The 57,671-nt window shown below is 46.7% G+C and carries 42 protein-coding genes (1 of these 42 cut by a window edge); 11 read left to right on the top strand and 31 right to left on the bottom strand.

The window, feature by feature from the left end:
• Nucleotides 1–726, bottom strand: partial view of a transcriptional activator NhaR gene (gene nhaR / locus H6750_14870; protein ID MCB9775591.1) — the 5' portion only. The gene continues 189 nt to the left of window position 1, outside the view; 726 of the gene's 915 nt are visible here — the first part of the coding sequence; the start codon lies at nt 724–726; its stop codon lies beyond the left edge, outside the window.
• 263 nt (nt 727–989) lie between these two features.
• On the opposite strand from nhaR, the gene H6750_14865 reads away from it, so the two are divergent.
• The 6 genes from H6750_14865 to H6750_14840 all read left to right on the top strand — a co-directional run bounded on the left by H6750_14865 (nt 990) and on the right by H6750_14840 (nt 8,189).
• On the top strand, nt 990–2,417 hold the full coding sequence (locus tag H6750_14865; protein ID MCB9775590.1) for an HlyD family efflux transporter periplasmic adaptor subunit: 1,428 nt from the start codon (nt 990–992) through the stop codon (nt 2,415–2,417).
• Nucleotides 2,418–2,474: 57 nt separating this feature from the next.
• Nucleotides 2,475–3,917, top strand: coding sequence for a TolC family protein (locus H6750_14860; GenBank protein ID MCB9775589.1), 1,443 nt, complete (start codon nt 2,475–2,477; stop codon nt 3,915–3,917).
• A 19-nt stretch (nt 3,918–3,936) separates the two neighbouring features.
• Complete coding sequence (locus tag H6750_14855) at nt 3,937–5,601, top strand: ATP-binding cassette domain-containing protein (GenBank protein MCB9775588.1); 1,665 nt, start codon at nt 3,937–3,939, stop codon at nt 5,599–5,601.
• A 625-nt stretch (nt 5,602–6,226) separates the two neighbouring features.
• The gene (locus H6750_14850) at nt 6,227–6,562 is read left to right on the top strand and encodes a thiol reductase thioredoxin (protein MCB9775587.1); all 336 of its coding nucleotides are present in this window, start codon (nt 6,227–6,229) and stop codon (nt 6,560–6,562) included.
• Between the two features lie 437 nt (nt 6,563–6,999).
• Nucleotides 7,000–7,674 carry a glutathione peroxidase gene (locus H6750_14845; GenBank protein ID MCB9775586.1) on the top strand — a complete coding sequence of 225 codons (675 nt, stop codon included), beginning with the start codon at nt 7,000–7,002 and terminating at the stop codon, nt 7,672–7,674.
• Nucleotides 7,675–7,955: 281 nt separating this feature from the next.
• On the top strand, nt 7,956–8,189 hold the full coding sequence (locus H6750_14840) for a hypothetical protein (protein MCB9775585.1): 234 nt from the start codon (nt 7,956–7,958) through the stop codon (nt 8,187–8,189).
• 236 nt (nt 8,190–8,425) lie between these two features.
• Here H6750_14840 and H6750_14835 read toward each other — a convergent pair whose 3' ends face one another.
• The 11 genes from H6750_14835 to H6750_14785 form a co-directional block, all read right to left on the bottom strand.
• Entirely contained in the window at nt 8,426–9,202 is a 777-nt protein-coding gene (locus H6750_14835; protein ID MCB9775584.1) for a hypothetical protein, read from the bottom strand.
• 9 nt (nt 9,203–9,211) lie between these two features.
• On the bottom strand, nt 9,212–10,576 hold the full coding sequence (locus H6750_14830) for an AAA family ATPase (protein MCB9775583.1): 1,365 nt from the start codon (nt 10,574–10,576) through the stop codon (nt 9,212–9,214).
• Between the two features lie 16 nt (nt 10,577–10,592).
• Complete coding sequence (locus H6750_14825) at nt 10,593–12,071, bottom strand: GumC family protein (protein MCB9775582.1); 1,479 nt, start codon at nt 12,069–12,071, stop codon at nt 10,593–10,595.
• The gene (locus tag H6750_14820; GenBank protein ID MCB9775581.1) at nt 12,061–12,555 is read right to left on the bottom strand and encodes a polysaccharide biosynthesis/export family protein; all 495 of its coding nucleotides are present in this window, start codon (nt 12,553–12,555) and stop codon (nt 12,061–12,063) included. Before H6750_14820 ends, H6750_14825 begins: the two co-directional genes overlap by 11 nt.
• Nucleotides 12,556–13,339: 784 nt before the next feature.
• Nucleotides 13,340–14,035, bottom strand: coding sequence for a polysaccharide biosynthesis/export family protein (locus tag H6750_14815; protein ID MCB9775580.1), 696 nt, complete (start codon nt 14,033–14,035; stop codon nt 13,340–13,342).
• 423 nt (nt 14,036–14,458) lie between these two features.
• Nucleotides 14,459–16,993, bottom strand: a complete 2,535-nt coding sequence (locus H6750_14810) for a polysaccharide biosynthesis protein (GenBank protein ID MCB9775579.1) — start codon at nt 16,991–16,993, stop codon at nt 14,459–14,461.
• Nucleotides 16,994–17,162: 169 nt separating this feature from the next.
• Nucleotides 17,163–18,320 (bottom strand): DegT/DnrJ/EryC1/StrS family aminotransferase, encoded by a 1,158-nt coding sequence (locus H6750_14805; GenBank protein MCB9775578.1) that lies wholly within the window; start codon nt 18,318–18,320, stop codon nt 17,163–17,165.
• Nucleotides 18,321–18,461: 141 nt separating this feature from the next.
• Entirely contained in the window at nt 18,462–19,124 is a 663-nt protein-coding gene (locus tag H6750_14800) for a class I SAM-dependent methyltransferase (GenBank protein ID MCB9775577.1), read from the bottom strand.
• 107 nt (nt 19,125–19,231) lie between these two features.
• Nucleotides 19,232–20,470 carry a glycosyltransferase family 4 protein gene (locus tag H6750_14795; protein ID MCB9775576.1) on the bottom strand — a complete coding sequence of 413 codons (1,239 nt, stop codon included), beginning with the start codon at nt 20,468–20,470 and terminating at the stop codon, nt 19,232–19,234.
• Nucleotides 20,464–21,783 (bottom strand): nucleotide sugar dehydrogenase, encoded by a 1,320-nt coding sequence (locus H6750_14790; protein ID MCB9775575.1) that lies wholly within the window; start codon nt 21,781–21,783, stop codon nt 20,464–20,466. The genes H6750_14795 and H6750_14790 overlap by 7 nt, the downstream gene beginning before the upstream one ends.
• A gap of 133 nt (nt 21,784–21,916) precedes the next feature.
• A complete protein-coding gene (locus H6750_14785) occupies nt 21,917–22,627 on the bottom strand; it encodes a class I SAM-dependent methyltransferase (GenBank protein ID MCB9775574.1) in 711 nt (236 codons plus the stop codon).
• 644 nt (nt 22,628–23,271) lie between these two features.
• Here H6750_14785 and H6750_14780 point away from each other — a divergent pair.
• The 3 genes from H6750_14780 (at nt 23,272) to H6750_14770 (ending at nt 29,250) form a co-directional block, all read left to right on the top strand.
• Complete coding sequence (locus H6750_14780) at nt 23,272–23,511, top strand: hypothetical protein (protein MCB9775573.1); 240 nt, start codon at nt 23,272–23,274, stop codon at nt 23,509–23,511.
• Between the two features lie 1,229 nt (nt 23,512–24,740).
• The gene (locus H6750_14775) at nt 24,741–26,645 is read left to right on the top strand and encodes a right-handed parallel beta-helix repeat-containing protein (GenBank protein MCB9775572.1); all 1,905 of its coding nucleotides are present in this window, start codon (nt 24,741–24,743) and stop codon (nt 26,643–26,645) included.
• Between the two features lie 421 nt (nt 26,646–27,066).
• Entirely contained in the window at nt 27,067–29,250 is a 2,184-nt protein-coding gene (locus H6750_14770) for a VCBS repeat-containing protein (protein MCB9775571.1), read from the top strand.
• Nucleotides 29,251–29,341: 91 nt separating this feature from the next.
• Here H6750_14770 and H6750_14765 read toward each other — a convergent pair whose 3' ends face one another.
• Nucleotides 29,342–29,527 carry a hypothetical protein gene (locus tag H6750_14765; GenBank protein ID MCB9775570.1) on the bottom strand — a complete coding sequence of 62 codons (186 nt, stop codon included), beginning with the start codon at nt 29,525–29,527 and terminating at the stop codon, nt 29,342–29,344.
• Nucleotides 29,528–30,209: 682 nt separating this feature from the next.
• Between H6750_14765 and H6750_14760 the strand changes: the two genes are divergently transcribed.
• Nucleotides 30,210–30,563: a DDE-type integrase/transposase/recombinase gene (locus H6750_14760; GenBank protein MCB9775569.1), complete on the top strand. Its 354-nt coding sequence runs from the start codon at nt 30,210–30,212 to the stop codon at nt 30,561–30,563.
• Between the two features lie 394 nt (nt 30,564–30,957).
• Here the strand turns inward: H6750_14760 and H6750_14755 are convergent, their stop codons facing one another.
• Both H6750_14755 and H6750_14750 read right to left on the bottom strand, forming a co-directional pair.
• Nucleotides 30,958–31,755 (bottom strand): hypothetical protein, encoded by a 798-nt coding sequence (locus H6750_14755; protein ID MCB9775568.1) that lies wholly within the window; start codon nt 31,753–31,755, stop codon nt 30,958–30,960.
• A 516-nt stretch (nt 31,756–32,271) separates the two neighbouring features.
• Complete coding sequence (locus H6750_14750; GenBank protein MCB9775567.1) at nt 32,272–33,681, bottom strand: phenylacetate--CoA ligase family protein; 1,410 nt, start codon at nt 33,679–33,681, stop codon at nt 32,272–32,274.
• 743 nt (nt 33,682–34,424) lie between these two features.
• Between H6750_14750 and H6750_14745 the strand changes: the two genes are divergently transcribed.
• On the top strand, nt 34,425–35,699 hold the full coding sequence (locus tag H6750_14745) for a right-handed parallel beta-helix repeat-containing protein (protein ID MCB9775566.1): 1,275 nt from the start codon (nt 34,425–34,427) through the stop codon (nt 35,697–35,699).
• 184 nt (nt 35,700–35,883) lie between these two features.
• On the opposite strand, the gene H6750_14740 is transcribed toward H6750_14745, so the two are convergent.
• From H6750_14740 to H6750_14665, 16 genes are all read right to left on the bottom strand, one after another.
• On the bottom strand, nt 35,884–36,921 hold the full coding sequence (locus tag H6750_14740; GenBank protein MCB9775565.1) for a glycosyltransferase family 4 protein: 1,038 nt from the start codon (nt 36,919–36,921) through the stop codon (nt 35,884–35,886).
• Between the two features lie 173 nt (nt 36,922–37,094).
• On the bottom strand, nt 37,095–38,252 hold the full coding sequence (locus H6750_14735) for a glycosyltransferase family 4 protein (protein MCB9775564.1): 1,158 nt from the start codon (nt 38,250–38,252) through the stop codon (nt 37,095–37,097).
• A gap of 246 nt (nt 38,253–38,498) precedes the next feature.
• A complete protein-coding gene (locus tag H6750_14730) occupies nt 38,499–39,734 on the bottom strand; it encodes an O-antigen ligase family protein (GenBank protein MCB9775563.1) in 1,236 nt (411 codons plus the stop codon).
• Nucleotides 39,725–40,927 carry a glycosyltransferase family 4 protein gene (locus tag H6750_14725; protein MCB9775562.1) on the bottom strand — a complete coding sequence of 401 codons (1,203 nt, stop codon included), beginning with the start codon at nt 40,925–40,927 and terminating at the stop codon, nt 39,725–39,727. The genes H6750_14730 and H6750_14725 overlap by 10 nt, the downstream gene beginning before the upstream one ends.
• A gap of 108 nt (nt 40,928–41,035) precedes the next feature.
• Nucleotides 41,036–42,262 carry a hypothetical protein gene (locus H6750_14720; GenBank protein ID MCB9775561.1) on the bottom strand — a complete coding sequence of 409 codons (1,227 nt, stop codon included), beginning with the start codon at nt 42,260–42,262 and terminating at the stop codon, nt 41,036–41,038.
• Nucleotides 42,263–42,428: 166 nt separating this feature from the next.
• Complete coding sequence (locus tag H6750_14715; protein ID MCB9775560.1) at nt 42,429–43,508, bottom strand: glycosyltransferase family 4 protein; 1,080 nt, start codon at nt 43,506–43,508, stop codon at nt 42,429–42,431.
• A 183-nt stretch (nt 43,509–43,691) separates the two neighbouring features.
• Entirely contained in the window at nt 43,692–45,566 is a 1,875-nt protein-coding gene (gene asnB, locus H6750_14710) for an asparagine synthase (glutamine-hydrolyzing) (GenBank protein MCB9775559.1), read from the bottom strand.
• Nucleotides 45,567–45,828: 262 nt separating this feature from the next.
• Nucleotides 45,829–46,575 (bottom strand): class I SAM-dependent methyltransferase, encoded by a 747-nt coding sequence (locus H6750_14705; protein ID MCB9775558.1) that lies wholly within the window; start codon nt 46,573–46,575, stop codon nt 45,829–45,831.
• A gap of 148 nt (nt 46,576–46,723) precedes the next feature.
• Entirely contained in the window at nt 46,724–47,557 is an 834-nt protein-coding gene (locus H6750_14700) for a DUF2334 domain-containing protein (protein ID MCB9775557.1), read from the bottom strand.
• Between the two features lie 109 nt (nt 47,558–47,666).
• On the bottom strand, nt 47,667–49,088 hold the full coding sequence (locus tag H6750_14695; protein MCB9775556.1) for a hypothetical protein: 1,422 nt from the start codon (nt 49,086–49,088) through the stop codon (nt 47,667–47,669).
• Between the two features lie 260 nt (nt 49,089–49,348).
• A complete protein-coding gene (locus H6750_14690; protein ID MCB9775555.1) occupies nt 49,349–50,314 on the bottom strand; it encodes a glycosyltransferase family 2 protein in 966 nt (321 codons plus the stop codon).
• 410 nt (nt 50,315–50,724) lie between these two features.
• Nucleotides 50,725–51,960 carry a glycosyltransferase family 4 protein gene (locus H6750_14685; GenBank protein ID MCB9775554.1) on the bottom strand — a complete coding sequence of 412 codons (1,236 nt, stop codon included), beginning with the start codon at nt 51,958–51,960 and terminating at the stop codon, nt 50,725–50,727.
• A 558-nt stretch (nt 51,961–52,518) separates the two neighbouring features.
• On the bottom strand, nt 52,519–52,656 hold the full coding sequence (locus H6750_14680) for a hypothetical protein (GenBank protein MCB9775553.1): 138 nt from the start codon (nt 52,654–52,656) through the stop codon (nt 52,519–52,521).
• 511 nt (nt 52,657–53,167) lie between these two features.
• Complete coding sequence (locus H6750_14675) at nt 53,168–54,145, bottom strand: glycosyltransferase family 2 protein (GenBank protein MCB9775552.1); 978 nt, start codon at nt 54,143–54,145, stop codon at nt 53,168–53,170.
• A gap of 285 nt (nt 54,146–54,430) precedes the next feature.
• Complete coding sequence (asnB, locus tag H6750_14670; protein MCB9775551.1) at nt 54,431–56,275, bottom strand: asparagine synthase (glutamine-hydrolyzing); 1,845 nt, start codon at nt 56,273–56,275, stop codon at nt 54,431–54,433.
• A gap of 79 nt (nt 56,276–56,354) precedes the next feature.
• Complete coding sequence (locus H6750_14665) at nt 56,355–57,494, bottom strand: phosphotransferase (GenBank protein MCB9775550.1); 1,140 nt, start codon at nt 57,492–57,494, stop codon at nt 56,355–56,357.
• Between the last annotated feature and the right edge of the window lie 177 nt (nt 57,495–57,671).

Below are 57,671 nucleotides of genomic sequence, written 5' to 3'. Positions count from 1 at the left end.
AATGCCTTTTCCAGCCTCCCCGAATGCCTTCATGGTGGCCCCATCTTCAAATTCTCCAATCACTCTGGGAACGACCCCAATTCGTGCAAACCATTCATCCATCCCGCGACGAAGTATCGAATTACTCGTCGGCAGAAGAAAGGGGGCATCCATTAATGAACTTGGAAAACCTTTTCGATATTTGACCGCAATTTTTTTCGTGGCAAATAACGCCACTCCCGATTCTCCGAGAAGATGACTGTGCCCTTGGATTTTGACAGTGGAGGGTATCGGGGTATCAGCCAACACGAGATCCAACGCATGCAGGGCTAATTCTCCTAATAACCTGTCCAACCGTCCTTCCCAACAGACGATTTGCACAGGCTCGCGGAGGGCATACACCGATTCAAGCAATTTGTAGGCCACCATTTTGGGGACTACCTCAGCGATACCCACCACTAATTTCAGGGGACGATGAGTCGGTCGGCCTTTCAAAAGATTGGTGAACTCCTGTCCGAGTGAAAAGATTTCCCTGGCATACCGGTACGCCACATGGCCCATTTCGGTCAAAACGAGGGTTCGCCCGACTCGATCAAATAATTTTTCTCCTAAGGTCTCTTCCAAGGCACGAAGCTGAGCACTCAACGCCGGTTGGGAGAGGTTGAGTTCTTCACAGGCACGCTTAATACTGCCTTCCCGCGCGATCACCCAGAAATACAGCAGATGATGGTAATTCAGCCATTCCATGGCGGAAGCATACATTCACTTTTTAAATGATTCAAGAACAAATTATGAATTGGTCTATGTCAATGACCAATGGTGATAATGGGGGGCATTGAAGAGTATGCCGGGACTTGGCTTTGCGATCCGAAAATCCTAATATGGAATATCGGAAAAGGTTATTCATGAACCACATTCTGGGATATGATCCCGTATCTTCGTTCACTTTAGGTGAGGTTCGCCGCATGTGGGGTGAATCCCCGGAAACCTTGGCGGACAACCAGTAAGCGATGGACCTCGAGCGTTTACCCACAAAACCATCTGGCTCTCAACTCGTTTCCGGCCAAGGCCTTTCCCCGCTACGCGTCACCCGTCGTCCGCCACAGTATGAATCATGGGCAGCGGTCAAAATACCCACAAAATTGTACTCCGCAACCCGGCTCGCCATCGGTTTTTTTCTTCTATTCACTCTCATTCTTGTCTTTGTCCCCTGGACCCAAACAATTACAGCTCAGGGCCAACTATCCGCCTATTCCCCTGCTGAACGACCGCAGGAGGTTCATGCTCCTATAGAAGGGCGCATCATGACCTGGAAAATCAACGAAGGCATAATGGTACAAACAGGTGATCTCCTGCTTGAACTTGCCGATGTCGATCCCAAATTTCTCGCCCCGGATCTGCTGTCACGCCTGGACCAATCCATGCAGGCTCTGGAGGAGAGACGAGAAGCCGCGTTAACTCGGGCCCAGCTATTGGAAAAACAAATTCAGGAAATGAAAAACCTCAGCGACGCGGCCACCCGCTCCGCTGATTCCCGAGTGCAGGAAGCCTCCCGCCGAATCCAAAGTGCCGAACAACGGCTGGCCGCCGCGAAAGTATCAGCCCAGACCGCTCAACTGAACTTACAGCGCTCGCAGGTATTAGAAGCCGAAGGCCTCCTCTCTCGTCGGGATCTCGAACTGGCCATCCAAGCGGAAGCGAGCGCCCAAGCAGAACTCAGGGCCAGTGAAGCAGCTCTTCAGGAGGTAGGCCAATCCCGGAAGGCCCTGTCGTACGGGCGGACTCAAATTGAAGCCGAGCTGGTTCAACGAATTCTTGACACCCGGTCACAACGGGCCTCGGCGCTGGCGGAAGCCGCCAATGCCTCGAAGGAACTTGCCGACCTGGCCTTGACGCAGTCCAATGCTGTCCAGCGACGGGCAGCCAGCCGTATTACCGCCCCCATGGATGGGACGGTGGTGCGAATGGCCCGGGTGGGCCCTGGTGAAATCGTACATCCCGGCGATCCGTTGGTCACGATCGTTCCAACCACCGCTACTCGTGCTGTGGAGATGTGGGCGGACGCGTTGGATGCCCCACTACTCAGACAGGATCGAAGCGTGCTACTGATGTTTCAGGGCATACCAGCAATTCCTTTACCATCCTGGCCTGAATTGATGGCGGGCACGTTCGATGGCCGCATTCGTGTCGTGGATCAGACATCGGACGCACAAGGTCGCTTCCGGTTCTGGGTGGTTCCGGATCCGGCAGGCTCCCCTTGGCCGCCGCAAAATCAAGTTCGGCAAGGCACCCAAGTCATGGGCTGGGTCCTGTTGAACCGGGTCCCTCTCTGGTACGAACTTTGGCGCCGCGTGAACCTTTTCCCGGCTGACTACCAGGAACATGGCATAGCGTTGCCACAGTCCATTCTGCCCAAGGCCGGAAGACCCGGGAAATAACTTCTATTTGGTAGATCCCACACCATCCACTCGCGGTAATTACAAGGGAGGACACCCATGGCAAGACCACATGTAATTTTGTTAGGCCTCTTGGGAATTTTAGGACTGCTTCCGCCTCTTCTCCGGGCTGACCCAGGACCGGAGGCAACTCCTACGGCATACCAGCAATCCCGATCGCTACACCTGGAAACCGTGCTGGAACTCGTGGAAACCCAACATCCCCTTTTGCATGGAAGCCGGACGGAAAAACTGGAAGCGCAAGGCAAATTATTAAAAGCCATGGGAGCATTTGAACCAACCTTGGTCAATGATTGGGAATTAGAACGGCTGGTGAAAGACGGGCAGACCAAGAGTGTTGGGTTTAACGACACGCTGATCCAGGCCCGCCATCCCTGGGGAGTTCAAGGATTTGCTGGCTGGCGCACCGGTATCGGAGACGTGGAGGTGGCCGACCTTGGCGTTCAACGCACGAATCAACCTCTCCTCGGTATCGTTTTGCCGCTCCTTCGAGGCTTGGGAACCAACCCTGAACGGGGCGAATTGGAAAAATCCAAACTCGCTGAACAGGAAGCGACACTGAACATTCAACAAACCCGTCAGGACCTGTATTTGGGTGCGGCTACACAATTTTGGAAATGGGTCGGGTCAGGAAAGATTGTGGTCCTCCAGCAGGAAGCTTTGGACGTGGCCAAGGCACGTCTGCAGCAACTCACCCGTCAGGCTGCAGCAGGGGCGGTCGCGGAATTTGATGTCACCGAAGCCCACCAGGAAGTCCAACGTCGATTGGAAAATCTTATTAAGTCCAAACGGGAAGCCGAACAGGAACAGTTTAAACTGTCCCTGTTTACCTGGAACAATAATGCCCCGCTCTCCTTCGACCGGCATTCGATTCCTGAATTCCCGGCACTCAATGCGTCAAGCCAGCCGGCAGGAGGAGATCCCGAGACCGAGTTGGCCCAACAGCGCCGGCCCGAAATCCTTCAAGTGTCCCTTGAAGCCGCACGTAACCATATTGATCTTGGCGTGGCAAAAAACAACTTGCTGCCTGATCTTCGTGCGGAGGCCGAACCCACACGCAAACCCGGAGAGTTTGTGCTGGGGCTGGGGTATCGATTTGGCGTGCAATTGAGTTTTCCCTTTCTTCAACAGGACGCCACCGGCCAAAAACTTCAATTAGAGGCCAAGGCTGAACGATTATTGTGGCTGCAACGGTACCGGGTGCAGCAGGTGGCCCTGGATATCGAAAACGCCCGCTCGGCCCTGGACCGGGCGAAAGAGCGCATTGAGGCGGCATCTCAATCCCTCACCTATGCCCGTTCCCTGGTGAAGGGTGAACGAAAGCGTTTTCAAATGGGTGCCACCAATCTACTGTTTGTCAATCTTCGTGAACGAAATGTGGTCGAAGCACAGATCATTCACATTTTGGCACAGGCCGAATATCAACAAGCCAAAGCCTTTTATTCATGGGCTATCGGCGAATGGACACAACCTGTGACCTGAGGACTGTCAAGGACACGCGATGCACAATGGCTCTCCCCATTCCGGACAATCCATGAATCAGGAAGTGCTGCACCATGTGGCCACCTTTTTCAGACAGGAACGCCAGATCCTGGTCACGATCATCATGTATGCCTTGGCCGTGGGCCTCTTTTCCCTGATTATTCCCCTCACGGTCCAGGAGCTGGTGAATACCTTTGCCTTCGCCATTCAACCCATCATGGTCGTCACCCTGGTCAGTATCATGGCCGGGATTCTTTTATTTGTCGGGATTTTCAAAGCCCTTCAGTTTTTCGCCACGGATCTCCTTGAACGCCGTATCTTTGTCCGGTTCACTCTGGCCTTTGCCCGAACCTTTCCATCGATTCAGGAAACCCATTTTCGTAGTGAATACGCCAGCCGGTTTTTTGAAATTATCTTTATGCAGCGAGCCGTGGCCGCGCTATTGGTGGATCTTACCAATGTGGCAGTCGGAGGAGTCATTGGCATGACCTTGCTCGCCTTGTATCACCCGTATTTTCTTTTCTTTGATCTTCTCCTCTTGATCGCAGTGGGCTTCATTGGCATGTTGGGGCACGGAGGACTCCGGGCGACCCTCCACATGTCCGAGGCAAAATATGCCACCTACCATTGGTTTCAGGAGATCGCCGACAACCTCAGTCATTTTAAATCCAGCCTGAGCCATGACCTTATTCTGCAAAAGGCCGATTCCCTGGCCCACACGTATGTCAATACCCGACAATCGCGTTTTCGCATTCTGGTACGACAATACATCGGATCCCTGCTCTTTCAGGTGATTCTGCACACCGGCCTGTTAGGCACAGCAGGCTGGTTGATGAGCAAGGGGCAACTGACGCTCGGTCAACTCGTTGCTGCGGAAGTCATTATTGCCACCCTCCTGTTAAATTTGGAATCGGTGATCAAACGCACGTATGTCATTTTTTATTTTTTAACTGCCTTGACCGAAATCCATCATATTTTCTCTCTCCCCAAGGATCAAAGACCGACCACTCAATTTGTCCAACTGCCGGCCACCGGCTCTCCACAAGGATTGGCACTTTCCATCTCCCATGTACGGGGCCTGCCACCGCCATGGCCACCTACGCTGGAACTCAACATGGACCTTGCGCCGAGTGAAAAATGGGCCATCGTCTGTGTCACGGAATCCCAACGGCTGACGGTGTCCAGACTGTTGGCCGGATTGGATCATCCACCGCAAGGATCCATCCGGTACAATGGCATCGATGTCCGGGATCTCCACCCCGACGAGGTCAATGAAACCCGCGGTCTCGTCCTGAGTCGACATATGACCCTCTTTGAAGCCACCCTGATGGAAAACATCACCCTGAGACGAAAAAACCTGGCCACAGAAGATTTGTTGTGGGTTTTGGATTTGGTGGGCCTAAAGGAGGAAATCGAACACATTCCTGACGGATTACAAGGCATGGTTCAGTACGGCGGAAAAAACTTTTCTCCAAGCCAAACGATTCAAATCTTATTGGCCCGGGTTCTGATCGCCCGTCCGAAACTGGTTATTGTCGATGGGGGTCTTCATGAAATTTTTGCTTCCCAGAGGGAGTCCATTCTGAACGCGATTTGCGACACAAAATATCCTTGGACGGTGGTGATCGTGACAACCGATTCCAATATTAAAAAATTTGTGCAGCACAGTATTGTGTTGGAGTAGCAGGTGGTTCGTAGATTAATTTTAATCAACCCAACCCGCTTAATCAGATGATTATCAAAAAAATTGGCTTTTTATGTATCGGCAGCGATCCGGCAGGTCATCGAGCCGCCGTTCAAGTGGGCAACATGGGATTGCAGGTGAGAGTCATTGAAACGCATCTGGTAATGGGGGCTCGTGTCTCAACTCGGAAACGATTTCCGGCAAAACCTTTTAAGAGGCGGTCTAGGCTTTGAACCCACTCAATCCCGAAAGCGTATGATTGGCGGTTCATTCAATTACTCCTCCTACCATGGACATTTGTTGGACAAGGAAAGCTCCCTTGTCAGACCCGAATCCCGGATGGTCGAAAACCAATTGCCACGAACTAATGTCACCCCATAGCAGAGGCGACGCGTGCTTTAACCTAAAAACGGCAGTTACAGGGCTGCTAGCCCGTTCATGCTTCGAGAGCCTCAGCACGAACGGAGTGTCGAAGCGGTCACACTTTGGGTGAAAGTCCGTTCGCCCTGAGCACCGCGGCTTCCGCGGCAGTCGAAGGGTTCCGAGATGGCCAACTGCCGTTTTTAGGTTTAAGCATGCCTATTTTATCAGGCTCAGTAACCAGCATAAATGGATAATGAATGAGATGATTGCAAACATTGAAGACCGCGAATTTGATGGGATAATCGAAAAATCGACCGTGCCGGTTTTAGTGGAATTTTGGCAACCAGGCTGTGGACATTGCCGAGCTCTGTCCAAAGAATTGGAACACATCCAGAAAGAGTTTGGGAAACGCCTTCTCATACTTGCAATGAACGTGCAGGAAAATTTCCTTATTCCCGGCGAATTAGAGATTCAATCTCTTCCCACCTTAGCCCTATTTGTGAATGGGGAATTCAAGCAATTCATTGGTGGGGTCGGCAAGAAGGACCTGATCCTCAAGCAAATCTTTCCTTGGCTTGAAGATTCACACTCGGGCTAAAGGTTAATGGAAATTTTCACGGAATCTTACAAAACAACGTACCTCAGAAAGGCTTCACACTTGCCTGGGCTTTGCCTGGCTCATGATATGAAAGATTCCTTCCTTCACCTTGCATGCCTCCACCCTATTCCATAGCCTCTCTTCACGGCATATTGTCTAAGGTTTCGTCCTTTTCCTTTTACGCCTCAAGGACTAGAAGGATATGATAATAAAACGGCATTGAACCATAGAGAAACGTTGGTTCATGAATTCTCCGATTCTATCTTCAAGCACCGATGTCTTCAGCTTTCCCTAGAACCCTCTGCGTGTTTATTAGAAAATGGCCGAACACATGATGACACTATTGACATTTCATCCAGGCCAATTGCTCTGACCGGAAGTTGAGAATTACACTGGAGTAAAACAATGACTGATTGTCTATTTTTGGAGGATCCAACATGCCAAACCCAAATCCATTCGCTCCGCGTTATGCCTTTTTAGCCAGCTTGTGTGGTCTGGCAATTCTTGGCGGATGCGGCCAAGACTATACCACCCCTTTAGGAGAAGCCGTTGCCAATGAACCTCCGCCTCAAGTAAGCCCTTCGGACCAACAACCGTCAAAAATCGATATCACAAAGGATAAGACCCCATCACAGATTTACGACTTCATCATGGAAGATATTGAGAATAAACCACGCTCACTTAGCGAGTTCAAGGGACAAGTCATTATGATCGTAAATACGGCAAGCTTTTGTGGAAATACGCCGCAATATGCCGGACTACAAACGTTATATGAACGATACCGTGACCAGGGATTTACGATTTTGGCCTTTCCCGCAAATGACTTTGGCAAACAGGAACCTGGAGACAACAAGGAAATCGCGGAATTTTGCTATACAAAGTATTCCTTGGAATTTCCGTTGTTTAGTAAAATCACTGTACTGGGAGAACAGAAGCACCCCCTCTATCGCTATCTCACCGAAGACACCAACTTTAAAGGTGAGATTACATGGAATTTCCAAAAATTCCTTATTAACCGCAAGGGAACTGTCATTGCCAGATATGATCCGAGACAAAAGCCACTGTCGCCAGAGATCGTGAACGATATAGAAAATACTTTACAATCTTCCTAAACCTAAGAAGGACTCTAAATATTATTCCTATTCATAGAATCAATCGTTGCTAAAAAAAGTGTAGTCCTCTTTTGAAAGCACTTTCTTCGTCTGACTTTTTTGGGGAGATGATTGCTCAGAAACATTCGTTCCGACCGTTTCTAGTTCGGGGACGGGACATACAATTATTCGGGATGCTTTTAATCCTGGCAGGCACCTTGGATTTAGTATGGATAGCAAGCTACCCTCACTATGCACTCAAGGTTTTTGGCACTACATTCAGCGGATGGAGAGGAGAATTTGTGAAATACCAACACCCGTTTATCCATTGGGTACTGGGATATGGTTTTTTGAAAAAAACCCTATGGGCATTCTGGGGTTACTTACTCTATCTTGGTCTCGGCTGCCTCAGTGAGTTGACGACGCAGTTAATCGAAGGATTCCATAGCACCCGGACAACCATGATTCTAGTCAGCCTGCTCTTTGGATGTTATATTTTCCTCCGGCGTGATGTGTGTCTGCCTTCTGTCCCCTAAAAAGATTGGAGATATTAGGCTATCTCGATAAAGTGACGCCTATTAGCATATAGAGCTTTCTAAAACTGGGAACGTACTTTAGAACCAATGACAGAAATTTGGCACACTGGAAAGGGAGGACGCCCGAATAGAACAGATCCTACTGCAGACGTGTTTTTTAAAGGAAACAATGGAGAAAGGAATTAATAATCACAAAATTAGGGAGGAACATGCAGAGTTACCCGAAAAGGGAAAATCTAAATAAATTTATAAAGAGATTCCGGGATGTACAAGTGCCGTTTTGTAAACACCATGCCAAGCAGATTTCCTTCCTGCATAAGAATCTGATCTCTGACTTTTTTTGCCACAGCCGATCGGGTTTTTTCTGCCTCAACCACCAGCACAATACCATCAACGGTTTCACAAAGCGCCAAGCTATCTGCAGTAACATTGGCCGGAGAAGAATCTATGAGAATGAGGGAAAACTGTTCACGAACAATTTTCCACATATCGGTAGGATTATAAAAAGTTCGTGTTGTGAGAGCTGACTGAACTTTAGAAGATAATGTCGCTAGAAAAAGATTCGATTGTTCAACCTGAGAAACGACACCCTCAAGAGCCTTCCCATCTTTTAATACATGATCCAGAGGGGATTTGGCCTCGATTCCGAATGCCTGATACTGACAAGGCTGCATAAGATCTGCTTCGACTAGAAGAACAGGCTTATTGCTGTGCTGAGAGGAAACCAGAGCAAATTCCCGAACAAGGGTGGAAGTGCCTTCTCCCCTTCTCGACCCGATGAACTGAATGACGTTTTTGTCAGGGCTTGGAAGCAATGCGGCAATATTTTGTGCCATGACCATCAATTCGGACTCATTATAAAGCCTTGGACAAGACGTTGTATTTCTAACTTGTAATAAAGAGGGAGACGGGATCGATACAGAAGGAACTTCTATTGACTCCTTTTTTACCTCATTGGCGGCAGCCAGCTTTTCTCCATAGGCAATCTGCAGCGCATCGTAAATTTTACTCATAATGTTGTCTTATTCTTTCACGTACTCAGGTAATACAATCTTTTGACCCGGAAGAATGATATCGGGATCGCTGATTTGTGGGTTATGCCGACGGAGCCATTCCACATATTGACGGCTCGATGAACCATAAGCTTCATTGGCAATTTGGCTCAAATTATCCCCCTCTTTGACCGCCCTGGTATTTGGTGAAATCTGCCTTGGCTTTGAAGCCACTTCCGTGTCATCCCTGAGTTTATCAACAGACTTGAATGTTTCTATTACCTTTTCGACGGGTTTTTTCGTCAAACCGGAATCCATTACCCCTTTATCCGTATCAGGAGTGGGTTTTTCTATTTCAGAGATAGATGAGGCCATAGGGTTCGGCTGCTCTTCAAGATGACCTATGCTTTCTTGAGACATTTTTTCGGAGGAGGTCGCCCTGGCATTCTGGCTTTCACCTTCCCCATGGCCTATTTTAGATACTCCAGCGTTTCCAGGAAGAAAGATGGGGCCTAACAAAAAAGCCCCAATTGCCAAAAGGATGACCACGGCAACACCGACCGCCCACTTCACAAGATAAGATGAACGAGAGCCATCCATATCAGCAAGGATTTCCCGCACCTCGCTTACAGAAACAGGCTTTTGTTGCCTTCCATATCCAGTGATCAAAGCGTTATCGCAAAGAATATTAATTCTCCGTGGAATGCCCTGAGCCTCGCGAATAATCAGTTTCATAGCTCCTGGCGTAAATAAAGGCGCTCCGGTGGATGAAGACAGCGCAACCCGATGTTCAATATAGGCTTGGCTCTCTTTCGGTTGCAGCGGCTGTATTGTTGCGCGAAGGGCAATTCGCTGGTTCAAAGACTTCAAGGTAGGATGATTCAGTAATGTTGTTAATTCTGGCTGCCCGATTAAAACTATTTGGATGAGCTTATCTGTGGATGTCTCCAAATTAGAGAGCAGCCGTAACTGCTCCAATGTTTTAACCGGCATATTCTGAGCTTCGTCAATGACCAGCACAACCGTGCTGTCTGACCGGTATTCCTGAATCAATGCTTCCTGAAGTTGATTGACCATCTCCGCCGAATCATCATGAGATGGAACAAGGTCAAGGCTTCGAAATATATCGGTCAAAAGACCGTGAAATGATAAAACTGGATTAAGGATATAGACTGTTTTCTGTTTTCGGTCACTCGTCTTTTCAAGGTACGCACGAATAATCGTTGTTTTTCCTACGCCGACCTCGCCATAAATGGCGACAAAACCTTTTCTTCTTTCAATTCCATAGATAATAGCCCCCATCGCTTCCTTATGGCTGGGGCTCAGATAAAGGAAATTTGGGTCAGGAGTCGTGTGAAATGGTTCTTTTTTGAGACCGTAAAATGCTAAATACATCTTGAAAAATTTCTAATTACAGCTTTTGCCCGAAAGAAGCCAATAGAGGGAGGTTCAAATCGTTTGCCGCTTGTTCCGGACGAGTGTAGGATCCTTCCAGATACTCAACCATAAAACCAAAACCTATGCCCATCATTATGCCAAATAGAGCGCCTAGAATAAGCTTGAGATCCGTTGGACGACCAGCCGGTTTTCGTGGAATTTCCGCAGGCTGGATAACACTGATATTGGACATTTTCAGACGATCCATTTCTTCAGACACTTTAGCTTCCTCGACCTTTTTAAGATAAAGTTGATAATTTTGCTCATCTGCTGCTCTTTGTCGCTCCAGGACTATTAATTCCTTATTTAACAGATCGAGTCGCTGTATTTTTTTGTCAAGATCCTGGATTTGGAGTTCAATAACTTGACTGCTTGCCTGAAGGGTCGTGATTTCAGACACAGCGTCTAATTGTTCCCTCTCAAGCTGGCTGTACATCGCTTTTTTCCCACTCGCTATCGTGTTGGCCCGCTCATTTTTCTGTTCGGCCAGAATAAATTTTTCCATCTGGTCTATTTCTTTTCGAAGATTGAGAACAGGAAAACTAGTTTCGGTGTATTTTGTTAAAAGCTTTTGTTCTTCGCGCTTCAAAGCAAATAGTTCCGCTTTGGCCTTTTCTAAATTCCCGCCTTCTTCGACTGTGGAAACAGGTATATTTTCGAGAATAGTTTTCATCTGAGTTTCAATTGAAGCGATTTTACCGGTCAGGCCTTGCAGGCGATTCTTGATTGTTTTGTATTCGCTGTCCAGACCAGCCCGCTGATCGAGAAGACGACTTTGCTGTTCGACAAGGGGGGAAGAAAGATCATGCTTATTTTTAAAAGCCTGAAGATTTTCTTCTGAACGTTCAAGTTGCACCTGATAGTCATGTAACTGCTTAGCCAAAAACGATGCCTTCGGATCACTAAACACTTGCAAATGCTTTTCTTTTAAGAATTCAATCAAGGTATTTAAAACAGTTGCGGCCATTTCAGGTTCGGTGTGAAGAAACGAAATTTGAACCACATTCGAATCCTTCACATGCTCCGGCAACAATCTAGCAACTAGAATTCCAGCAGCAGCCTCCACGGCCCTTTCTGGATTCTTTGGAGGGGATGACCAAATTTCCGGATAAACATTGTGAACGCCTAGGTCAGCCACAACCCGTTTTGCGAGATCACGGGAAGTTAAAATGCTGATTTCCGATTGAACCACATTTTCCTCATTGAATCTGGAGAATTGAGTACTCCCGACTTCTGGACGCACGATATGCTCCCTCCCAAACTTGAGCATGAGACTTGCCCGAGCTTCATAGAGAGTTTCTGAAGCGTAGATCCAAATGCCCACTCCCGCAAAAATAACAAGAAAAACGGAGAGGATAACATATTTCTGCTTAAAAAAAGCCGTCAAAATGTCACGGATATTTCCAAATGGATACGGCAACCCTTCCCTTTCTACCATTGCCTCAATTTCCATATTTCCCCCCAGAGTTCCCATCACCTACTGTTGCACTAACCTCCTCACCAGGCACGTTTGATGAACGAAGAAGGACCGCAACCTCAGGATTTTTGAGTTGCCCGGAATAATTCTTAATCAAAATTGTGCGAATTTGGTCGACCGTATGTCCAACAACAGTAATTTCACCGACCAACTGTAAGGCAATACGCCCATCTGGACGGACTAGAACGGTTTCATTGAGTTCCGGATTAAAAAAGAATTTAATATCGAGCTGATCCCCCACCTGAATTTGATAATCTTGTGGTGGGGTCTTTCCTACTTTGGTGAGGTAATTTATGTAATTTTTTTCATCTGCTGTGACTTGGCGACGAAGTTCATCGAGTTCCGGCCCCAAATTTCTCAGCCTATTCAGTTCTTTGTCTACTTCGGCAATCTGTTCCTTGATCACGCCACTTTGTGCTTCAGCCGAAACGAGGTCGGCTTGAGTATGAAATAATTGCATTTCCATCTCAAGATAGAGCGGATTCTTGCCGGTGGAAACACTGCGCGCCACTTGAGATTCCTGTTCCTTTATGAACTGATTAATCAATTCCATTTCTTTTCGAATTGCTTGAACATGAGGGTTGTTCTCGGTGTATTTGTTTAATAATTCCTGTTCTTTTAATTGAAGGGTCAGTAAATTATTTTTGGCCCCACCAACAATCCCTTGCTCTGAAGCCGAACTTGAAAGAGGAATCTGTTCTGGAATCTGGCTTATCTGATCCTGAATCCAGGCAAGTTTTTCTTGAAAGCCCTTTACTTGGTTTTCGGCCTGTTTTAATGCATCGTCCAAGGATTTACGCTGTTGAAGAAGATGATTCATTTGCGTTTCAATTAGAATAATTCCATGTTTCCGTTGAAAATCTTGAAGACGCCCCTCTGATTCTTCCAAACTTTGTTGATAGGAACGGAGTTGTTGCTTCATAATCGAAAACACGCGATCGCCGGGCTTTTCCATGTTCGTCGCGTCTGGGGGATTTCCAGTTTTTGACCCGGTTTCGGCATAAACCTGGATCTGAGGCAGGAGACTAAAGGGGAACGGTAAAAGAACAGCCAAGATAGTTGTCATCAAGAGGCTGTTTATATGGTAACGTCGAAAAGCTAACTGAATTCTTGTCATATTCACAGTCTTCCTTTTCTCTCCTTATCAACCCAAAAAAATCAAGGTCCGAACCTTTAACTCCAACACTAGGAAATTTGTGAGCGTAAAAACTCAGGTAACCCCTTTGCACCACCGACACATTGCCTCACCAAAATGACCTTGGAACATAGACCATATCAGAAGGAAGCAGTCGAATATCCTGACTCAGATCTCCTCCATTGAGGGCCCCATCTAAATCCACATTAATGACAAATCTCTGACCATCTTGATCCTCTCGTATTACTTTTACATTGCTTTTCTTTGCCGTATCTTCCTTCATACCCCCGGCACGCGCAATTGCTTGCAACACACTAATTGATCCGACCATTTCATATTCACCCGGTTTCGCCACTTCTCCATCGACATAGATTCTATAAGGCTCCCTTATGGAACGAACAATGACGGCAATCTCTGGATTTTTTAATTGCCCAACATACTTTTTCTCCAAAATACCTTTAAGCTGCAAGGGAGTCAGATCTGATGCCTTAACTTCATTAACCAATTGAAGGGAAATATGCCCATCAGGCCGCACCACTAAATCTTCCTCGTTTAGCTCTGGATTAAAAAAGAATTTTATGCTTAATTGGTCGCCAGGTTGAATTATGTAACGCGGATCATCGATACTAATTTTTTCATGCTCTTGCCCATGCACAATAGATGAACGTTCAATATTTGTTTTTCCAGAAAGAGTAGGGTAACCATTGGGCTCCAAACTTGAAGCATCAATTGTTTTCATTCCCTTCCACTCCGAATTACACCCAGCCAGAAAAACAAATATAGCCACAACAATTATAATCTTCATCCTCTTAGGTTCCTTTATTAGCAACAAATACTACGTAAAAACACTCACTTCAACTTTACCGCAGGCGACAATATCTTGAAAGAAAAATGGTTATAAAAGAATTTTTCGATTTACTCGAAAAATCTGCTTTTTCAGGTACTTTTGAATTTCACGTTGAATGATGATGGCGCTTCACTTTACTCTTATCAGCTAAAGAGTACTTATCACTGGAAGTCTGAAGCTTAACCATAAATGATACCTTATAAAAGTAATTTCTATCAAGGCTAGTTAAAATTGGGATTCATTCACCTCTCGGATGAATCAACCTGAAAATTAAGAATAACCACAAACTTAAACATTATCGGTATCCAAACAGAATCTGGGCAAGCAACTTAGCACCCAACCACCATCCCTCAGGCTTCACGAGCTTTGTCTTCCGCCTCATCAATGAATTTGATATTCCTCACTCATCGCAGATGGTTCTAAAATTTCCGGTCGATGAAAAGTCGGCACTAACTGCTGAAGAAGTTCAATCACCGAGGGAGAATGCCCCAATATCTGGACGTCCTCCAGCTTGCTCAAAATATTGGTCAGGAATTTCTGATCAAGAGATTGTGTCGATTGAATTCGAAGGATCTTATCAATTGGTGAAGGCACAGCTCGTTCATTCTCCCCAATCAGTTCCTCCTCGAGTTTTTCTCCAGGGCGAAGACCGATAAACTGGATGGGAATATTTTTCTCAGGCACATGACCAGAGAGTCGAATGAGGTTACGCGCAAGGTCCACCAGTTTAATTTGACCTCCCATCTCCAGGACATAAATCGCGCCTTGCTCCCCAAGGGCAGCCGCCTGCAACACTAAGATCACCGCTTCGGGAATAAGCATAAAGTAGCGGCGCACTTCCGGATGCGTGACCGTGACTGGTCCCCCAGCCTTGATCTGTTTTTGGAAGCGGGGCACAACACTGCCATTACTGCCCAACACATTGCCAAAGCGAACGGTCAAAAACCGTGTCTGACTCTGACTCGCCATGGCCTGAACGACCAATTCCGCCACCCGTTTGGTTGCCCCCATAACGCTGGACGGATTCACCGCCTTATCGGTAGAAATCAACACAAAATGCTCAACACCGAAGTGCGCGGCCGCTTCGGCCACCAACCTTGTGCCCAGGACATTATTTTTGAAAGCTTCCCCTGGATTCACCTCCATTAACGGAACATGTTTGTGGGCCGCCGCATGAAAAATAATCTCAGGACGGTACGAATTGAATGTCTCGTGGAGACGAGGAATATCCGTGATATCACCCAGCACTTCATGAACCACACCAGCATTACCCTGGTCCGTCAGCTCGCCCGCAATCGCATATAAACTGTTTTCGTGTCGTTCGTATAAGATGAGGGCCTTGGGAGCAAGGGCGACAATTTGACGGCAGAGCTCCGAGCCAATAGATCCACCTGCACCGGTCACCAGGACTCGCTTTCCGTCGATTAAATTGCGCACGGGCTGCGGATCCAATCCTACCGGTGGGCGCTGAAGCAGGTCTTCAATGGCAAGATCCCTTATCTGACTGATCGTGACTTTGCCTTCCAGAATATCGCCCAAATTCGGAAGGGTTTTGATGCGGACGTTAAAGGGAGCCAACAGTGCAGTAATATCCCGAAGAACGGCTGAATTGGTCCCGGGAAGAGCCACTAACACTTCCTCGGGTTTGTGCGTGTGAAGAATGCGTGACAGATCCTGGCGTGTACCCAGAACTTTGATTCCATGGATCCGCTTGCTCACTTTGGAAACATCATCGTCCACAAATCCAATGGGTGTATAGGAGGAGGTGGAATGTGATTGCATCTCCCGAACGATGTTTTCCCCCGCATCACCAGCCCCAATAATGAGGACTCGTTTCGTCTTTCTCAAGACCTTTCGCTCTCGAAAGATTCGGACCGCAAGCCGGATCCCACAAAGAAACCCGACCAACAGAATACTATCAATGATAAATATGGACCGGGGATACTCAATGAGACCGAACCCCCATTTGACGAGGCCATAGAACACCATAGTTCCAGCCAACACCCCACCCGTAATTTTCTTTAAGTCCCAGATACTAATATACCGCCAAAGTCCCTCATTGAGACGAAAGATCATAAAGGCGATCCCACGAATCACAAGCAGACCAGGCAAAGTCTTAAGTAAAAGTTGCCTTGCGTCGTCGGGAATGTTGCCGTCAAACCTCAACCAGAACGCCAAATAATAGGCCAAGACAATCAGTGCTAAATCCAACGTAATGATAATAGGTCGCCGATATTTGATAATAAAATGAAAAATAACCGAGTCTTCAAGAAAAGCCACCTCATCATGATTATCACGATCGGTGACCTTTAAAATGACACTTCGCAAGCCCAGCAGTTGCAATAAGGTCTGGGCCATGACAGCAAGATCAAAAGCTAAAGAGGCATGTTCGATATATAATTTTGCTAAGCGGATTTTTTCTGGCAGAATCGTATTCGTGTACTCATCTTCTGGCTTCTCAACCTTTCCGAGAAGCCCTTGTTCATCAATGTACTTTAGAGAAGCCAAATCTGTTAACCCCGGCCTGACCGTCAAGACATCGTGATAGTCCTCTTTGAATTTCTCCACATAATAAGCCACCTCAGGACGTGGGCCCACCAGACTCATATCCCCTATTAGTACATTGAACAGCTGCGGGAGCTCGTCAAGTTTCAACCGGCGCAAAAATCTTCCAATACGAGTCACACGAGGATCTTCGCCGATGGTCAGCTCCCCTCCCTTTTGGGAGGCGTCCGTTGCCATCGTGCGAAACTTATACAGACAAAATGGGCGAAAGCCCTGTCCCACGCGCACCTGTCGAAACAAGACAGGCCCTCGCGAATCCATTTTGATAAGGAGAGCGAGCACCACAAAAAGGGGCATACACGCCACTAACCCTAAAAACGCACCAAGAGTGTCAACAACACGCTTAGTCATTACCGGTACTCCTGAATGAACATTGCAACCAATTAGATGAAATGTGAATTTCGATCTCTATCAGTTTCCAATTAGTTGGAAAAGGAGGGATACCACCATAAGGAGGGGGGGAACCTGCCATGTATCCACTAGAAAGCTTCAAGAATCTGAGTCTCAGTGCCTCGATTACTTATCGGCGGTTTGCTTTGATAAGCGTTGCGACCACCTCAATGACATATTGGATATCCAATTCTGTCATTTTAGGATAAATGGGGAGAGATATAATGCGCTCAAATACCGAACTCGCCACAGGGAAATCATTGGGGAAATACCCGTAATTATCTCTATAATAGGGGTGAAGATGCAAGGGGATAAAATGCACACTGGTTCCGATGCCCTGTTTCTTCATAAGATCGATCATTTCGTTGCGTCCAATACGCAGACACTCCAGGTTCAATTGGATCACATAAAGATGCCAGGCATGCTCCACATCGTCAGCCAAATGGGGAACCAAAATTTCTGGAATCTCCTTAAACCCTTCGTTATAGAGTGTGGCATACCGCTTTCGGATCGCTGCAAAATGGTCGCATTTGTGTAGCTGAGGGATTCCTAATGCTGCCGCAATATCCGTCAGATTATACTTATACCCCGGATAGCAAATCTCGTAATACCAATTGCCCTCAGGGGTATATCGATTGACGGCATCCCGCGAGATGCCGTGCAGACTTAAAAGTCGCATGCGCTCTGCCCATTCGGCATTTTCAGTCGTGGCCATCCCCCCTTCACCAGTCGTGATCGTCTTGGTTGAATAAAAAGAAAAGCAGGTAATATCTCCCAATGCCCCGACCATCCTTCCACGATAACGTGTCGGAAGAGCGTGAGCAGCATCCTCAATGACCTTCAAATGATGAACTCTGGCAATCTCCAGAATGCGATCCATTGCACAAGGCTGCCCGGCATAATGAACAGGGATAATCGCCTTTGTTCTGGGCGAAATCGCTTTTTCAATCTGAGCAACATCAATATTCAAGGTATCAGCCTGGCAGTCCACCAACACCGGTTTCGCTTTAAGGTAATGCACCACCTCTGCGGTGGCGGCAAAGGTCATGGTGGGCACAATGACCTCATCGCCTTCGGTCACGCCAACCGCTTCGAGGCCAAGATGCAAAGCAGCCGTGCAGGAATTCAGGGCCACAGCATGTCGAGCCTCTACCCGCTGTGCAAATTCCGCCTCGAACTGCTTGGCCTTTGAACCGGTAGTCAACCACCCTGAACGGAGGGTCTCAACCACCGACTGAATTTCTTCCTCGCCAATATCAGGAACATGAAAAGGTAAAAATTGCTTCATCCCAACCTTCCGTGGTCATCGCATAAAATTATGAATGTGTTCATGGAATACGAGAATGTATGGATCTTGCTCTGCTGCTTGGTCGTTATGAGTTGATGCATGCGAATTACAAGAATTCTTCCCCACAGCGACAAGGCCTGTTCACTTGCGAATAACTCCAAGATAATGGGAATTAAAAATTTTAAGTCGTTCCAGAAGGTAACAAGTCAGTAAAGAATACGGGGCAAGAAACCTTGCAAGAGGAGGGGCCAGCGTTATTCGTCTAAGGTCGATTCGACAATTCGGGAAAAGCCGAAAAATTTCACGCTTATTCACCCCCTGAACATCAGGATTTCTTGGATTGTTCACATGAAAATCATACCAAAGTATGGCGCCATTTGCCTTGACTACCCGTAACATTTCTGATGCTATCTGTTGCTTAGTGGAGAAATCGAGTATGGAAGAAAAAACAGTAGACTGAAGCACCAGATCCAAGCACCCATCTGAAAACCCGACTTTGGTCCCGCTTCCACATTCGATATGCACACCTTGGGGAGAGAGCTGCTTGGCAATATCTACTCGTTCGGACAAGAGTTCAATTCCATTGATGTTTTGTGGTCGTGCGCCCCATTTAATGAACTCTCGGAGCCAATAACCCGTACCACATCCAATTTCCAGAATATGCTGGGTCTCTAATGGTAAGAAACCATGACGTTTCAACGTTCTCAAAAATAGTCGTTCCCGTTCTTGCATCAAAAAAACATAGCTGGGATTAAACCATGAATAATGGTGTTCCGCTTGGCGTTTGCCATAGGCATTTCGCATTCGGACTTCTTCAGTTTCAATATATTTGGACATACTTTAGGACATGAAACTAATCACAAAGATACAATTCAGTTTTTGAGAAGATTTTTAAGACCGTGATAAAGATTCTATTGCTGCCATATTCCAAGCTCTTGAATCCATCGTGTCACAATAACTTTCCAACTATAGTCAACTTCGACTAATTGCCTACCAGCTCTTCCCATGCTATCACGGCCGGCCCGATCAGAGGCGAGTTGCTCAATGGCGGCGGCTAATTTCTCAGGATTTTCCGGATCCACCGTCATCCCACAGTGATTATCCCGAATCACATCTGAGGCCTCTCCGAGACCTGCATAAATGACAGGAACCCCACAACTCAGGGAAGGAAACACTTTTGAAAGCCGCATCTGATTCGCAACATCCAGATCACGTAACGTCGCAATAGAGGCGTAACTGATCGAATACAGTCTGGCCATTTCCTCATAAGGTGACTGGCCAAACACCACATTTGTTAATTGTAAATCTTTGGCCAACTGAATAATCCGTGGCCGTTCGGGACCATTGCCAATCATCAGGAAAACAAGATCCTTATGGTCCTGGAGTAAATTGGCAGCGTGGATCAGTGTGTCCAACCCATGGTAATACGCATGGGTGCCAACATAGACAAAGACCATCTTTTCTCTCAATTTCCATCGATCCAGCAATTCCGGACAGGGGGGCCTGGGGCAGAGGAACCGAGTGTCCGCCCCATTAGGAAGAAAGGTAATCTGAGTACGAGGCAATCCACGTTCTTCAAAATGACGAATAAAGCGGTGAGTGACGGTCGACACTTTCCAGGACTTCTTCAGAAAAAGGTTTTCCAAATTTAAGGCCAACCGAAGAAACGCCTCGCTTTTAATAAACCCCATTTGCCTGGCAACATCAATCTGCAAATCCGGCACATGGTAAATATAAGGAACTCCTCTGATCCATTTCATGCAGAGGCCCACGATGCCAAGAGACAACGGCTGGGATTCAACAAACATGACATCGGGACGAGGACCAAATAGGGCGGCAATCAGGGCAGTCAAGGTGAAACTCAGATAATTCAGTAACCGGATCAAAGGAGATTTTCCACTGCCAGGATAAATCCACACCCTTCGGACAGGAACACCATCGATTTCTTCACGAATACTGAATTTTGTGGTGGGATATCCAGGGAAAATTTCCCCCTTGGGATAGTTGGGCAGAGCGGTCAAAACTTCTAGGTCAATCCCGTGCTCCCGCAATTCATTGGCCAGACAGCGTAAACGGATTTGCGGGGCTCCAATTTCCGGGGAATAGTACTGCGTGAGGATAAGCCAACGCTTACGAGGATTTTTTACCATGAAATCCCTGTATACTTTGCAAATCCCAAGGATTCAGGCCGATCGGCCAAGCGAACCAGATCAAGGATCATAACGGAATGATTCACATTTTTTAAGAGATCTAAAAATTCCGGACGTTTCTGGCTCAACACCAGCACATCAGACCCGCTCATGATCTCTTCTGCACGATCACACAAAATAGTTTTGATTTGAGGTAGCTGGCGCTCTAAATATTCAAGATTAGCTCCCAACATTTCCTGAAGATTCACATCAGGATCGTATACGAGCACATCCACTCCATCCTGCCAAAGATCGCGAATCAAATTAATAATGGGGCTTTCCCGAAGATCATCGGTTCCCGCTTTAAAGCTCAGGCCGAAGATACCAACCTTTTTGGCCCCGATCTCCTGAAGTTTAATCCTGGCCAAATTCACTTGCTGGCTGTTGCTCGGCAGAATAGATTCCAAGATGGGCACTTCGACCCCGAGACGGCGAGCATTATAAGTCAATGATCGCAGATCTTTGGGAAGACAGGAGCCCCCAAAAGCAAATCCCGGCATCAAATAGGCAGGGGAGATATTCAACTTCGTATCCGAACAGACAAGCTTCATCAATTTATGACTGTCAATATCAAGACGATCACAGACGCGCCCAATTTCATTAGCAAATCCGACTTTTAATGCATGAAACACGTTATTCGTGATTTTCAAAAATTCCGCTTCTTCAAGAGTGACATGCTCAATCGGGGCATGGATGCCCTGATAAAGCCGATCCAAAATTTCGCCAGACCGCTGGTTCAGTTCCCCTATAATAGTATAGGGAGGTGAGTCGAAGTCCTTCACCGCACAGCTTTCACGTAAAAATTCCGGATTCATCGCTAAACCAAAATCGTCTCCAGCTTTTTTCCCGGAAACTTCCTCAAGAATCCGTGCAAGGAGATTACGGGAAGTTCCGGGAAATACCGTACTGCGTAAACACACCACATGATAATGCGAGATGCCTTTGAGTCCTCGACCAATATCATGCGTCACAGCTTCGACGTAGCCTAGTTGAGGACTACCATCGGCACTACTTGGGGTTCCGACACAAATCAAGGAAATATCAGCTTGCAAAACGCAATCAGTCCCATTGGTAGTTGCTCGCAAGGCGCCTGCCTTCACAGCTTGCTTGATCAATTCGTGTAACCCCGGTTCCTTGATTGCGCAGTCGCCCCTGTTTATCGCTTCCACTTTGGTGAGATTGGGATCGATACCGATAACCTCGTGACCCAAACGCGCCAAACAAGCCGCCGAAACGGTACCCACATATCCAAGCCCCCAGACTAAAATCCGCATAACAAGCTCCCCTTACTCCATAGTGACTATTAACTCACTGAATTATCTCGAACGTCCCCTGAGATCATTGACTAAAAGTCTTCACGAGCCTAGAGGATTCGGAAGAACATAGAAAGAAACCCATACAAAAAAATCACTGACGTGTACCTGTTACCACAAACATCTGTCCATGCGTATCCTGAGACATCCAATCAGCTACTCGCACGATACTATAAAAAATAGGGAATAGAGGTAATAGGAGACGAGGACGACGGATAAAGATTTCACGAGACCGGATGGCTGCCGATGATCGGATCAGATGTACCGTAGATGGCTGTTCATATTTTATCCCGACCTTCTCCAGCATTCCCTGCATTTCATCTTGGCTGAAATATTTCGTGACGAAATGTCGCTTCTTGTGCCACTCCCGGAATGCTAAGGAAGAGTTCTCCGGCAAAAGGCTATCGACGGATAGCGCCAATCGACCGCCAGGCTTAAGGACCCGGGCCATCTCGCGCAATCCCTGAAAAGGATCGTTGAAATGTTCCAGGCAACTGATGCTCACCACCTTATCAAAACTCTTATCCGGGAAAGGCAAGGACTCGCCAAAACTCTGTACATAATCAATATTCGGATAAGCATACAACATTTTGGCGTGTTGTAACGCCTGCCAACCCGGATCGATCCCGACAATATGCGCACAGTCTTTGGCAAAAGACGCCGTCCAATATCCATCGCCACTCCCCGCATCAAGCACCCTATCGGTCTTCTTTAGGGCCAACATGGATTTCAGCGTCGCGAACTCACGATCCCTGTTCAGAGTCAACACGCTTCTACAAATACGATCAATTCGAGTGAGGAACATCGGCGACGGCACTTTCCGGAGTATGAATTGTCATACTCACATTAGGGGGCAAAGAAATTGAAGAAGCCCATAGAAATACAGAAAAACAGGATTACATCATTGGGGGGGGAATGACAAAAACGCTCCAACCTACCTCATAGTGTAATCACCCTCAAGCCCCGAATTCCGAAGAGCACAGGATTCTTTTACCTTCTGAATGTCTCTAAATTACCAATAGCCCTCTCATAGGGCGACACCACAGGATTAGTATCTGCAGATTAGATGCAGAACATTAGGTCAAAAGGTAGCTTGAGGGTAAAGTTTTAGCAATCGTACCCGATACATAGACCGATGGTTAATAGGTCTATCCGCAGAAGCCCGATTGTCTCACATTTCAGTGGTATGAAAAAATGTCATTGGAAAAGTCACGCAATATGGAATTAAATGACTTCATTAAAACACCGTGCCCCTTATTCCTCTGCCTGGTCCTCCTGCCAACCTTTTAGCGGTGCCTATTGTCCTACCCGACGACTCAATGCGCTTAAACCATTAAAAATAATGAAAACGCCTGAAGCCAGGCAAACCCGTACACCACAATAAAATATCCGCTCGGTCACCTTGTTGCCGGTGACACGCTATTGATCCGTGGCGGAATATATTCAGAAATGCTGAAAAGTCGTAATGGGACATATTTCTCTTCAGGAAGGTCGTGGACTAATCCTGGTACAGTTGCAGTATTTCCTGGAAAACAAGTAACTTTGAGAGGGGTGATGACCAATGGAATTGAAAATCCATTGACGCAGTTTGTCCTTTCCCATGGCATTATCATTGCTGAGCTTCATCTTTTGGCAATTAGTCCAGCTATTAATGGGGTATATATGGAGGAAGTAAAAAGCGGATGCTGAAGGTCTAAAGAGATCGTTGAGTTTCCCGACAATCGACGTGTACGAATATACCACAAATTCAATGAGTGAATCTCCGAAAAAAACACAGCTGGATACAAATAAAGAAAATCCTAATCATCCATCAAAATTAAACCTCTGAGGTTATGATCAGAGGTTCAGGCTTTTGCCAGACAGGGTTTGCCGGTTGAGTCTTAATGAATTTACTTCTTGATCTTTGCGGGCTGAATACCAACCCACTCACATCGAAACGCCACCATACAAAAATTATCTTCTCACTCATTTTCTCAGTTCAGGCCTTTTGTTTAATAAAAAAATCTCATACTTCTTCAGGGCCTGGTCGGTGCAGTATCATAAGGATCTCAAAATCACTTCGATCCGCAAAATATCCACTACCGGACCTCAAAACTCAATTCTTCCCCCACCAAAAGGCCTGAAGGGTTTCGGGCACCTTTCAAAGCCGATTCCATAAAAACTGCAGGCTTCGACCTACACTAGATTTGGCCGATTTTAATTTTTGCACAATTTAATTTGCTTGCAATTCGAGTTAATTCACATTCGAATTGACTGAATTTATTATATTTTTGTACCTAATGGCAAAATTTTCTTCAAAATTGTCCATTGACGGTACCAATATTGCTGTCTGCACTTCTGACGTCTGACTGCTTAAAGAAATATTCAAAATTTCAAACACCATATGAAAAATTCAAAAAACAGCATAATGAATGATCATGATGACATGATGTGATGAAAAAGTTTGCCGCTCTGACAATGAGGAATGGAAGGAAGGCCATTTCTCATAAGTTTGAATGGATACGGCAAAACCTTCCATTTTAAATAATTCCTCTAAAACAATTGCCTAGTTCATAAATGCGGTTTCCATTGAAAAATATTGTCAGAAAAATCGTGTCATCGATCAATGAGTGTCGAAGTGTCCTCCACCCTTTGCATGTTACTTATATGATGGCACACCCATTCTCCAATCCTCCCATGATAAGGGAGTGCGTTGTGCAGAAATTTTCCAGATTTATTATGTCTGCAATCAGAAATCCATTATTAGAATATCCGTAGATTTTTTCCTACCTATTTCATTCAATTCTTACACAGTTTTCCCCCGCATTTATTCCGTATTTTAATTCGGCTTTTTCGGTGCACAGATGATCGAACAATAGAGCCCGATCGTGTGTGCCATTTGTCAACGTGCCTTCGTATTAACTGGAAGGAAGAACCTAATGAACGTATTATCAAAAGCAGGGACATTCCTTGTACTAAGTGTGTGTTTCCTAATCTTTGGAACAACCACCTCGGCCAGTGCCGCCCCCAAACTCCTGTCGCCCATAGCCGGTTCGACCTTACCCGGCAGCACCGCCACCTTCACGTGGACGGCCAATGGCGAATCTCTCACCGATTGGTCCTTGCGCATCGGCACCAAACAAGGTGATTCTTCGCTCTACAACAGCGGCAACCTCCCAAGCGGGACCCTGGCTCAAACCGCTGTCGGGATCCCCACCAACGGATCGACCGTGTGGGTGCGGTTGCAGTGGCGCTACACCAATGGCCTCTGGTCCTCAACTGACGTTCAATACACTGCCAATACAGGTTCGGGAAGTACGAGTAGTACGAGTAGCACCAGTACCGTCAGTACCGCGAGTGCCAGCACCACCAGCAACAATGGCAGTGGGCGCCCCGCTCTCCTGACACCATCAGCGGGCTCAACGCTCCCCGGCAGTACCGCCACCTTCACCTGGACGGCCAATGGCGCCGCTCTCACCGACTGGTCCCTGCGCGTCGGCCTGAGCGCCGGCGACTCTGACGTGTATAATAGCGGCAACCTGCCGAGTGGAACTCTGGCGCGTACGGTCTCCGGGCTCCCTACCAACGGGTTGCCGGTGTGGGTCCGCCTCCAATGGCGCTATACCGACGGCTCATGGTCCTCAACCGATGTGCAATACAAGAGCGGCACAGGCAGCACCAGTACCAGCGATCCGACTCCCACCAGTCCCAGTCCCACCAATACCAGCACCAGCACCACTCCTAGTGGATCGGCCTTTTATGTGTCCACGTCCGGGAACGATGCCAACCCAGGCACCCAATCCGCCCCCTTCCGCACTATCAAACGGGGACTCGGGGTTCTTCAGCCTGGCAATACCTTATTTATCCGGGGCGGGACTTATCAGGAATTTTTGCATAGCTGGAACGGAACCCGCTTTCCTTCGGGTAATTCCTGGAGCTCACCCATCACGATAGCCGCTTTCAACGGCGAGACCGTGAATCTAGTCGGCAGTATCGATCTTGCCCAGTCCTCCCCAGCAATTCAGTATCTGATTTTTGATGGCATCCGCATCAATGCCAACGGAGAGGAAACCGGCATTTCTCTCACTGGCAATACACATCACATCCGGTTTCAAAATGGCGAGGTGAAGAATGCCGGGAGATGGGGAATTGCTACCAACTTCCACAATACTACATCCTTTGCAGATACCTTCTATGAATTTATCAACCTAGATGTTCATCATAATGGCAGGACGAAAAATGTGGATCATGGCTTTTATATTAAGACCTCCAGGAACCTGATCGATGGGTGTCATATCCATGATAATGTCGCCTGGGGCATTCATAATTTCGCGGGAGATAACTCGGAACCCAAAGCGAATAATAATACCTATCGCAATAACCTCATCCATCACAATGGCATTAATTATAGCCAGGGCGGGGGTATCACAATGGGCTCCGGCGACAACAATATTGCCTATAACAATGTGGTGTGGAAGAACTACACCGGGATTAATGTCCATTCCTATCGGAATCCGGTCAATTCCGGCGTCTTCCATAACACAATCTATGGCAATACGGGCTATGGCATATTGATAGAGCCTGGCTCTCAAGGTGCCGACGTGATCAACAACATTAGTTACGGAAACTATGTCAACATGGATAATCGGGGAAGCGGGACAAGCATCAGCAATAACCTGACCTCCAATCCCTCCTTTAAGAACGCTAGCGCCGGCGATTTTCATCTGCAATCGGGTAGTGCGGCCATTGATACGGGCACGACCCTTAGCGCCGTGCCCACCGACCGTGAGGGAAGAAGAAGGCCACAGGGCAATCGGTCCGATATCGGGGCCTATGAATGGTAAAAACATAGCTTTCCTATAAATAGCGGGGCAACAGGACCGGATGGTCCTGTTGCCAGCTAGGAACAAAAATAATGCAGGAACTGTTTTAAATAGTAGTAACGCTCAAGCAATTTTCAAACAAAAGGTTCTTTAACTTTTTCTGAAGGGTATTTCTTCATATCTTAAACGGGAATGTTTCAACTAAAGAAACTACATTTCATTCTAATCAACACCTCAGTTTCTTTAACACATTCATAAAATCTCCAGTTTTTTTATATTGAACCCACAATTTTATACTGACAATCCCTCCAAACCAGGGGACCAATTGCGACTCGTCCTGTTGATTTGAATTGGAAAAAAAATGATAAAAAAGATAAGAAACATATCACCTAAACATGGAATGGCAATTCTCCTGAGTGTCTTTCTGTGGATGTTTTCAGGATTGACTTCGACACATGCCATTCAACATTCACCCCCATATGATTTGAATGGGGATGCCAAGGCCGATCTTCTTTGGCGAAATTCGAGTAGTGGCATTGTCTCAGCGTGGTTGATGAATGGAGAGACGATTGCCTCAAACGGCCTCCTGCCCACAATTCCGTCAGAGTGGCAGATGGTTGGTATGGGCGATGTGAATGCAGATAACCGGGCGGATATCATTTGGCGTAATAGCGCCAGCGGGGGAGTAGCAGTCTGGATGATGGATGGATTGACTATTAAGTCAACCGGCTTTCCCGGCAGCGCATCGATGGAATGGGCCATTCATGCAGTCGGTGACCTAAACGGTGACGCCAGGACGGACCTTGTTTGGCGCAATACAAACACTGGCGAGGTTTCAATGTGGTTAATGAATGGAAGTAAAATTGTCTCATCCGGAATTCCAGCCGGGGTCCCTTTAGACTGGCAAATTGCCGGAGTGGCCGATATGAATGCCGATGGTAAAGGGGATGTCATCTGGCGACATGGCACCACGGGCACAATTGCGGTATGGCTAATGAATGGGCTAAACATAATCTCAACGGGATTTCCGGGGAGTACGCCTCCCGATTGGGAAATTGCCGGCACCGGAGATGTGGACGGCGATGGAAAATCAGACTTTGTTTGGCGCAATATTTTAAACGGGGCAGTCTCCGTCTGGTTGATGAATGGTATCTCCGTTGCTTCGTCCGGCTTTTTAGACGGAGTCCCGACGAACTGGGTCATTGCGCAAGTGGGCGATACGGATGCCGATGGCAAAGCGGATATAATCTGGCGCAATAGCACCACTGGTGTGGTGAGTGTATGGAAAATGAAGGGTCTTGTCATCACCTCAGTCGGTTATCCGGGGGTCATCGATACAGGAACCAACAGCAGGACATCAAGAGGAGTTGACAATGTGGGACCCAAACTCCTGACACCATCAGCCGGTTCAACGCTCCCCGGTAATACCGCCACCTTCACCTGGACGGCCAATGGCGCCGCTCTCACGGCCTGGTCCCTGCGCGTCGGTCTGAGCGCCGGCGAATCCGACGTATATAATAGCGGCAACCTGCCGAGCGAAACCCTGGCGCATACAGTTTCCGGACTCCCTACCAACGGGGTGCCGGTGTGGGTCCGCCTCCAATGGCGCTACACCGACGGCTCATGGTCTTCAACCGATATCCAATATAATGAAAAAACCGGAACTGGCGGCACCAGCACCAGCAGCCCAAGTCCTACCCCCTCGACCCCCACCGCGCCTAATACAAGCAATCCCAGCCCCACCCCGAGTGGATCAGCCTTTTTTGTGTCCACGTCCGGGAACGATGTCAACCCAGGCACCCAATCGTCCCCCTTCCGCACTATCAAACGGGGGCTCGGGGTTCTTCAGCCTGGCAATACCTTGTTTATCCGCGGAGGGATCTACTCGGAATACCTTCAAACGCACACCGGCACCAAATTTCCCGTCGGAACTTCATGGAATACTCCGGTGAAAGTGGCCGCCTATAATGGCGAAACCGTCACCCTCAGGGGAGTACTCGATATCGGGACCGCCTCCCCGCCGACTCAGTATGTGATTTTCGATGGCATTAATATCGATGCGACGGGGGAGACAACTGCTATTTCCCTCACAGGAGGATCGCACCATATCCGATTCCAAAACCTTGAAATTAAAAATCCACAGGTCAATGGGGTTCAGATAACCTGGCACAATGGCGGGTCCACGCATAATGAATTTCGCAATTTGCATATCCATGACACGGGGAAAAGTGGAAAAGGCCACGGCATGTATATAGAAACCTCCAATAATCTCATTGATGGGTGCGAGCTCCATGATAATTATAAATGGGGCATACAAATCTACGATGGACATACCTACAAGAGTAATTTCAATATCCTCAGAAATAACAAGGCTTACCGAAACGGACTGGGTTTTGGAGGTAGCGGTGGCATCACAATCGGAGGAGATGGCAATCTCATTGAAAATAACGAAGTGCACGACCAAATACGGGGAATCTCACTGATAGATGGCCAGCCCCGAAACTCGATCGTGCGCAATAACACGGTATATAACCATACCGGCGCGGGCATTCTTAGCAGTGGACCGAATAATTCCATCACGAATAATACGGCCTATAACAATGTTCCCAATTATGTGACCCAATGAGAATGAAAAAAAGGTGGCTCAAGAAAATTGAGCCAATGAGATGGCTAAGCTGGGCTCAAATCCAGTCAAGGGGCTGAACAACCCCATGAGCCTATGCTTTCAATCGCAGAAGAGTGCCGCCGGGGACAAATCCCCCGGCGGCGAAAATGGCGGCAGCCCCACCCAGAAAATATAAGATCCTGGCTTTAGGGGACCGTCCGTTCCGATGAACCAAATCACGTAAAAATGTCTGACGAAAGTAGGACTCCACACTTGCCTCGGAACAGCCAATGGTCATCCTCCACAACCAACCGCCCTGCTAAGCCGGTTGATACTTATTTAGTATGTCATTGCTCTCCAAAACAGGTAAACCGGTCCTCAATGTGTAAGCTTCCTCATCACGCGGGCAGCGGGAACATGGATTTTTCTGTAGTGGAGTTGTGATAGATGCATGCAGCTGCTCCCTGCAAGGCCTGGTGAGAGCGAAGTTCATGTAGGTTCTTATTCAATTGTCCGTGAACTCTTGCACGTCTTCCAAAATTCGAAATACATAGAGATTGAGCATTTCATTCCGATAGTTACATTGAACCCCTCGCTAAAAGCATTCTGCGTGGGGCGGCCGAGTTGGATGTGATAGATTTGACTCGATGAGTCTTTAAACAATCTTGAAGGCTCTGTGCGTATGCTAGGCCCCAGGGTGCATTGAAGACTCAGCGACCAATCGATGAACTCTATTTCAAGAGGCCGTTCTATGGCAGCCCGTGTGATCACTTCCTGCGTCTAGGACAGCGGGTCAATCGCAAACGCACACAACACTTGATGCGGCAGATATGATTCCGGGCGATCTACCCGAAGCCACGTGCGAGTCAAGTCGGCAAAAGGTCGTAAATCTATCCCTATTTATTGAAATAACTCAACATCGCGCGTCCGAACCAGGTCTGGGCCAGCGACATCAATTATACTCAATGGCCAAAAGATTCATGTATTTGACCATGATCATGGACTGGCATTCACGCCGAGTACCGGCCTGGCAGATCTCAAACACCCTTGAGCCCAACGCCTACGTGAAAACCTTCAAAGAAGCTTTCCTGCGCTACGGAGCCACAGACACCTTTAAAACAGATCAGGGCGCCCAATACACCAATGAGATTTTCCCAGCGATCCCCAAAGCCTGTAGGGTGAAGATCACTATGGATGGCAAGGATCGGTGGGCTGATAATGTCTTTATCGAGGGCCTGTGGCGCAACGTGAAATACAAGAATGGATATTTACAGGCCAATGACAGTCCGGCGGTACGCCACGCGAAACTCACTCCCCCCGTTTCAGTTTCATAATACAAAGTGCCCCCACCCGGCAATGAACCGCCAAACGCCCGATGGAGTGTATTTGCCAATCCTGAGGCAAACAAGGCAGTCTAATGACCGGCAGAAATTTTATTTACCGAGCTGTCTAAATATCGGGGACCATTTCTGTATCCCCATAGTCTTTTTCAACTAAAAGATTCTCTCCAGGCTTGAGACCCCAACCCCAATGGGCAAGACCCTCCATCTCGCCTATTTGGAGGATAGTCCGACCGTCTTGAATACAAATATCCAAAAAATGGAATTGTTTAGCGAGAGTTTGATTGTGAAAGATACGCCGGTCCTTACAATCCCAAACCCAACCAGACTTGCTCTCCTCCGCATACAAATTTTCTTGTGGTAGCGGAACAGATCCTTGTGCACGAAATCAGGGAATGCCCATTTCCAAGCGGACCAACCGACGTTCCAATCGCTGCATCCTGGGAATGGGGATTTTAAAATCCTTCCAGGTCGAAGGATTGGTGAGAAACCTGAGAACAGACGGGATGTGACAGTCTTGTGAAAAAATAACACAATCTTTGGTCATAGCAGGAATGATACCGGTTAATGCTTCCTTAGTCCCTTTGGCAGTGTCACAATCAATGTAGGCTAGGCGAACCTGATTGATAATTTTTCCTGCCCCCATGGTTTCACAAAACCACCCTTTCACAGTGCGGCAGCTATCAGGTGCCCCATATCGTTTAAGATTTTGCCATACCACCTCTTCTTGAGCGGCATATTCCCCTGAGTAGTCATATTCGCCAACAGGGGAAGCCGCAACTTCCACTCCTTCAAAGGAATCATAGATGATCAGGTGATATCCCATGACCTGACACATGAGACTCCACTTTGCCGAACTCCCCCCTTCCCAACAGCCCGACTCAATCATCGTTTCTCCAAGCTGACTAGGACGTTCGGCCAAGGCACGGCAGACCATGGCACATTCATATGGGGTGTGACCATGGAGGACCTTCCAATCGATTCGGAGGAGCCGTGCGAGCAGCCAAAATTTTCGCAGGAGTGATAGGTTTGGAAGGAACAGAATCGGCCAGTACCCTGGGGCATACCAAAGCAATTTTAGACGTTGCTTGGTCAATCGGTTAGCCACATATTGGCCAATGCAAATGGTGTAAAGCCGGTGGATAGCGGCCTCAAGGGGTGGACGTTCAATCTTATCCAGTCGCATAGGTGCCTCCTCAGTGGAAGCCTTTTGGGGGAATGTGCCAATATTTTACTCCTTTCAGCTTAAATAGCAATTTTTTACGTAAGAAGTCGCAAAACCCGGCTAAAATGATCGGCTAGGCAGCAGGCATGAAGGCGGGATTTATGGGCACGTCCGGTAATGCCGTGAAGGCCCAGATCTGGACAGCATTGATGGCCAGCCTCTTGCTATGGTAGCTGCAGTTGTTCTCTCGCTTTGGCTGGACCCTGGCCAATCTGTTAGCCTGGTTGTGGGGGAAACTATTAACCCAACGCAATCTGCTGGTCTTGCTTGATTAACCACTCCATCAACTGCCTTTTATGAATTCTCAAAATTTCATATGACAGCCATCAGAAATCATAAATTAGAAGGACCAATACTCCCTGCCCATTAAGACCGCTTTAATACCTCGCATGACATCCGTTGGGATTCCCGTGTTGTCCTTGTTCGATTTGAACGACAAAATGATTCCCAATTTATACTGGCCACTATCAATTGTCGTCACGTTTCCAAAGTTGGAAAGTGCGAATCAGGAGGTCTGCCTAAGTGACTAATAATAAATCGGCGCTTCCCAGATGGCGGAAGTGGCATATCTTGGACCAATTCCAATTCGATATTCAGATCGGCACCCTTTTCCTTGAGTGATTCAACTATCCTGCGTCTTGTCGCGATAGAAAACTCCCCAGCGGGAACTATCCGTACCACTATAGAATCGAGTTTTTCCTGAATTACTTGAAATGAGTCTATCTCCTCAAAATGCTCAAGAACGCCTGTAAAAAAATGAACAATCAACCTATTTCCTGATGGGGTAATAACAATATCGGTATCCCTACCCTGGATAGATTGCATAACATCATACCCACGGCCGCATGCGCACATGCGTGGGTCTCCGGCAATACCGACATCGCCCACCTTATACCGTATCAATGGCATGGGACCTGGATGCAGTCTGGTCACAATGATATTTCCGGATTGCCTTGGAGAAACCGGTACTCCACTATCATCCAGATATTCCACAATCACGTCCAAAGTGTGAAGATGATAAGAGCTGCCTACTCCGCATTGCGCAGAAATATTCATGCCTTCAGAGCATCCATACGTATCCACGACTCGAGTCTTAAAAGCCTTCTCAATCGTGTTGCGATAATGAGTGTAGAGAGTATCCCCCCAGGTGACGATTGATCGCATCGGTCGATTCCACCCGCATTCCATAGCTCTCCGTGCCAAATAATACAGACTTCCCGGATAACCCCAGAGATGCCTTAGAGAATATCGTTCTAGGATCTGGAGACACTGATCAAGATGGGAATCGCTCAAGTCGTGAGCCGGGACATAATGGCAATTCAGCAGAGCATCTTTCATTCTTCTAGGAAAATCTCGTTTCAAAGTCATACCAGTTTGGAGATGCGGTTCTCCCATATTCCAACCTGCCCATTCCAATGCGAGGAGAAAGGAGGCCTGGAACAACCCTTCAGTCTCATGGTCCAACAGCACCGTAAAATTGGCACCGGTAGATCCGGAAGACCGAGACTCATAGACTTTTTTACCCGTACTCCTGGTCACACGGTCGGGAAACGCATGCCGAAGCATGGGTTTCGTAACAATAGGCAATTGCCCGAGATCCGCTGCTTTACGAATGTCTGCCGGTTGCACCGAAGCCTTATCCATTATTTCACGGTAAAACGGCACTTCGTCATACGCCACTTTTACCAGTTCGCGCAGGGATTGATCGCGAATCGAGTGAAGCTTGTCAGAGGGTAACCATTGGGCTTTCTCCAAAAAAGAAAGCCGCTTCATCATATTTTGGCCAAAGACAAGGTCTCCTGCAGGAAATAGGACCCTCCTGAGTAGCCAGGCCTGCAAATTTCCCCGATACTGAGCGAAAGTATTTGATGCTTCAATTCTATCCATTGATGGCAATCGCCCCCACTTATTAGCTTAGGAAAAATGAAACCGCTTCGATTCACTACCCTCGGCTCGACTCCGGCCGAATGTGAGAAGCGGGCTATCGCAGCACCGTTCAATTCAATAAAATGCTTGGTTTTTACAATGCAGCTTCTTCAACATATTTCATTTAACCAATTCGAAATCAAATAATTATTCTCAACACCAGACCAGAAATTTCAGAATAGGAGACTAGTAACTTTTTAAGGAGCGGAAACTTAAAATTATTCGGTCCAATGCCTCTCAAAGATAACAATTTTTTCCCTTTGGATTCACTGCGAATTTTGGTGTTTTGATGGACATTTGGTCTCAATGATAAAATATTCCAATTTGATTGGCTGCCTTTATGTGAAATACATATTTCTACACTCATTCTCTTGAGAGGGGATATTCAACTACTTTTTATAAATATTGACTACCCCTCCTTAAATCCATTTAATGCATTCCTAATTGTTTAGGCTAACAAATTTTCTGAATTGCGGCTTACAATGGCCATGAAAAATGAGTTTGCACCTTAAGTTTTATAGGTGACTGTCGATACTAACGTGATACGACCAAATCTAAATTCACAACACAGAAATGAGCCAAAAAGACAGCGCATTTTTTAAATTTAAGTAGAGAACTCCATCAAGGGAACCAATCCAAGGATAGGCTTTTTGAAAAGAATCGATTATGACAAACAGCATTAGATTCAGTGACAAGGAGGCTGCATGATACAGACAGGAAACATTCCTCTAGGGTGGCGAAAGATAATTTTGTGTTTGCTACTTGTTTCCGGATCATTCAGTCCTGGCATGACATACGCCATTGAATACTATGTCGCCAAAACGGGTAATGATGGGAACTCTGGTGCCTACTCTTCCCCATTCCTGACTATCCAAAAGGGCATGACAACGATGCGGACGGGAGATACACTTTTGATTAGGTCCGGCACTTACGCAGAACAAATTGACAGCCAATTTTTCACCATTCCCACAGGTACATCATGGGAAAATGCTCCAATCATTGCAGCCTACCCTGGAGACGTGGTGACTATAAAGCCAAACGGTGGCTCACAGGCCATTGGTCTCGTCCACTCTTACATTCAATATGTCATTTTTGATGGATTGATTATCGATGCCATAAACGAAGACACCGTAAACGGTATGGGCATATCCATGACCAACGGAGCGAATCATGTGAGATTTCGGAATCTTGAGGTAAAAAATGCTCCACTAAATAATGTATTGCTGGCAAAAGGAACTGGTGGAACAGAGTATAATGAATTTATTGGAGGAAAATATCATAATAGTGATGTGTGGCAGAGTTCAGCACTCGTAAAAGGAGCCTATAACTTTTACATTACAACTGATCATAACCTCATTGATGGAGCCGAAATTTATAATGCAACCGGCTATGGAGTACATATATATAATTCAAGTTCTACCGGCCATGCTCCAGACTATAACATTGTCAGAAATTGTCGTGTTTACAATAACAATCTTCGCAGAATATCTTTTGCGGGCATCCTGCTTGCTTCCGGCATTGGCAACATGGCTTATAACAATCTCGTGTATGATAACCGCGGACATGGAATTCAAGTCGGCAATGGCTCGATAGGGGCGTTAGTATATAACAACACCATTTTTGATAATGATCAAAATGGCCTTCAAATTGGAGCAGCTGCCGATGCCACTAACACCATTATCAAAAACAATATTTCATATGGCAATTTATTGAATTATTATAATCGCGGTATCGGGACCATTGAGTCCAACAATATCATAGATGGGACCAACCCGCTCTTTGTCGACCCAACGAATCGAGACTTTCACCTTCAACATGGAAGTCCTGCAATCGATACAGGATTAGCATTAGCCGAAATAACGGTGGATTTTGAAGGTACTGCTAGACCCCAAGGAGCGGGCTATAATATTGGTGCTTTGGAAGGAACTCAGCCAACTCTTGGTGCGCCAAAGAAACTCAGGTTTCTCTCTGCACAGTAAAATATTAGGAATGCTCTTAATCCGCACGATTCCCTCATAGTGCTTCTGGGGGCACAACCGAACCCATCTCCTTATAGAATTATTGGCAAAAATCTTCCCAGATTTGAAACACTTTTAAAGAACAATGAACAAGAAACGCTATAGATTTATCGAAAAGGAAAAAGAAAGCATCAGGTAATTTATCTTACCGTTTCCGGCTGTCCATGACTTTATTAAATACCCCTTCCCATTTTGGAAATATTTCCTCCCATGATGAATGAGCCGCAAGCTTCCGTCCCTGGGCAGACAATCGCCCGGTTAGCTTAGAATCAGCAAGTAGTCTCATTACAGCTCCAGCCATCGCATCAGCATCATCATCGGGTACTAAGAGACCAGTCTTCTCATCCGTCAATAAATCTGGCACCCCTCCCACCGCTGTGGCGACCACCGGCAACCCCATAGCACAAGCTTCCACCACCGCAACAGGCATATTGTCAATATGATTAGTATTAAGAAAAATGTCGGCAGCATCTCCCGCTTTGGCTTTTGCCGCCATATCTAAAAAGCCTGGAAAATGTACTCCGACTGCAACGCCTAGCCTCTCAGCCAATTCCCTCGTTTCGTCCTCAAGATGTCCACCTTGACCTGCCATGACCAACTCGGCCTCGGGGTTCTTTCCCCTCACCTGTGCCAATACACGAATGGCCATTTTTGGATTATAAATTTCATGAAATTGCCTCATCCAAAAAAGGCGTGGCCGGATAACCTGACGATGCCGATATGGATAACAAGCAAGATTAATCACATTCGGTATGATTTGAACATGCAATCCATACGGAGCTACGGCTCGTGCCAGAAACGCAGACGGGGCAATAAGAGCATCTGCTCTTTTCAAGACACGGCAAGCCCAGCGAGGAAATCGAGACATAAATTCTTGAAGGGCGCCGCCATGCAACACCATCACAATTGGCTGCCCAAATAATTTTCCAATCTTACTCGCAATATCTGCAATTAAAAATCCGGGCCCACTATAGACTTGCAAACATTGAAGATCAATGTCACGTTTTCGAAAAATAAGTGTTTTAATAATATCACCGATACGGAGATATCGATTGGGCAAAGCCGAAACACTAATTACAGGATAACCCTTCTCCCTCAATCCATCAGAAAGGACCTCCCCTTGGGTGGTGACATAACCTGGATTTCGGCCAACCATTTGCCCAACAACTACAACACGGATCATGCACTTGCCCCTTTAGTAAATTGGAAATACATTTGTCCTAACTGGGATACACTGGCAGGAAATTTAATTTTCAAATCTATCTGGTTTTGGTTTACATAACCTTTTATGTAGGAACTGCTTGTGGCCATTGTAGAATTTGGAAGAATCTGCTTATTGGCGATCCAATATTGTTTTTAGTTTTTTATATTTCCACCCCATCCTGCACCCTGATAGGCCTCCATAGTTTTCTCGACGAGCCTTTTCAAATCGAATTCACGTACAGCCTTTTCCCTGGCAGCTGAACCCATCTGAATACGCAAGGAATGATTTTGCAGAAGTTCGATAATTCGACCAACCAAACTGGCATGATCTCCTTGGCTAATAACAAATCCTGTTTTCCCATTATCAACAAGGAATGGAATATCTCCAGCATCCATCGCCACAACCGGCCGGCCACAGGCCATTGCTTCCATTATGACATTGGGACAACCCTCAGAATCAGCCGTGTGAACAAGCAGACTTGCATCATTCATTAATTTGGGAATATCCTGACTATGGCCCAGAAATCTGACACGATCAGAAAGATCCAGTCCTTCCATTTGTTGCTGGAGCACGTGTCGTAACGGCCCTTCCCCCGCGATCTGCAATTTAAACTCCACCCTCATCCGTTTTATCTCAGCTACCGCCATCAATAGCCTATCCCATCGTTTCACGGCATAAAGAGATCCCACTCCCAGTATATTTGTACCATCAGCAATGCCCACTGATGTTCCAAAAAATCGTATAACATCTAATCCATTTTGCACCACGAAAATTTTCTTGGGCACAAAGATTCCCTTTGCACCTTGCGCCTGTTTTGCTGCGCTATAGCTATTGAAGATTTGTGCAGAAGGCCAGCGGGCGCTTAGGCGACCCAGTAAGAAACCACTCTCTCTTTTTGCCCAAAAAAAATCACTACGCACTGATCCGATCGGGGTTGTTCTGGTCCCGCAGGCTGCCCATTGAGCTGCAAAGTTTGTAAAAAAACTATATGAATGAAAAACCTCAGGATTTAATCGCCCCAAAAGAGTTCGAAGTGCCTTGAGCTTTGATCCTCTCGTTGATCCTTCTGAAAAAGAATAGATAGGTACACCAAGCCTGCGTAGCTCATTTGCATAAACATCATCCTTACAAAAATTCCACACGACGACTGCAGGCTTATAGAATTCACGATTCATTCCCTGCAGCAGATAACAAAGCTGTCTCTCCAAACCGCCTGGTTGCAGTTGCCCTACAAGATACAGGAGCCGGCATCTTTCATACTGCGCCTTCGACGAGGAATACGGCAATGTTGTTTCAAGATTATCTAACATACAACTTTCGCTTGAATTACTATAGGAAAACATGCCTCTCATTCTTTAGAAGCGGTATATACCATTTCCACGAACAACACCATCAGGAAAAGCTAAAACCCCAGGCTAGGTTTATTGAACGTCCATATATTTCCGGTCTTCCCATATTTTTTCAGTTATTAATTACACTTCATTTGAGGAAGACCATGGGAGGCCTCAAATTGAAAAGGAGAGAATTATCGTGGATACACGAGAAAATGACAGCGACTACCGAAAATTGCCTCTTTTGAAATTTTTGTCCATAACTATCCTTGGCGGGGGCGATTGGGTTTGAATATACGACGTCATGGCAGCCGCAAGTGTAACGACTACCCAGGAATTCATAAATGCGCTGTTACTGGCCAGGCAAATCAGGAAGGCATAGGCAACCAATGGCAGATAAAATGAAGCGGTCTTTATTTTTCCAATTGGTGCACAAAGGGCTGCCCAGCCGGCCTGCATCCAATAGGCCATATAGAAAAGTAATGGGATGATTCCGGATGCCATCGCAATAAATAAAAAACCATTATGCGGCGTCACAACCTTAGCCTTCTCAGGTACAAAAACATAAACATCGTCTACTCCAACCCCTCGAAAAGGTGAGTTCATGAAACTTTCAAATGCTCTTGGCCAGACAAGAAAACGTCCGCTTTCTTCCGTGGCCCGCATGGTGTAGAAAGTAATTGCCTGATCAAATAGGCCCACCCCATAGGCGATCCATACCAACAGAAACAAAATTAACAAAGGCAGAAATCCACGCTTAAGGATCTCCCGGCTACCGAGAACGATAGCAATGATAATTGCGAGCAATGCTCCCCGGCTGACGGTCAATGTCACAACTAACAAACAGCCGGTGGCAAGAATCCATGAAATCAGGCGGATTTCTTGACGCTCCGCTACGACTCCATACATATACATGTAGACGGCACAAAAGCCAAACCAGTCTGCCAGGGCATTAGAATTACTCAGGCCCGCACCCTTTTCAACTGCCAACCGTGTGATTCCTTCTGTTCCATATTCTTTTATGTCAATAAAAAGCAGCATGAGGCCACCCATAAGCAAAGCGAAAAAAACGAAACGATGCAAGAACCCTCGGCGGAAGGAAAGAGCCTGAACAACGATAAGGGTCAGAATCCATGGGATAAACATTTTGACGTAATCATGTTGAACAGATATCCCGTGAAACATCATTTGAATAATCAAAAATGATAATCCTAATCCGATCGGGAGAATCAGTGCCTTAAAAAAGTCTACTGGCCTTTCTCCAATGCTTAAGAAACAGAAACATGCCAATAATGCCAAAATGACAATACCCAATCTGTCAATTTCTAATCCCAGGATAGGCCCCATTAACCCATAAACCAAGCTGGCATAAAAACCATACTCAACGTACCATGGTGTTACATGCCGGATTGTAGGCATTTTCTTTTTGCCGAATTTTTTTGATTTCACCGCTACTTCCACGGTATTCCCCTTTTTACACCCAGCCGTGTTTCCATGATATGCTCCAGCCGTTCCGCACTAGCCGTCCAACTGTGTCGTTTTTGAACAAAATTGAGGCCAAGGACACCCCGGACTCTCCTTTCAGTTGGATTCTCCAAAATATTTGAAAGTGCCTCTTTCATCGAGGAAATGGATTCTGTTCGAAATAGCCATCCCGCCCCACTTTCGCCCAGAGTGCTATTCCCTCCTACGTCGGATGCAAGGAAGGGAATTCCACAGGCCATCGCTTCCAGGACTGCACTTGACATGGTTTCATACCGACTCGGCATCACCATGAGATCCAGGACGCGATACCAAGGCGCGAGGTCTTCTTGAGGCAATGCAGGCTCAATATGGACGATTCCACGCTCAAGTGCATGGGCAAGAGTGGCGCGCAAATGCTCTTCCATTTCTCCACTGCCGACAATCAAAAGTTTCATATTGGGAAATTCATGTACCATTCGGCAAAAAGCTGCTGAAAGCAGGTCAACACCCTTGAGATGGGTCAGTCGCCCAACATAGCCCATCACCAGGTCTTCCTTCGTCCATCCCAGGCCCTCACGGACGAGGGTAGGGCCTGGAGTAAACAACTGGCTATGAATGCCAAGGGGAAGCTCAAGAATATGATCGCCAAGAAATTCCCGCACACGGCTGAAACAATCATCATGCGCGCATACAGCCTGGACGGTGCGCAGCACCGGCTCAAGAGCAGAACTGACCGGCCCCGGTAACATCAGGACGGTTGGGCGTAAGATTGCAGTTGCCTTTGCGAGAAATGGGTCACCATGCACATACACGGCGTCAAATTCCTCCCAACGAGAAGAAAATTCACGTTCAATGCGGCGTTGGAACCGACGAGCGTGCCACCTGATGGTCCGCCAACAAACACTCTCCTGTCCTCGATCCCAGTAGGACTTCAACCGGCTGTTGCCCAGAAAAGTCTCTCCGACCTTTGTAAGCATCTCCTGTCCGAATTTCCGTGACCACCACCCCGGAATTGGAATGGGTTCGATACCGGCCGGCATGGGATTCGCAAAGCTTCCTTGAGAATCAGCCACAAAGGCCACGGAAACGTGATGCCCTCTTTTCCGGAATTCAGAAAACAAATTTCTGGTGAAGTATTCCCCTCCACCTCGAAGCACTCCTAGCTCGGAATGCAACACAAGAATGTTCATCACAGGTCTCTCTCGACCCTGAAGATGGGGATATGGCTCTGCATTTGTTTATCCATGTCTACGGTGTCACAGATCAGGCTCGCGAAATATATTAAATATTCCTTTGCCCTACGTCCTAGAAAATGATGATTTTTCACCTGAAGGCACAAGATTCTGTTGTTGCAAAAACTTCAAGATCTCTTCCGCCGCCAAGCGGTGCCCATCCTCATTCCAGTGCCCCACCCCACTCGATCCGAAACCATGCAAATCCTTACCGGTTTGAAGGTGATAGGCGCGAAACTCCGGCATAAGCTTGAGAGCAATGATCCCCTTTTGCTTTGCAAATTCTTCCAGCATTCGATCAGGCCGTTCGTAATCAAAAACCACGGGATACCTTGCGTTCAGTTTCTCCCCGATTCGGGGATGTACCTGCTCCGCATTAGACAGGGTTACCAGAACAAATTTTGCCCCATTCTCTTCTACCGTATCCTTGAATTTAAGAATCAGTCTTTTGCTTATTTCGAACGCGTCTTTCCACGGCACACTGACATCGGTACGGTAAATATTCAGATCGGAGAAGGGATCTATTTCCCGGTTTTCATTTACTTGTGGCATTCCAGCCAATTTATGTTCGAACCGGGTTTCCTCAAATTTCCGCATCAACAAATACACACGCTCAGACACCAAACTGAGAAGATAGGATTTTCGCTTGAGGCTCTGAAATAAACCACGGACCTGGGATATCATACCCCGTTCATACTCCTCATACTTGGAGCTATCCAGGACCAATTGTCCGTTGTCGTCAAAAACATAATAATAGGCTAATGCTTCCCGAGAAAGTGCTTTGGAATTATCCCGAAAATCATTACCGGTCAGAAACGCCAGGATAACCAGATCGGGAGAGTACTTCACACCAAAATTCACATACCGCATATATGCATCGGCTGTACCAAAGCCCGACTGTCCAAGAGCAATCACCTCAACCTTTTTTGTAGAGGAACCTGCGTTGAGTTTTTTCTCAAGTAACGCAGGAAAGCTGTCTTCAAGTGAAACCTGAAGAGCTTCTACGTAGGAATCACCAAAGATAAGAATTCTAAAGGTGTCTTTCGGCTTCTCGTAGGTTCGCTCATAATCTCGAAATCCATGGGAATTAAAATAACCCTGTGAAAATCCTTCTTTTGTGTGCCGATAGTAGGCACCAGGAATATACGTCACGCCTTTGCCCGGAACCAGCCTTACATGAGACTTTTGATTGATTTGCACAACTGCCAAGCCAATTTCCAGAATAATTCCCAGAATAAAGATGGCCAGGAAAATGATTCCTATATTCACTCCCACGCTTTTAAACCGAGTCATCAATTATACTCTGGTGCTTGACAAAGAATGGACTACACAGGCTACAAAAACGGCTTCGATGATTATTTATTCAATTCCACTAACACAATCTTTACTCAATCCACCGACTGAAGGGGGAAGGCAAGGGAAATCATCCCGAAGTTCCCCCTAAATTTTTCCATTCATCTCAACGACCGTGAACGCCCTGAGCCCATGCTCGAACGACGATCGCCTCACTATGATTCTCGACTATGTGTTTTCTTGCACGCAGCCCTATTTCCTCTCGTTGATGATGCGATTCCATCAGGGCGCATAAATCTTTTCCTATCGTCTCAATGCTTCCAGACACCACTCCCAAACCTGCTCGCTCAATAACCGAGTCCGGATCTATCATTAAACTGACAACAGGAGTACCACTCGACCAGGCTTGCAAGAAGGTATTTGGGAAACCTTCACCCTCAGAGGTTGAAAGCAGGATGGCTGCCTCTTGAATCACTTCCTGCGCTTTTTCAGGAGAAATGGGCCCAAGAAATTCCACATTTGGTAATGAACGAAGCCTTCGCACCATATTATCACCATAGCCAATTTGGGATCGATGTGTCGTTGGTCCTCCACAAACAACAAACTGAATATCGGAGGACTGTTGAGCAATCTCAATCAGCAGGTCCGGGCGCTTGGGCTCGCGCAACATCCCTACCCATGCCACATATTTTCTTCGCTTCGAATGGGGTTTCACCGTTGAGGATAAACCGGCGATGCTTGGAACAATATGGGCTTTCCCTTTCCATTTTCCAGGAAGTGCGGAAAACTGACCACCATGCTGCAGAAAGATTCTATCCGCCCGCATCAGTCCCCAGGCATACAGGGGCCACCAACGGGAGCGAAAGACCAGGGCGCGACGGACCTGGACATCCGTATCGAAGGCAGCCGCAAAAATAGTGCGTACTCCTGCGAGCTTGGCTATTTCTACAGCTGGACCCCACAAATGGTACGCACATCGCCAATACCACCAGTCTGGCTGTTCCGATTTCAGAAAATGATACCAGGATAAAAGAATTTGGCCTTTATCGAGGCCAACGAAATTAACACCGTCGATGGCTAAACTCGCTCCGGAATCCAATAAACCCCTGACACCGACGGTGACCTTCCATCCGGCAGCGACCAAGGCTCTGGCCAAAAGCCATTGCTGTCGTTCGGCTCCACCACCACTTGCCGACAGACCCCTGGCATAATCAAAGATCAGGTCGTTCAGAAATACGACTTTCATAACATTTTCGGTATTTCACAAAGTTGAGTTGAAGATAAAACTTTTGGTGTCACCCCCCGGCACAGGTCCTTCGCCGGGGACTAACACTGACTTTTTCGTGCTGGCCCCAACGAGTCATCACCGGTTCGTTCAAGGCCTGAATGGTCAAAGCCCGATTCCTTTATGTCACTTGGCAGGCTCTTTCTATATTTTGCAGGAACGTTTCATCATCCAAGCCAGAAAGACAAACGGGTTCCACAGTTCTCGCCCTATCGTGCCACCGCAGATACTGATCTTGTGAAGGTGACGGAGATACGGGTAATGAAAAAGATCAAGATTGGCTTCTCCCCAATCGAGCGTAGCTTCCACCGCAGGCCTCCAGGCTCCCCCCAGCCAGGAATCAAGAGGAACATGAAAGCCCTGCTTGGGTCTATCCCAGACCTCACGAGGAAGGATTCTTCTGGCAATCGGTAAGAGGAGGGATTTGAGTTCGCCATTGACAATCTTTTTATTTGCAGGAAGAGGAAGGATACGATCCAAAATTGTTTCGTCAAGGTAGGGGACCCTGATTTCCAAGGATGCCAACATACTCGCTCTATCGGTCTTGACAAGACAATTTTCGCTTAAATACGTTTCCAGATCCGTACGCATGAGCAAATCCTGGTCATATTTTCGGCCATATCGTTTAGCCCGCCTTTCCCACGGTTCAAAAAAATCCTCGATTTGGGCTGAATTCTGATATGCGGAAGTCAACACCTGCAGAAAGTCCTTCCCAAAAGCAGGAAAATCCCCATATCGCGCCCATGACCACCGAATGAGGTCCTGGGATGACAGCGTCCGCCAATAGATAGAGGGCATCCCTCGTGGCCTCCAAGGAAGAAGCCGTAGGACCCGGTGAAGGAGGGAGGATAGAGGCAATGCGTCCCAATGTCTTGCACCGAGTAGGTATTTGGAATACCCACCGAAGACTTCATCTCCGCCGTCGCCGGAAAGCGCAACCCGGAGATGTGAAGCGGTCATTTTCGATAGGGCATAGGTCGGTATGAAGGCAGGATCCGCAAAGGGTTCATCCAGACGGGAAAGGAGGTCGAGGAGTTCATCCGATCCAACCTCTTCCGCCCGCAACACAACATGGTCAGTGCCGAATTGACGGGCAACAAGGCCGGCAATTTCGGATTCATCCGCATGGTTGTCGGTAAATGAACAAGAAAAAGTCCGAACGGGCTTTTGACTGTACCGGGCCATAAAGGCCACAAGCAAAGATGAATCGATTCCTCCCGATAAAAATGCGCCGATCGGAACATCACTAATCATCTGCCGCTTCACCGCTCGATCAAGCAAAGATTCCAATTCCCATTCGTCGGGAGCTGCTAATGCAGGATTTCCAATGGGAGGACTCCAGTACCGGCTAATCGAGGGTGCCTCGGCGCCAATTTCCCACTGGAAGCGGCATCCAGGCTCAAGCTTATGCACACCTTGAAAAATGGTGCGCGGAGAAGGAATGTAGTCGAATGCCAGGAGATCACGCACAGCCACGAGGTCGATTTGATCAAACCCCTTCAGGGCGCCAAATGGTTCTACTGTTGAGGAAACCACCAAAGCCCCATGGTGTAACGCCCAGCAAAGTGGCTTGATCCCCAGACGATCTCGCGCTCCAAAGGCCAAAGACCGACGACGATCCCAGATAATAAAGGCAAAGATTCCATTTAACTTTTCGACAATACTCGCACCCCAGTGGCTGTACCCTTCGAGGATGACCTCGGTATCAGAGTGCGTTTTGAATTGGACCCCTTCGTGACCTAGAAGTTCACGCAACTCAGGGAAATTGTAAATTTCTCCATTAAATACGATGATATAGCGTCCATCCCGGCTTTGCATGGGTTGCGAGCCGTTGGCAAGATCAATGATCGACAACCGGCGATGAAGCAGCAACACGTCCCGCTCCTGCCATTCCCCCTCCGCATCCGGGCCACGGTGGGCAATCGTCTCGAGCGCTTCTCGGGCATGAACCGGGTCGACAATTGGCTTATCCTGTAAAAACGCGACAAATCCACACATATCAAATTTATAATGATTCAACCGACATCACTTGGCCCATTGAACGTCAAACAATCTGCGAATCTGAATCCTCACATCAATACATTCTTCTCAAGGGGTCACCAACGGTAGGAGCATCCCCCTAAACCTGACATATCCACGTCCTCAGTGCGCCGCGGCCCCGTGCATTTCTCTTTGGCCAGAGTTTTTTCTAAATTGTGCCCTCACAGTAACAAACCCTCTGTTATAAACTTTTCAATTTCGAATACGTGACTATACTTGCCCATGCAAACAGGGCTGAATATTATTTTTGAAGGTATAACACGCGTTGATGAAATAGCCGGATAAGACTGCAAACTAAAGGCACTTTTTCAGAAATGGCTGCCAATTTTTGAATATTGGGTTTGTAACTCGCCTTCATATAGGCAAGTTCTTCCCAACTATATTTAAAGTGAATTTCCGACATCATCGTTTGATATTCCCGACAACTGAGGTAATTTAAATTTTCCTTAGCATATAGAGTATTACGCTTGGCCGTTTCTTTGACCGATAATCCCTTTTGCCAATTATTTCGAATTCCCAGCATGGCCCAAAAATAATAATAGAAAAATGCCTTAATGAGACCTCCGAAAGGAACAAAAATGTGAGGCTCGATAATTTGCCATTTTGCCGGTATCACATGAACACTCACTCCCCCTTCTTTTAAAACCCGATAAATCTCACGAAAGGCCTCTTGTTGATGTAAGACATGTTCAAATACTTGATCGGAAATTATTAAATCAAAATGCCTATCAGGAAAGGGGATAGTGTCATTGTCGGTAAATCGAAAAAATTGCCGATCCTGTTCCTGCCGTAATTTAATGGGAGTCCCTCTGTCCATATAGTTCCCTTTATTGAATCCAAAGGAATTTTTATATCCGGAATCCAGAAGTTCATAGACTCTACGGCCATCTCCACAACCAAAATCCAAAATATAACTATCTTCGGTGATAGGAATTCCTTTTTGCTTACATATTTCAATCTGCCTGATATCTATGCTTTGCATGACCATCTTTTCTCCCTATTATCATTTGATCTCCCACACCTTTTGATTGCCAAATAGATGGACTCAGCGAAAAAATACATGTCGGTATCGAGCATGGAAGTTTTCATTGGATCGTCTCCGGTAGGACACCAAAAGAGGCGCGAGGTCACTTGATTTAGACTTTTGCTAGTCCAGCCGACACAATCTCGCCAACCGAGCGCCAAGTAACTCGCGAATCCGACTGAGCACGCGCAATCAGTTTTCTCAATTGCTCACCAACCGTTAAGGCACCTGATTCCGGACTTGGCATATCTAACTCCCAATAATGCGTCGCTGCACAGAAAACCCCATCCTTGCTTAACGCATGGTTAAAGATCGTTTCATTGCGCTGAAGAGAGGATCGGGGAGTTACAGCATTACCGGCAATCTCGTAATGGTCATTCAGATCCAAGATCCAGGGAATACCCAATCCTCCGGTTTTCCGCCAATGATAGAGTCTCGACCACAGCAACCAGGTTTTCAGTGAAGTCAGCGGCCACCCTCCCCGAAGCCCCGCAACCCCTCCCAGGTGCAGCCCCTCTCGGGCAATGGCACGTAATCCCTGGCGTCCGATTGTGTTGTGAGGTGGAACAAAAACCCGAATACTGGCGCCTAAGAGATCTTCCAGATATTTTCGTCCATCCACGACCCGCTTAGCTAAATCGGATCCCTGTGCGAACTCCGGTCTACCATGTTCCTCATCATGATAAAATCCATGGAGCATCGCTTCGAAACGACCTTGAGCAATTCCGTTGCGGAGATACTCCACAAGCGACCGATTTTTGTGCAGTGGATGGATGGATAACCGATCCTTGACATGTTCAGGAACGGCTCTATTGGTTCCAGGACGACAAAAAGGAATAATGGCCAAAGAAATCGGCCCCCATCGGCTAATTTCCCCATATGCGTGCTCAAGGTCATCAGGCGTCGTAAAAAAATTCGTATCGTCGTCACGAATACAGAAATACATTGTGCTTCCTTCTACGCATAAGGATCCATGCAGCAGGAATTCAAAAAAGATACACGCGAGGTCCATGCTCCATGTGAGCTTTCAGGGACACATCGTCTCAACTGCCTTCTTAAATCCATCCAGCCTTTCCAATATCTCCCTGTAAACTGGGTGGGATTTCCACCGAGCCCGGAACAAACGGGTCAACCGGAGGTCCCCCCTCAAGAGCATGAACCAGAGCCATGGTCTGCTGCTTAGCCGAATACGTTTCGCTGCTTGTCCGATCAGGAAGGAAGGAGGATAGCGTGCCCTCACGCCATGCCTCAAGCACCTGGCGAAACACAGTCGCAATCTCGGAGGGCGAATCTATATCCGCGATTGTCCTCACCCCTACCCGATGCAGAACGGTTCTCATTTCATCTTGTGGGACGATTCCGATAATCGGACGGCCTGCCTTCAGATAGGAAAAGACCTTACTCCCGCATAACTCATATCCTTTCATAGGAATCAACCCAAGTAGGAGGAGCGCATCGGCTTCTGCCTGCAGGCGACAAACTTCTGCATAGGAAACAGCTGACATAACTTTTACAACATCCAAGACACCCAACATGCCTGCCGCACGATTAATTGCCTCCGTACCTTCACCAACGAACAGCAGTTGTAAATGCCTGGCATGGACCGGTGAAGTTTGCTTAAGCAAGCTTATTCCTTGTAGCAGGGTATCATACCGATAGGGCGCGATCGTCCCGGCATACAAGACCACACATGTGGTTTGACTCCCTGCATCAGGGTTGTATTCGGCAATTGTGCCGTCAAAACCATTGGGGATAATATGAATGCGGGATGGGTCTATTGCTCCTGGGTAGGCTCGCCAGTAACATTCGGCCTCTGAATGGTACCGAAATGTCACGGCTTTGGCTCCTTCAAAAATCTGATACAAGAGACGACGATCCCGTCGTTTTGCCCACTGAGGGCGCTCATCATCGAAGGGACTGCCTGCCAAGGTCCATGAATCTCGAAAGTCGAGTACATAGGGCACTCCGGTAAGCAATGAAGCCTTTCTCGCCACCACAAACGAGGACCACGGCCCTCCTGTCACCCAGATCACCTTTGCGCCAATCCGCTGACACACCTTCACCGTGGCAGTCGTGCCTGGCGTGATCCAAGGCATGGCCAAATCCGGGTGATAATAATAACTTTCAGCCTTCCTCACGAAACTTCTCAAATACGATCGCAGGGAAGAAGGTGCAATTTCATGGATTTGGCTGACATTTTCCGGGTGACAGCCGGAGGGCGCTTTGGTTAACCTCCCCGCCCGCCAGGACTGGAATCGTTGCCATATATCCGCACCGGGAACCCGCACAACCTCAACATGGTCAGGCACCAATGACAATAAGCCGGGATCATACCTTCCCTGCTGCGTATTACCGGATGCGACCACCGTAGGTTGCCAACCCACATCCGGCAAATGACGCACGAAGCGAAGCGGACGATACACCCCGGCACTTCCATCGGGGGGAAAATTGAATGAGATCATCACTACAGATTTCATTGAGAATTGCTTGCGTCAGTTGAAAATTGAACCAGTCCGAAGTGCGTACCCCATAAGCCTCTTGCCTACCGGCACTTTAAATAAACCCGATCTGGCTGGCTTCAACCCATCCTTACCAGTTTTTTGATCGATAAAAGCCGCTTATTCATTAGTTTATCGAAAAATCTAAATCCTTGCCCCGTCGCACACTTGCATTTCCAGTTCTCCTCACATGTTGCAATAACTCAGACCCTTGTTCCAGGAAACTGCCATTGAACGCCCTACTTCAATTCCTTTAGGGGTTGCCACAGAGATCGACTTAACTTCCAACCCAAAAGAGCTGCCGGAATCAATCCCACGCTCATCCACCATGGCGTTAATTTTAGAGATGTGTCTCTATGACTTCGGAATACCATATGCTTCAGACTCAACATGCCCGCTTTTAACGCAGCCTTCCTTTGATTTTTTTCAAGCAAATGATAACCAAGCTGACAGTAGGCCTCTGCAAGGTGGGTTCTCCACATACGGTCCGGGACCAATTGAGGAAATAGTTTCCAATTCTTCTCTAGCACTCGAATCTTTCCACGTAGAGCCAACTCTGTTTGCTTTGAAACATTCATTTGATGAACCCGTTTCTTGCAGAAGATTTGTGGGATACATGCAATCCTATACCAGGCGGATATCCGCAACCATAAATCTCTGTCTTCCACCGATCGTATTTCTTCATCAAATACTCCGGCCTTTTCCAAGCATGACTTTCTAAGCATCACAGTTGGTGTTCCGACAAAATTTTCAAAAACTAGTTTTTCAAACGCATTATCCAGAGGGCCTGCCACAATGGGACATGTTGGAAACATATGGTGTTTTTCCGCAAGAAAAGATGAAAGAACAATGGCCTCTTCATTAAATTCTTCATAGTCGGAACAGACAAGAGCAATGTCCGGATTGGCCTCCATAAAGGCCAACTGCACTTCCAGCTTTTCAGGAATCCAGAGGTCATCGGCATCCAGGAAGCAAATAAAATCTCCTTTTGCGCTTTGTATACCCGTATTTCTTGCAGCCGACGGACCTTTGTTCTGCTGATGCAGATAGCGAATCCTGCCCTCGAAGCGTTTCAAAGCTTCCTTTGTGCTATCGGTAGACCCATCGTCAACCACAATGATTTCATGCCAAGGGTAAGTTTGGTCTAACACACTCTGTATTGTTTGACCAATAAACACTTCAGCATTATAGGCAGGAATAACCACACTAATCAGAGATGGCATTTGAACACCTGTTTAACTTTCTTATTTTTCAAAATGAGATAGGAAATCACACATAATCCGCTCTGCTCTTCTCAACAGATATCCCATTTTCACCATCATTTTTCCCCTCATCTTATCCTCTCGCCAAATGTGAGCGAATGAATTTGAGATGCAACAGTTAAAAATTGAAATCCCCTAGTAAGGACTTCATATATATTCACTGAGATCCCTTGAAAATTTTACCGGGCCAAATACCAAATCATTCTGATTCTAAATCTTCAATATCTGAAGCCGCACATTCGTTTCTTCGGACATAATCGCTATCCGGTGCCAGTAAGGATTGACTGCTACCGGCAGAGAATCCTGGATTTGAACGGCCCTCCAAGGAATGCCTCATTGGAATACTTTCCAATTCAAGGAAGCGTGTGGATGGTTGTGCGGGAGACCGCCTGTCTCAATATATTTTGTAGTTTTTGGACTTCAGTTTCTATGTTAAAATGCCTTTCTATTTTTTTCCTTCCTTCTATTCCCATTGTTTTTCCCCGTTCCGGATTTTTTATGAGTGTTTCAATCGCGTCGGCAAGCGCCTCAGGGCTTTGAGGAGGAACTAACATTCCATTTACTCCATCATCAACCAACTCTTCTATTCCGCACATTTTTGAAGTGATGACCGGAATTTGCATGGCCATGGCTTCCTTTAACGCATTCGCCAGGATATCTCTTCTCCCATCCGAAGCAATTTCACATGGCAAAACAAACACCGTTGCACGGTCCAAATGTTCTTTCACTGCCTCATTTGGCAAATAGTCAATAAGATGCATGTTGGGAATGCGCCGTTCGGCAATAAATTTTTGGCAGGACTCCTTTTCCGGCCCATCACCGATTATCGTACACTTATACTCAATTTCCCGGGCATGTAATATTTGACAGGCTTTAATAAGATAGATTACGCCTTTTTGGTCATCTAGACGACCTACGGCAATTATCGAGTTTGGGGATCTCGAGGCCCCTTTCGTCTGAAAACTCTTGGGATCAATTGCGCTGTGAATAATTTCGATGTCTTTTTTAATGGCCAGATTCTTCTTTAAAAAATCTCTATTGTACCCGGCAATCGTAATGATTTGCGCAGCTTTTTCGATTACTGCACTCCTTCTGATGTGTTCATTCATATTATTGCCATAATATAGATCATGCGCCCTAAAGCATAATGTAAAAGGCGTATTTAGTATTTTTGACAGTAAATACACTTTGTCGATCATTCGCGGGGTTGAGAATGGTGAGTGAATGATGTCAATTCCTAAATCAAAAAAACTCCGTATATCCAGATAATCGATGACTCCACATTTCAGATTTGAATAATTTCTTAAAAGCTTCCAACAAGCCTTTGTCGCACATTGGGGATGCGCAAAGATATCCGCCAGCAACTTTTGAAAAAAAGTGACATACTTCTGCTTTCTGTTTTTGACGATAAAAAATCTCTGAAATTGTTTATCCAATCCATTTTTCATAACAATTGGCCCATGAACAGCCTTATAAAGCTTGCTAGAATCGTTTGCCAGGATGAACATTTCATGCCCGTGATTCTTCAATTCGATTATTTCATTCAGAACAAATGTAGGTAGGCAATCACAAACATAGAGTATTTTCATTTTTCAGGCATTCCAGGATAAATTTTAGCTGTCTTATGATGAATGTCATTGGCGTCTGGTCCAACTTGGGCATTCAGATATCGCGCAAAGGATATCACGACATTGTCCTCGGCCTTTGGGGAACGGAGATATAAGGATTTGCAGGCAAACCTTTCATCACGAATACTTGCGAGGCTGACATCCATTCGCACTCAGTTAGCTTCCTGCCAAATATACCGGAACTTCTGCCATTACACGGGAGTTATCTGGAATGGGGTTAGATTGCTCATACCCGGATTCTTCGCCCTGAACTCAGGATGCCGCCAAGGAGAAGTAAAATTACCACTGAATATCAATTAATCATCTTCATGAAATACGGATCAAAACCGGTGGAATAGTGCCTTCTCCTGCTTTGCTTCACGAAAAGGATTTGGGGAAATAGGGAAAGTTCTTTGCCTATCCTCTTTCAGCTTCAAGCCTCTGACGTATAGATTCATCAATTCCTGGAAAATCCTCATTGATCCTGTTCCACAATTTTTTCCGATACCAAATATGATGCACAATGGCTAAATGGCGCGCTTAGATTTCCCGGCGCGAGCGCGGGGTGGCCGCATTGATGACAATGAAGCTTCGCAAGATGGCATCCATGATGAGACGATGTTGGGTGTAGGCTTCGAGGGTTATCCTGCGATATGGTATTCCACTGAGTAACAACATTTAAGTTACCCTATGGGCCAATATTCCGGTCTTTAAGAGGCACGAACGGCTTTTCCTTGAACGCGAGCTTTCGAGATGGAGAGCATCCCTCATCACGAGGTCCACAGGCTTTTTAGTATCTGCGCCAGCTTGCGCTGCAGGTGCAAAAAGTGAACAAGCCCACAGAGCCATCCAGTTTAAAAACCATCAAATTGTCCATTTTACCAACCGACTGATTTTCCCCCGGGTCCCCACCCGGAACACCTACAGCCGCTGAATGGAAAATACCCCGAGCACCAATTTTCCGCGCTCAACTTGACGCTTATTACCGCAATGTTCATTTTATGAATTTCCCCGCCCGCAATGATTTTATCTTTGCTGCTTGGCCGCAACCGCCGGCCAGTTTTCCAGGACGGCGATCTTCCTCCAATATAGGGGGCACCTTCGACAGAGAGTCAGGACAGAAATCCTTCGGTTTCTCAATTTTAGACCCACAGGGGTGGCAGAATTGGTCCAATCCAAAAATTTGGCTTCAATTCCCCCAAAGGCGCTGCCAAATTCTTCCTTTATAATACCGAATGGGCGGAACCACATTCCGGTTATAGAACCATTTCGCCCAGGGATAAGAATGGTTAAATCTTTGAGAGACTCTCCAGTAAGCACTGAGGCGTTTAGCCAACCCATTCGTCAACGAAGCCATTATATAATTCGCTCTACAAAAATACGGCATGCCTTCCCTGATAAGGACTGTCTTCTGTGACGGAACCAGTTCACAGAGCACCTCCAGCAGATACAGGCTATCTTCGCACCACGCATCTATATTTACCGATCCGCTTAAGTTCTTGGCATGACGACGAAAACTGGCTTTAACGGCCCTCACATCCACCCTCGGATATTTGGCCATCACTTTCGCCGTCGCCACCACATCGGTATATGTATAGGTTTTAGACTGAAACCCGCCAATCTCCCGAAGAGCTTGAGTCAGATATAATGTGCTACACAAATATAAGGCGGTTCTATTAGCAAACCAGTCCAGAAAAAATTCGTCAACTGAAGATCCTTGGGACAAATTTTGACATTGTCCAAGCATGTTCCCTTTCTCATTGATTTCCCGGACTCCGGTTAGCACCACCCCAACATCAGTTTGAGCCGGTATGGCATTCATACATACTTCTAGAAAATCCGAATCAATTAAATCGTCATCATACAGGAGCATGAAATATTTGCCCCCAGCCTGCGCAAGGCAGAAATTGCAATTATTATTCTGACCAATATTTGTAGTTTGCTTAAAATATCTGATACGAGGATCCTGAAAATTTTTCACCAGCAATTCAGTGTTATCGGAGGAACAATTATCTGACACAATAATTTCAAAATTTTGATATGTTTGATTGAGAGCGCTTTGAATAGCCTCCTTCAAATAAGAATCGGCCCGATTATAGGTCGGAATGGCTATCGAAACCATTGGGGCCGTAGAAGGTGATATTTCTATTCTCTTATCTGATTGCATATCCTACTACTCTCATTCAGTCGGCTTTGTGATAATTTCATAACCCATCGGATTTCACGACGGCATAAACTGGCGCAGGCGCTGAGCCAAGGGGTCAGCCTTAAAAATTTCCCCACTTTTAGCGAGAACTCTATGGCTCACCACTCCAGCGATATCATTTATGTCAACGGCTCTTTCTCCCCGTATCAAAAAGACCTCGTTCCAATCTATACCATTGGGGAAAAATTTTCATTTGGCTCTTCATGACTTTTCTTCCATCCCCAGACCGTCTATTTAATTTGACCTTCATGAATGATAATATTTATCCACCCACAAGGCCAAACTGAGAATGGGCCAAAGTCCCCAAGCATAATCCCGCTCACCGGCAAGGTGCAGATTAAAGAGTTCCCGAAAGGCCTTTCTCTCAATTCCAATACCCAGGATCTCATTCCGTTTCATGAGAGTTTCCTCAACTCTCTCTCTAAGCGAAGTTCTCAGCCATGATCCCATCGGCACTTCAAACCCGCGTTTAGTCCGCGATTGAAATGTAGTATGCCGTCCTAAGGCGTGTCGCAACGGCAATTTGCCAATACCCTGGTTCAGGTTAAAGCACTCACGCCAGTCAAGCTGTGTGGCCACGTTAATTACCTCCCGATCCAGAAGTGGTACTCTTACCTCCAGGGAATGATACATGCTTGCCCTGTCCACTTTCATAAGGACATATGGTAAATGGCCCACAAATTCGCTCCATCGAGACCATTGTGCCACATGATTCAGTTCACCACATGCATAGACAAACGGGGTGAAGTCCGATGGCCATGAAGGTAGCGAAGGCCATACCCGTCCCAACCAACTTTTCGGGAGATGGGTTAACTTCGCAAGATGATATTCTCCGAGTGAACCACCAGAAAGATCAGGGCTGTAGTCTTGCAACCCCGCTAGTTTTTTTATCCCTTTTTTTGCCAGCCGCCACAAAAATGGTTGTTTGAAATATTGCGCCGTCCGGATTAAGGAACCAAACCGTGGATAGCCCCAAAACAATTCATCACCTCCATCGCCGGAAAGTATAACTTTAAAGTCCTGGCTGGCTAGATGCGACACCATCATGGTTGGAAATATGGAATAATCTCCAAAGGGTTCGCCGCAAGCATCAATGACCTTATCGACCCAATTAAGAGCCGTATCCGGTTTCACCCGTTCTATCACATGGTCAACTCCAAGCTCACGTGCATACCGCATGGCATCACTAGATTCATCCGTCGCTTCCTCACCCGTCCCAATGGTGAAGGTTCGTATGGTATTCGTACCTGATGCATTCATATTCGCCACAACCAGCGGCGAATCAATCCCACCGGAGAGAAAAGCTCCTACCGGCACATCGCTGATTAATTGCCGTTTGACCGCCTCTGCTATCACATGGTCAACAGCCTCGAGGGCCTCTTCCCCTTTCAAGGAAGGCATTTCACAGCGGGGAAAATGAAAATATTGTCCTTGTTGTATATCTCCCGTTCCTGTGAATTGGATCCACGTACCCGGTTCAAGCATGTGAGAATTTTGTAGAAGTGCGTAGGGCGCCGGAATATAGGCCAACCGAAGATAGAGACCTAGAGCCTCCTGTGATACGCTCAGGTTCTGACTAAAAGGATGTGCCAGCAATTGATTATATTGGGAAGCAAATACGACCCCCTTGGAATGCGTTAAATAGTAGAGTGGTTTAATTCCCGCATGGTCACGTGCGAGTAACAACCGCTTTTCTGCTTTATCATAAAAACCTAACGCGAACATACCATTAAAAGAATCTAATGCGGCCATACCCCACTCGATTAGCGCATATAACACCACCTCGGTGTCACTATTGGAACGAAACTGCACTCCCTGGCTTTCTAATCGACTCCGCAAGTCCTTATAGTTATAGATCTCTCCATTAAAGACGAGCACAAAACGCCCACTACAAGCCGTCATTGGCTGATGTCCGTTTTGGCTCAGGTCGATAATGGCCAATCGGCGGAACACCAGGGTGCAACGGTCTTTATCCGACCATATCCCTTCGTCATCCGGTCCTCTACGAGCCATCATCGAACTGATTCTTTCCCAATCCACCTTAGGGCCCGTTGCATTGAGAAATATTAATTCTCCGGCTATTCCACACATATCCTATAGCACCTTTTCAGAGACCGGGCCACGATGAGTGATTATTGGCAATTAAACTCAGCATGTCGCTGAACTTTCCTCAATATGACTCGTCTTTTTGAGAGAGAAATTCTTCGTAACGGATGAACGCATTCGTATAATTTTGAAGATATTTCATGATAGGCAAATTTTTATCCGTCATTGCACGATCTACCAATCGACAGACCATCTCAATATAAAAAATCCAACGGTAGAATTTTTCCGAGGTTATCAGACTACGTGAAATCTCAAAGGCATGTTGAGTTAATTCGGATATACACATCGGCAAGCCTTGTTCGATTTCTGCAACCAACACATTCACAGGCACCTCTCTCCATGAAGTTTGGTTAAAGAAATAACTGTAAAAATCGAATAATGCGCTCCGATATCCGGCACCCTCCCAATCAATAATTTTCATTCCCTGCTTAGTATTCAGCATGTTGGCCGGGACCAAATCTCCGTGGGTAAATACCAGCAAAACCTGATGATCGCTTTCACGGCGGAGCTGCCCAACAATCAAATCCACAAAGTGAGACGTTAGTTTAAACTCCTGGATAGTGGACTTCTGGGTTGCCAGTGGGCTGTCATAGAGGGTTTTTGTTATGTCAGTTACATACGAAACTGCATTGACGACTTTTGCCTCCTGAAACAGGATCAACGTCTTTAATCGCTGAGCGACATGATTCTGAAACTTGGACAATACACTTTCTGAAGCCATTGGGATATAGGAAGCGTCCGGAGCACCCTGCAACAATTCTTCTTCATACCATCCTTCCTCCACATTCCATTTTTTTATGGAAGGCGCAAAATCAAATTTCGAAATCTGCAACAACAGGTCAATTTCATTCTGGATCAAGGTAGGATCAATATCCTGATCAAACACTTTCCTGACAACGTTCTTATAGAAATCAAATACCTTATAGCCCTTATGGACAATAAGACATGTTTGACCATAGCGTGGCAATTCAACGACTGCTACAGTTTTGCTTCGATGGTATTTATAGCCCATAAAGGCAATCAGGATAGCTAGATTGCTCCTAATAAATCCTAGGAATCTTCTCATTTCTCTTACAGTCGACTTTGGCGAAAAGCCCATATTCAGTTCTGGCTTAGCGACAGCACTGAGCGAGCTTTTCTTGCAAAATAATACCCATGCTAGAACTAGAGTATTCTGTTGTAAGCAAAAAAAGTGTTTATCCACGTTTGGCATTTTAATATATTGATACACTATCGACCGATGGGACTTCATTTCTCTAGTTTCCCAGGATGTCTTTGGTGTTATTTCTGATGAGATGTGTAAGTTCAGCTGGCCACACCAATCAACCGAGCAACCCAAAGCCCTATTCAACTCATCATTCTGTTGATTGGAAATGGCAGG

Source organism: Nitrospiraceae bacterium (genome assembly GCA_020632595.1).
Lineage (GTDB): Bacteria > Nitrospirota > Nitrospiria > Nitrospirales > UBA8639 > Nitrospira_E.
The sequence above is the reverse complement of the archived record's forward strand: the minus strand, read 5'-3'. Positions and strand labels throughout refer to the sequence as shown.

Excerpts from the sequence above, each read along its gene's own strand:
- H6750_14825 (MCB9775582.1), bottom strand. The coding sequence starts at position 12,071 with ATGGAAATTGAGGCAATGGTAGAAAGGGAAGGGTTGCCGTATCCATTT.
- H6750_14695 (MCB9775556.1), bottom strand. The coding sequence starts at position 49,088 with ATGAAATCTGTAGTGATGATCTCATTCAATTTTCCCCCCGATGGAAGT.
- H6750_14700 (MCB9775557.1), bottom strand. The coding sequence starts at position 47,557 with ATGTATTTCTGTATTCGTGACGACGATACGAATTTTTTTACGACGCCT.
- H6750_14845 (MCB9775586.1), top strand. The coding sequence starts at position 7,000 with ATGCCAAACCCAAATCCATTCGCTCCGCGTTATGCCTTTTTAGCCAGC.
- H6750_14820 (MCB9775581.1), bottom strand. The coding sequence starts at position 12,555 with ATGCAATTATTTCATACTCAAGCCGACCTCGTTTCGGCTGAAGCACAA.
- H6750_14755 (MCB9775568.1), bottom strand. The coding sequence starts at position 31,755 with ATGCGACTGGATAAGATTGAACGTCCACCCCTTGAGGCCGCTATCCAC.
- H6750_14680 (MCB9775553.1), bottom strand. The coding sequence starts at position 52,656 with ATGTTGTTACTCAGTGGAATACCATATCGCAGGATAACCCTCGAAGCC.
- H6750_14850 (MCB9775587.1), top strand. The coding sequence starts at position 6,227 with ATGATTGCAAACATTGAAGACCGCGAATTTGATGGGATAATCGAAAAA.
- H6750_14705 (MCB9775558.1), bottom strand. The coding sequence starts at position 46,575 with ATGGTCATGCAAAGCATAGATATCAGGCAGATTGAAATATGTAAGCAA.
- H6750_14800 (MCB9775577.1), bottom strand. The coding sequence starts at position 19,124 with ATGCGAAATGCCTATGGCAAACGCCAAGCGGAACACCATTATTCATGG.
- H6750_14780 (MCB9775573.1), top strand. The coding sequence starts at position 23,272 with ATGCTGAAAAGTCGTAATGGGACATATTTCTCTTCAGGAAGGTCGTGG.
- H6750_14830 (MCB9775583.1), bottom strand. The coding sequence starts at position 10,576 with ATGTATTTAGCATTTTACGGTCTCAAAAAAGAACCATTTCACACGACT.
- H6750_14775 (MCB9775572.1), top strand. The coding sequence starts at position 24,741 with ATGAACGTATTATCAAAAGCAGGGACATTCCTTGTACTAAGTGTGTGT.
- H6750_14790 (MCB9775575.1), bottom strand. The coding sequence starts at position 21,783 with ATGCGGATTTTAGTCTGGGGGCTTGGATATGTGGGTACCGTTTCGGCG.
- H6750_14685 (MCB9775554.1), bottom strand. The coding sequence starts at position 51,960 with ATGAAAATACTCTATGTTTGTGATTGCCTACCTACATTTGTTCTGAAT.
- H6750_14805 (MCB9775578.1), bottom strand. The coding sequence starts at position 18,320 with ATGAAGCAATTTTTACCTTTTCATGTTCCTGATATTGGCGAGGAAGAA.
- H6750_14740 (MCB9775565.1), bottom strand. The coding sequence starts at position 36,921 with ATGATCCGTGTTGTAGTTGTTGGGCAAATGGTTGGCCGAAATCCAGGT.
- H6750_14715 (MCB9775560.1), bottom strand. The coding sequence starts at position 43,508 with ATGAAAGTCGTATTTCTGAACGACCTGATCTTTGATTATGCCAGGGGT.
- H6750_14725 (MCB9775562.1), bottom strand. The coding sequence starts at position 40,927 with ATGAACATTCTTGTGTTGCATTCCGAGCTAGGAGTGCTTCGAGGTGGA.
- H6750_14860 (MCB9775589.1), top strand. The coding sequence starts at position 2,475 with ATGGCAAGACCACATGTAATTTTGTTAGGCCTCTTGGGAATTTTAGGA.
- H6750_14720 (MCB9775561.1), bottom strand. The coding sequence starts at position 42,262 with ATGACTCGGTTTAAAAGCGTGGGAGTGAATATAGGAATCATTTTCCTG.
- H6750_14815 (MCB9775580.1), bottom strand. The coding sequence starts at position 14,035 with ATGAAGATTATAATTGTTGTGGCTATATTTGTTTTTCTGGCTGGGTGT.
- H6750_14810 (MCB9775579.1), bottom strand. The coding sequence starts at position 16,993 with ATGACTAAGCGTGTTGTTGACACTCTTGGTGCGTTTTTAGGGTTAGTG.
- H6750_14865 (MCB9775590.1), top strand. The coding sequence starts at position 990 with ATGGACCTCGAGCGTTTACCCACAAAACCATCTGGCTCTCAACTCGTT.
- H6750_14795 (MCB9775576.1), bottom strand. The coding sequence starts at position 20,470 with ATGGTAAAAAATCCTCGTAAGCGTTGGCTTATCCTCACGCAGTACTAT.
- H6750_14760 (MCB9775569.1), top strand. The coding sequence starts at position 30,210 with ATGTATTTGACCATGATCATGGACTGGCATTCACGCCGAGTACCGGCC.
- H6750_14785 (MCB9775574.1), bottom strand. The coding sequence starts at position 22,627 with ATGTTCCTCACTCGAATTGATCGTATTTGTAGAAGCGTGTTGACTCTG.
- asnB (MCB9775551.1), bottom strand. The coding sequence starts at position 56,275 with ATGTGTGGAATAGCCGGAGAATTAATATTTCTCAATGCAACGGGCCCT.
- H6750_14750 (MCB9775567.1), bottom strand. The coding sequence starts at position 33,681 with ATGGATAGAATTGAAGCATCAAATACTTTCGCTCAGTATCGGGGAAAT.
- H6750_14675 (MCB9775552.1), bottom strand. The coding sequence starts at position 54,145 with ATGCAATCAGATAAGAGAATAGAAATATCACCTTCTACGGCCCCAATG.
- H6750_14765 (MCB9775570.1), bottom strand. The coding sequence starts at position 29,527 with ATGACCATTGGCTGTTCCGAGGCAAGTGTGGAGTCCTACTTTCGTCAG.
- H6750_14745 (MCB9775566.1), top strand. The coding sequence starts at position 34,425 with ATGATACAGACAGGAAACATTCCTCTAGGGTGGCGAAAGATAATTTTG.
- H6750_14835 (MCB9775584.1), bottom strand. The coding sequence starts at position 9,202 with ATGAGTAAAATTTACGATGCGCTGCAGATTGCCTATGGAGAAAAGCTG.
- H6750_14735 (MCB9775564.1), bottom strand. The coding sequence starts at position 38,252 with ATGTTAGATAATCTTGAAACAACATTGCCGTATTCCTCGTCGAAGGCG.
- H6750_14855 (MCB9775588.1), top strand. The coding sequence starts at position 3,937 with ATGCACAATGGCTCTCCCCATTCCGGACAATCCATGAATCAGGAAGTG.